Genomic DNA, 44817 nt, shown 5'->3' with positions numbered 1-44817 from the left:
CAAATGTACGGCCGGGCGAAGCACGACCTGCTGCGAAGCCGGGTTCTGGCCGCCGCGTGAAGTTGTCGTCCCTAAAGCCATTCCACCGAGGGCTGTTTTGCACCAAAAATGCGGAAGAACCTCCAATCGTCGTCAGGCGGTCATCGTAATTGGCGGCGTGCATGCGTGACCGCTCCAAGGGGCTGAGCATCGGCCGACTCGACGAAAAGGCGCATTGTTCCGTCGAGGGATGCCAAGTCCTGTTCCAACGCGGCTATCTGCTCGGACAGTTGGACCAGCCGGGCGCCTAACTCAGCTCGTTTTGCTGCCAAAGCAGAAAGAACCGTGGCTTGGTTGGGGGACGAATCGATCACCGGACGAGGGTAGAGAGCGACATGGTTCATTTGTGCAGCATCAGGTCAAACGGGACAAGGTCGCGCCATTGCCTCTGTTAAGGATACGTTTGGACGGTCAATTCTTCCTGGCCGACTGAAGGTTGCCGAATCAGGATTCCAAGCGCACCTGCGGCGACCGACGTAAAGCCCAGCGGTGCCAAGAGGCCTTTTAGCCCGCCGAACATGGCGACAGCAGGCGATGTGTAGCAGTTCCCTGACACTGCGCTCCCAATTCGGGTATCGGCGTCTGCAGCCCTGACACCTTGCAGGGCTGCAAACGTCAGTATGACCCTCGGCTTGGAGCGTCGGGCGTCCATTGTGGCCTGCCGTGCCCCCGTCACGTCCATTACTGCGCCCGACAGCGCAAGCACGCTGACACTGCGTTGGAGGGGCACCAGCGTTGTTGTTGTTGCCGAAGAGCCTCATCGGCGTGGATCGTCGGTCAGTGGAACGGTTTGTTGGAGCCAAGTCCACTGAGGTACTGCGCCCGTGCACCGGGACTCATGGATTGGAGCGAGGCTCCGGCCACCGGGCTGTGCCAGATCACGGTGTCGTCTTCGTCCTGTTTGACTTCGGCGAGATGCCGCTGCCGATGCGTCGGAGCGGACCCATGTCGCCTGTCGAGGTTGATTGCTGGTGCCAACCCGAACAGGAAGCAGAGGAACACCAAGAGCGTCCAAAACTCGATGGTCATGCCGAACACCCCCTTTGCCATCTCAGGCGGCGGTCGCCCGCAAAGGCGGTACCTGTTTGCGGACCTTTCCACCGTACCTGCAAGATCATACAGAATACGTGCATTTTCTGTAAGACCTTTGGTGGTCAATGGGCCGGCCGGCGGCGACACTCCGGTCGATGAGTGATGACCTGAAACTGCGCATTGGGCGGCGCGTGCGCGCGCTCAGGGAGCGCCGGGGGCTGACGCAGGAGCAGCTTGCCGAAGGCATCGACCGCAGCGTGGAGACCGTTGGAAATATCGAGCGCGGTCAGACGCTCGTCGCCGTCGACTCGCTGGAACGGATCGCCCGGTTTCTAGCGGTGCCGGTTTCAGATTTCTTCGACGAAGGCATCACAATCACGCCAGCCAGAGCGGATGTCGAAGCCCGCATCAGGGATGCCGTGCGGGGGCTTACCGACTTGGAAGCCGAGGTCGCGCTCCATTTAATCGAGGGGCTTCATCTGCTGCATCGTAAAGTCCCCAGACAACAGCGCATTCAAGACGACCACTAGTGGCCTGAACCAGACAGATCGCTTCGTTCTACATACGTAACGATCAGTCTGGCGCGGACTACTAGGTTCGGTCTTCAAGTAAGCACTGGTGCCACATGCGGTCGCCCTCTCCCGGGGGGCGACCGCAATAGTATCATCTGTACTTTAGGTGTGCTGTGCTCGGGGTGCTTGGTAGTGCCCCATTAGGCTCATCGAGGCAGAATGTAGTGCCGGGCGCTAAAAGGGCGGTGGCGGTGTGTCAGAGTATCGCGGGCATACTGAGGGTCAGTGAGTGATCTACGGGAACTTAGCGTATATGCTCGGTTCGAACGAAGCTTGCTAACGTTCCTTCCTCATCGTTGCAGCTTTCGTAAATATGTGATCGTTAGAAGAGAGAATTACATTATGCGCGGACGAGAGAGTAGCGTCATCGGGATCTTTATCGAGGCTCTGGGGCTTGAGGCGATGAAGTATGGATATGATTACAGAAGCCCGGATTACATCCAATCTGCGTTAGATGGACAGGATGAGTGGACGGGTGCAGATCATCTTGTTCATGTAAATAACTCTTTCGGAATAATTGAATTTAAGTCTAGCGAGAAAAGCATAGCTGATGAAAATAGAAAGAATAGTAGAAAGGTGCTGTGCGAAGAACTTATACCTAGGGTTCGGATGCGAATTTTGCATGATAAATGCCATTTCATTTGTTGGGCGAATTCGGGGAGCGGCAATATGGAATGGGATGTTTATAGATTTCGCACATGTAATAAAAAAGTGTTCACATCTAGCACGATTCTTCCGGATGGCCCATATGGCGATGGCCCTTATCCTTTCAGTGAATTTGTGAGGGAGTTTTTTGAGAGCAGCAGCAGTATGGCACTTCCGATTGATGATTTTGAGGATTATTTGAAGTTTGTCATGCAAGATACCAGTGGAACGGAAAAATCAGATCTTGCCCTTTACATAAGGGACCCTGATAAAAGAGAATTGGCCATGAAGCCTTTTGAATCAGTAAGGAAGGCTTACGACTGGCTTCGAGATCGGAAGCTACAGTTGACGAATGTCGCAGGCAGTACACCGAAGCCTGGAGGACGCGGTTGACACCACATGCGTTGGGGGTGAGGTGAGTTAGACCCTATGTTCGCGGCCTAAAAGGAGTGGCGGCCCGCCCTGCGACATGCCCCAATCGAGGGTTGCGCCGGACTGGCCGGCGCCGAGCCTCAGACATGGAGGGCGGGCCCGATGAACGATACCATCTACGTGGGGCTGGATGTCCACAAGGCGACGGTGGCGGTCGCTGTGGCGGAAGGCATGCGGGGCGGTGAGGTGCGGCAACTGGGAAGCCTCCGCCATACGCCCGAGCAAATCGCCGAGCTGGCGGAAAAACTGGCCAAGGGTGGCCGGCGGCTGAGCTTCTGCTACGAGGCTGGTCCGTGTGGCTACGGCCTGCACCGGCAGCTGAGGGACTTGGGTCACGACTGCATCGTGGTGGCGCCGTCTCTGATCCCGATGAAGCCTGGTGATCGAGTGAAAACCGATCGCCGCGACGCGGTGATGTTGGCGAAGCTGCACCGCTCCGGGGACCTCACCGCCGTGTGGGTCCCGGACAGCGCACACGAGGCGGTTCGGGACCTGATCCGAGCGCGGGCTACGGCCGTTCGGCTGCTCGGCAAGGCGCGCCAGCATCTGCAAGGTTTCCTGCTGCGGCACGGCCGTGTCTACGCCGGAAAGCGGGGTTGGACCCTGGCCTATCGCCGCTGGCTGACGACGGTGCGCTTTGCCCACCCCGCTCAGCAAGTGGTGCTGCAGGATTACATCCACGCCGTCACGGACGCCGAGGCTCGGGTTGAACGCCTGACACGGCAGATCGAGGATCTGCTGCCACAATGGTCGATGGCGCCGGTGGTGGAGGCGGTACAGGCCATGCGCGGCGTCGCCTTCATCGTCGCCGTGACCGTGGTCGCTGAAGTCGGTGACTTCTCCCGCTTCACCAATCCCCGCCAGCTGATGGCCTATCTGGGGCTGGTGCCGTCCGAGCATTCCAGCGGCGCCACCGTGCGACGCGGCGGCATCACCAAGGCCGGCAACGCCTTGGCCCGACGCGCTCTCATCGAAGGTGCCTGGACCTATCGTATGCAGGCGCGGGTCAGCCGCAAACTGCATGACCGCCTCGAGAACCTGCCCCAATCCATCCGCGACATCGCCTGGAAGGCTCAGGTCCGGCTGTGCGCCCGCTTTCGTCGGCTGGCGGCCACCGGCAAAGCCCGGGTGGTGGTGACGACCGCCATCGCTCGGGAGATGGTGGGCTTCCTGTGGGCGATTGCTCGGCAGGTGCAAGTGGCCCCGGCGGCCTGATCCGGCGCGAGCCGGTCATAGCGGTGCCCACGGCTGGAGGCGGGGCGCGGTGGGGAATCCTCGTCCTCTGTTATGAGCCGACGCTGTCGACGCTCGCCGCTTAGACCGAGGCAGCCCCAGGACGAAACCACGGTCATGCGGTATCCAACCCGCGCATGAGAGCTTGCTCAACCGTCGTCTTTGGCCCCGCCTCCTGCCGTGGGCATCCACTGAGATTCAGCGTCTGGGCGTAACCAGGAACGGTGACGCATACTCAAAAGCCTTGACTGCGAACATGAGAGCAGGCTGCGGAAAAACTACCAGCGATGAGCCTTGAGCTGGATCTCGTCGCCGTGATGGATGCTGATTTCGACCTCGAGGCTTCCATCCTCGGCCAACTCGGCCGTGCCGGTGCCGCGGATGGGGGTCATCTCGTCGCTGCCCTCGAAGTCGAAGAAGATGATGCTGACGCCGGTCTCGCACTCCAGGCCGGCCTGAAGGGCGCCGAACACCATCTCGCCGCGTCCGTTCTCGTCGAAGCGGATGTAGGCGGGCTGGACCAAGTCGAGATAGGCGCGGTCCCACTGGTCGGCCTCAGTGAGGCGCCATTTGCCCAACACCTTGCAGCGTCGGGCCGCCGTCATGGCGTAACCTCCAGCAGCTTGGGCAGCCGGATCAGATTGTAGGCCGCCGTGGCGAAGGTGAAAGCCCACCCCACCCGGGCCGTGCCGCGAAAGCGGCTTTTGCGATGACCGGCCACCGTCTTGATCCAGCCGAACACCTCCTCGATGCGCTTGCGGCAGCGTTGGCTCACCGCGTAGCCGGGATGCCGGGTGGTGCGCGCGTCGATGCGCGAACGCCGCCCCGACGTGTTCTGCGCCACGTGCGGCGTCGCCTTCAACGCCCGCAGTTCGGCCACGAAATCCGCCGTGTCGTAGCCCTTGTCGGCGCCCACCGTGATCCGGTGCCGGCCCCGCATGGTGCCGATCAGGTCCAGCGCGGCGCTCCGCTCGGCGGTGCCGCTGGCCGGCGTCAGCGTCGCCCCGACCACCAGGCCGTTGCGGTTCTCCATCAGCACGTGTCCCATGAAACTGAGCTTGGCTTCCTTGCCGCGTCCCTTGCGGAACAGCTTGGCCTCGGGATCGCTCACGCTGGCGTGCGTGTCGTTGCTGCGCCGCTCGCCATGGAAGTCGCGCTCGCCGTTGCGCCCCGGCCCCGGCGGCTCGCCGCCACCATCCTTGGGCCGGAAGCTCTTCACGCTGGCCCACGCCTCGATCAGCGTGCCGTCCACCGAGAAGTGCTCGTCCGAGAGCAGGCCCTTCACGTTGGCGTGCGCGACCACGGCGCCGAGGAAAGCGTCGGCCACGTCGCCAGCGAGCAGGCGGTCGCGGTTCTTGGTGAACACCGTCGGGTGCCAGACCGGTTCGTCCACGCCCAGGCCAACGAACCAGCGGAACAGCAGGTTGAAGTCGATCTGCTCGGCGAGTTGGCGTTCCGAGCGGATCGAGTAGAAGGCTTGCAGCAGCAGCGCCTTGAGCACCTGTTCGGGCGGGATGGACGGCCGCCCGGTGCTGGCGTAAAGCCCGGCGAACGCCGCGTCCATGCCGGCCAGCACCTCATCGACCACGGCCCGGATCGCCCGCAGCGGGTGCTTCGCCGGAATCCGCTCCTCCAGTGACACGTAGCTGAACATCGCGCCCTGATGCGACTGCCGTCCCCGCATCCCGATGACCTCGCCTGACCGCCATCAGACCAGCGAATCACAACCCAACCGCGCCGGGAAGGGAGTTTTTCAGCAGCCTGCTAGTACTACTGTGTCATAAACTACGTTTCTGAAGAGGGCAGGCTTGAAGGCAACACGGGCATCTTGGCAGGCGGCGGGCCAAGCCGACCGAGATGTGGCGCCGGACGGAGGCGATGGAGGTCGGCACGTGACGTTCAGGACGCACAAGCTCCTCGGGGTTTGTACTCCGCGGGAACGGCAGGTGCCGGGCGCTGCCTGGGCTGGAAGCGGTGCTCAGGGGGGAAAAGACACCGCTCGGTGATCAGAAAGCCGTAGGCGGCGATGCACAGGCTGGCGTGATGATGAAAGCCGCGCCAGCCCCGCCCCTCGAAATGACCGAGCCCGACCTCCTGCTTGAGGTCGCGATAATCACGTTCGATGCGCCAGCGCCCCTTGGCGGCGGCCACCAGTTCCGTCCGCGTGGTGCTCTTCGGTAGGGTGGACAGCCAGTACTTGCTCGGCTCCTTTTCCCCCTTGAGCCATTCGATCAGCAGCCATTCCTCGGCATGCGGTTCGCTCCTCCAGTAATCCCGGTGCGCCGGGCGGACGCGCACCGCGGCAAATCGCGATGCCAAAGGCGTGTTCGTGCCCTCGCGCCACGTGATCGTACGCCACGCCCGCGCCGGGAGGCCCTTGGCCAGGTCCAAGGCCGAGATGGGGGTGTGCTCCTCATCCCGGCGCCTCAGCTTGGGAGGCCGGCCCACGCCGCTCCAGGGTTTGGCCGGCAGCGGCTCCTGGCCAGGGGGCCACAGGCTGATCGAGGATTGCACGCCGACGACATAGCGCAGATCAAGGGCGGTGAGTTCCGTGCGGAAGTCCGTATCGAGGCCGTAGCCGGCATCGCTCAGCACAAGTCCGCGGGGCACCCCCTTGGCCAAAGCCGCGCGCACTTGGGCAAGCGCGATCTGCGGTTTGGTCTCGAAGCCGATCGCCTCGGGCACACCGGCTGTGCGACGCCGGTCCGGATCGTCCGCCCACGTCTGCGGCAAGTACAGACGATAGGCGATCGGCAAGCTGGCCTGCTCGTTGGTCACCGAGAGCGTCACGGCGACCTGACAGTTGTCCTGCTTGCCTAATTGGCCGCAGTACTGCCGGGCCACGCCGACCGAGAGCTTGCCCTTCTTCGGCACGCCGGTATCGTCGATGATCCAGTGCCGGATTGGGCCGTGGCGCTCAACGAGCGGCAGTACGTGCATGCGCACGACGTCCAAGACCGCCTCGTCGCTCCACTCGGCCTTGGCGACAAAGTGATGCAGCGACTGGTGGGCCGCCTGCACGCGCTGCGGGGCGACGCGCGCGGCCAGCGGTTCCACGCTCTTGCGCTGCCCTGGGAGCAGAAGCCCCGTGCAGTAGGCGTGCATTGGCGCGCGTCGATCAGCATGCCCGAGCACGCTCCCGAGCGCCTCCAGATACTCCTCAAACCGACGCTCCGCCGCGTCCTGCCGATCCAAACTCGTCTGTGCCATGCACCTTATATGGGGCGCGTTTTATGACACAGTAGCACTAGTGGCGCGCACCAGACGGATCATTACCTATGTAGCTTGGCGCGGACCGCAGAATGCCTCAGGTTTGCCAACGTACAAGCGATACGATCCGTCTGGTTCAGTCCCCTAGCGTAGCGCCCCCGAGCCCCGACTGCGTCGAGCATGGCATTGGGGTGGATGACCCTCAAGGACGCTTCGCGCCGCTGGCGCGGTGGCCTACGGCCATCCTTGACCGCCATCCACCCCAATGCCCTTCGGAAAGCAGGTCGGGACGGAGGGATGGTCTCCGCGGTCGAACAAAGGGATGTGGTTGGGCCGGCCCTAACAGCCTGGATTTCCGAAAATTGGAAATCGGCAGGCCATGCTGGAAAGTCTGTTGGATCATCGCCTAATGCCAGTGCTTTGCTTTGTTCGCATGCTGCGGCAGAAGACGCCTTGATGCGCTGCATCCGCCCGGGCTCCGCCAGTCCCAAATGGCCTGGGGTTTGCTAACAGGTAGTATTCGTAGCTTACAAAAATGCCGGTGGCGTGCACCCGCGCGCCCGGCGCTTGGCCGACGATCAGCAGCCGCGCCGTGGCGCTGGCGCGCAGCACCGGGCGCACGCCGTGCGGCAGGTGCGCCGCGCAGACGGCGCAGGCGCGCACCCGCTCCAGCAATGCGGCAAGGTCGCTCACCGCCCCCCGTCCAGCAGATCGCGGACGAAGGCCGGCACCACCGCGCCGGCCGGGCCGTGGATGCTGTCTTCGAACAGCGAGGCGCCGGCCGAGGGCTCCAGGTTCAGCTCCACCGTGCGCGCCCCCCCGGCGCGCGCCTCGGCCACGAAGCCGGCCGCCGGGTACACGTTGCCCGACGTGCCGATGGAGACGAATAGGTCGCACCCCGTCAGCGCCGCGTAGATCCTTTCCATGTGGTAGGGCATCTCGCCGAACCACACCACGTCGGGGCGCAGGCCGCCCTTGCGGCCGCAGGACGGGCAGAAATCCTCCACCGACAGGTCGGTGCGGCAGTCCTGCTTGAAGCGGCAGTGCGCGCAGAAGATCTTCAGCAGCTCGCCGTGCATGTGCACGAGGTTCGTCGTGCCGGCGCGCTCGTGCAGGTCGTCGATGTTCTGGGTGACCACCAGCACGTCGCCCGGCCAGCGGCGTTCCAGCTCGGCCAGGGCGTCGTGCGCCGGGTTGGGCCGCACCGCCGGGTCGAGCAGGCCGCGGCGCCGGGCGTTGTAGAACTCCTGCACGCGCTTGGGGTTGCGGGCGAAGGCTTCGGGGGTGGCGACGTCCTCCAGCCGCACCTGCGCCCAGATGCCGTCGGCATCGCGGAAGGTGTGCAGGCCGGACTCGCGCGAGATGCCGGCCCCGGTGAGGACCACGATGGAAGCGGACGGGGTGAGTTTCATGGGGCAAGCTGGCGGTTGGCGGGCGGGATCGGTAAAGTTGGACCCGCGGGAGACGAATGCCAAGGGGGGAGCTGCCGCGGGAGGTCCGCAACCGCCTACCCGGAAAAATTTGCCGACCCGGCGCTGGAGTCGCCGGTTGGCCGCGTCTAACCCTCCATGATCAGGACGCTGGCTTTGACGAAGGGTTGAGGACGCTTGGCAGCATCGGGGAGCGGCAGCGGCGAGGATCAGGGGCTCGACGAGCTCAGCGACGAAGCCCTGATGGCCGAGGTCGCCGCCGGCAGCCGCCCGGCCTTCGCCGTGCTGAGCCGGCGGCACCTGAAGCGGAGCCTGGGTCTGGCGCAGCGCATCGTCGGCAACGCGCAGGACGCCGAGGAGGTGGTTCAGGACGCCTTCCTCGGGGTGTGGCGGCACGCCGATGGCTGGCGCGGCGACGGGGCGAACTTCACGACGTGGCTGTACCGCATCGTCGTCAACCGCGGCCTCGACTACCGGCGGCGGCGCGGCTTCGCCCCCCTTGAGGAGGCGGAGGATTTGCCGGCCCCGGCGCCCGACGCCTACGCGGTGGTGGCGGAGCGGCAACTGGCGGCGCGGGTGGACACGGCCATCGCCGCCCTGCCCGACCGGCAGCGCGCGGCGCTGAGCCTCTGCTATTATCAGGACTTGACCTGCGCCGAGGCGGCGGCGGTCCTTCAGGTGTCGGTGTCCGCCATGGAAAGCCTGCTGGTGCGGGCGCGGCGCGTGCTGCGCGCCAAACTGCAACCGTTGATCGGTCCGGTCGAGGAGAGCCCGTCATGAACATCGAACGGTTTCGCCATCTGGCCGAGGCTTACGGCGCCGAGATCGAGCGCTGGCCGGCCGCCGACCAGGACGCGGCGCGGGCGCTGAGCGAACGCTCGGGTGAGGCGCGGCGCGTGCTGGCGCAGGGGCGCATCCTGGATGCCTGGCTGGATCTGGCCGCGCCCGAGGTGGGCGACGCGCAGGTCGACCGTGTCTTCGACGCCATCCAGGATCGCCTCGACCCGCCGGCCGCGGCCGCGTGGATCGCCGGAACCGGCGGCGCCCCGCGCTCGCTGTGGCCGACGGCGGGATTCCTCGCCCTCATGGGGCTGTTCGGCTTCGTGCTGGGCGATTTGGGCGTCGTGTCGCTGTGGCCGGCGCCGCCATCCGGCTTCACCAGCCTCGTCGCCTCAACCTCCTCTCCGATTGCATGGGACCAATGACCACACTGCCCCCGCGCCGTCCACGCCGCTGGATGCCGATCGCGCTGATCGTCTCGCTGGCCACCAACATGTTCCTCGGCGGGCTGATCCTCTCGCACGCCGGCCGGCGTGGCCCGCCGCACGGCCCGCCGGGGCCGGAGCGCTTCATCGAACATCTGGCCGCCACCCTGCCGCCGGACGACGGGGCGCTGTTGCGGCGGGCGCTGGAGGCCAACCGCGACACGCTGAACGCGGAGCATGCGTTGCACGAGTCGATGCCGCAGAAGATCCGCGCCGCCCTGCTGGCCGAACCGTTCGACCCCGCCGCCCTGGTGTCGGTGTTCACCGACAACGACACGCGCGAGCGCGACCTGCGCCAGCGCATGCAGCGCGCCCTGGCCGACGCCGCTGCCGCCATGTCGCCGGAGGGCCGCCGCCAGATGGCCGAGTTCCGCCCGCGCGGCCCCGGCCGGTAAGCCAGATCGATAAAGTTTTAGCAAAAATATTTTGCATCGGTGCGCAGGAGGGGGCGGGCTCCCCGCGTATCACCATGGAGCGCCGATCAGGTCCGCTGCGGCAGGTGCCGCGCCGGAGATGGCGCATCGTTCGCGGTTGAACGCAGGAGTCCGCCATGTCCGTATCCGACGTTACCTCATCCAGCGTTTCGCAAGTCCAGCAGCACCATCGCCGCCATGCGAACGGCGGCAAGGAAGTCCGCGAAGGGATCGACCAGCTCAAGACGGCGGTCCAGTCCGGCGACCTCGAAGCGGCGCAGAAAGCCTACGACTCGCTGTCCGCGTTGCAGAGCAAGCGCCAGGGAAACAGTTCCTCCAGCACCTCCGGCACGAGCACGGGCAAGGACGACCCGCTGTCCAAGATGCTCTCCCAGGTGGGCGAGGCGCTGAAGACCGGTGACGTCACCAAGGTGCAGGAAGCCTTCGCCCAGGCTGGCCCGCCGCAGGGCGGCGGCAGGGGCGGCCCCGGCGGTCCGCCTCCGGGGGGTCGGCCTCCGGGCGGCCAGGGTCCGTCCGACGACGTCAAGCAGGCGTTCGGCCAGCTTGCCCAGTCGCTGGGCAAGGGCGATCTGTCGGCAGCGCAGACGGCCTATCAGTCGCTGAGCGAGATGCTCGGCGGCGAGGACGACGGCAGCACGTCCTCCTCCACCTCGTCCTCCAGCAAGAGCACCAGCAGCACTTCGGCGGCCGACCGGTTCAAGGAACTGATGGGCGACCTGGGGTCGGCGCTCCAGACCGGCCATCTGGCAACGGCGCAGAGCCTGTTCTCGTCGATGGTGCCGCGCGGCTCGCAAGGCGTCGACGTCATGGCGTGACGCCGGCATCGGCGGGCCTTCCCGTGTCAGCCCCGGCCCCGGAAGGCCCGCCGCCCGTCACCTGAACAGCGTCGATGGATACCTTACGGCCACCAGAACGGCTTGCCGGCGTGGACCTTGGCGTCCAGGCGCGTCAGGCCGATGTCGCGCAACTCGCGCTCATCCATGGCGAGCAGCTCCCAGCGCTCGATCCGCCATTGCCACCAGCGGCGCACGGCGGCGGTGAGGCGGGAGGCGGCGGCGTGGGCGAACGAGAACCGTGGGGGGCGGGAGAAGGCGATCTCCATGACCGGTCCTTTCGGGTGCGGAATGAAAGCTGTAGGACCATCAGCTTCCTCCACGCACCGCATCCCGGCAAACGCGAAGCCCTGCGCCTCGGATGAGTGAAATTCACCCGGCAGCCATCTCGGCGCGCAGCCAGGTGCGGAAGGCGGCGACCTCCGGCCGCTCCGCCGACTCGCGGGCTCCCACCAGCCACCACGCGGTGCGCGCCGGCACCGGCGGCCCCAGCACGGGGACCAGCGTGCCGGCGGCGATCTGCGGGTCGAAGGTGGGCCGGCGGCCGATCGCTACGCCCAGGCCGCGCGCCGCCGCGTCGGCGGCGAAGTGCAGGGCGTCGAAGCGCAACCCCTGCGACACGTCCAGCCCCCCGGCCACCGCCCCGGCGTTGCCGGACGCCTCCAGCCACGCCGCCCAGTCCTCGGTGACCGAGGCGACGTGCAGCAGCGGCACCGCCGCCAGATCGGCCACCGTATGGATGCGCGCGGCGAGATCCTGCGCGCACACCGGCACCAGCACCTCCTCCAGCAGCTTCACCGACGCCAGCGCCGGCCAGGGGCCGCGCCCCAGGCGGATGCCCAGGTCGACGCCATCGCGCGGGAAATCGAGCTGGCGGTGAACGGTGTCCAGCGACACGGCGATGTCCGGGTGCCGCTCCTGGAAGGCGGGAAGGCGCGGGATCAGCCAGCGCAACGCGAAGGTGGGGGCGGCGCTGAGCCGCAGCCGGCCGCTCGGGTGCCGGCCGGGCACGGCGTCGGTGGCGCCGGCCAGCATCTCCAGGGCGCCCTGGACCTGCGGCAGATAGGCGGCCCCGGCTTCCGACAGGGCGAGCGTGCGGTTGCCGCGCACGAACAGCGCCACGCCGAGCCAATCCTCCAGCGTCTGGATGCCGTGGCTGACGGCGGAGGGGGTGAGGTGCAGTTCCTCCGCGGCGTTCTTGAAGCTCAAGTGCCGGCCGGCGGCCTCGAACAGGCGGAGCGTGGTGAGGGGCGGCAGTCGGTAGGCCATGGCGCGAGTGTGCGGCGCAGCGGGCAACCGCGCAAACGAAAACCCCGCCGGGGACGGCGGGGTTTTCTTGACGGCCGATGGTGCGGAGCGACGCTCAGTCGGACAGGGTCGAGTCGATCCAGGACTTCAGCGCGCTCTTCTGCATGGCGCCGATCTTGGTGGCGGCGACGTTGCCGTCCTTGAAGATCATCAGCGTCGGAATGCCGCGCACGCCGTACTTGTTCGGCGTCTGCGGGTTCTCGTCGATGTTGATCTTGACGATGGCCAGCTTGCCCTCGAACTCCGCCGCAAGGTCGTCCAGCGCCGGGGCGATCATCTTGCAGGGGCCACACCACTCCGCCCAGAAATCGACCAGGACAGGCCCGGACGCCTTGAGAACGTCCTGGTCGAAGCTGGCGTCGGTGACCTTAACGGTGTTGCTCATGGGACCTCTTGCATCGGTTCAGGGCGACCGCTGCCCTTGCGGCGGACCCGGCCCGGCATTGGGGCGGGATTATCCCTGACATGGAAAACGGAGCAAAATGTAGGTCGTTCCCGGCGCTGCGGTCAAGCTGTGGTGTATTACCCCTTTGCCCCGTCCATCAACCCGTTGATCCATCAAGGAGTTCCGCCGGAAGTTCCATGAGGAACGGCCCGTCCGTCCACAACAGCACGCACCGGACGTCGCGGCCGGGGTAGATCGCCGCCAGCGCGGCGCGGTACGCCGCCATCTGGCGCACGTAGATCGGCGGCACATCCGCCACCCGTCGCGGCGGCGGCCGGTTGGTCTTGTAATCGACGATCCACACCGCCTCCGCGGTGACGGTCAGCCGGTCGATCTGGCCGGACAGCGCGCGGCCCGCGACCACGCCGACCACCGGCACCTCGGCCCGCGAGCCGGGGGCGAAGATCTGCGCGAAGGCCGCCCCGTTCAGCACCTTCATTGTTTCGAAAGCGATTTCATCCTGCTGTTCCGCCGTCAGCTTGTGCGCCTGACGGGCCAGGAAGCGCCGGCAGGCCGGTTCCCGCAGGTCGCGCGGCAGATCGGGCAGCGTCTGCAACAGCCGGTGCACGAGGATGCCGCGCTGGAAGCGCGCGCCGCCATCCTCGCCCAATGCCTCGCCCAACGGCGAGCGCACCGCCGGCTCGGCCCCGTCCGGCTTGGAGGGGGTGAGCGGGCGCGACGGCTCCGGCTCCGGCGGGGCCGGGCTGTTCCACCACGGCGGCAGCTCGGGTGCGGCGTCGCTGGGAGTCCAACCGGCGTTGTCGTCGCGCGCCGGCACGGTCTGCACGTCAGCCAGCCGCCAGCCCGGACCGCTCCAGCCGTCGTTCGGGCACAGCTCGGTGAAGTCGAACACGCGGTCCTCGGCGATCTCGCGCATCGCGTCTTCGACGAGTCGGTACCAACTGCCCTCCGCCGGGTCCTTCTTGCCCTGCCAGCCGCAAACGTACAGCCGGTCCTCGGCGCGGGTCAGTGCCACGTAGAGCAGGCGCCGGTATTCCTGGTCGCGCTTGCGGTTGGCCCGCGTGCGGGCCTGGGCGCACAACGCATCCTCCTGCGAGCGGCGCGGGGCGAACAGCGGTACGGCGGCGGGCTCATCCGGCCACAGGATGGGCGGGCTCTGGGTCGGCGTGCCGACGGTGTCGGGCAGGAAGACGATGGGCGCCTGCAAGCCCTTGGAGCCGTGCACGGTCATGATGCGCACGCGCCCGCCGCCCTGCTCCAGTTCGCGCTTGATCTCCGCCTCGCTGGCGGCGAGCCAGGCGAGGAAGCCCTGGAGCGACGGCACCTGCGCGCGCTCGAAAGCCAGCGCCACGGCCAGGAACTCGTCCAGCGGGTCATGCGCGTCCGGCCCCAGCCGGCGCAGGATGGCGCGGCGCCCCGACACGGTGTCGGCCGGGCACGGCGCGCTGAGGATGCCGGCGAACAGTTCGTAAGGCGGAACGAAATCGGTGCGGGCCAGCAGGTCGCCAAGATAGGCGCGCGCCGGGCGGTAGTCGCGGTCCACCTCGGCCCGCGCGACCAGCGCCTTCCACAGCGTCCCCTTCCGGCCGTACGCCAGAGTGAACAGCTCGTCCTCGGTCAGGCCGATCAGCGGCCCTTTGAGCACGGTGGCCAGCGTCAGATCGTCCTCGGGCAGCAGCAGGAAGTCGGCCACCGCCATCAGATCCATGACGGCGAGCTGCTGGGTCAGCACCATGCGGTCGACGCCGGCCACCGGCACGGCGCGGTCCTTCAGCGCGCGGACCAGTTCCGCCACGAAGCCGGTGCGGCGGCGCACCAGCACCATGACGTCGCCGGGCTGGATCGCCCGGCCGCGGGCCGGCAGCGGCTCGCCGCGGTCGATCCAGTCGCGGATGGTGTCGGCGATCACCGCCGCCAGCCGGGCCGAGGGCGAATCGGCCGCCTCGCGCGCCACCGGCGGCTCCCAGGCCGGCGGGTCCTCGGCGTCCAGGGGCTTCACCGGCGGCCACAGCTCGACCAGCCCGGCGTGGCCGCGGCGGAAGGCGCGGTGGCGGATCGTCGGGCTCGTTTCGGAAGCGACGCCATCCTTGGCGGTGTCAGCCGCGAACACCGCGTCCACCGCCTGGAGAACGGCGGCGGTCGAGCGGAAGGAGATGTCCAGATCGACCTGCGCCCAGGTGCGCAGCGCCACGTCGGCGCGTTCGTGGAAGTGGCGGCGCATGCGCGCGAACTCGGCGGGGTCGGCGCGCTGGAAGCTGAAGATCGACTGCTTCTCGTCGCCCACCGCGAAGACGGTGCGCGTCACCCCCTGCTCCTCGCGGCGCCCCAAGCCCGCGAAGAACTCCTCGGCGATGGCGGAGACCACCTGCCACTGCTCGGGGTTGGTGTCCTGCGCCTCGTCGATGAGGATGTGGTCGAGGCCGCCGTCCAGCTTGTACAGCACCCACGGCACCGCCGGCCGGCCGTCCCGGCCGCGCAGCAGCGTGTTGGCGTGCAGGATCAGGTCGTCGTAATCCAGCAGCGAGCGCACCCGCTTGCGCCGCGTGTAGGTCCCCAGCAGCACGTCGGCCAGCGTCAGCAACGCCGCGGTCGCGGCCGCCACGCCCGCCGACTTGACCCGTTCCATCAGCGAAACGAGCCTTTCCGCCTCGCGCACCATCCCATCGAGCGCGGCGGGGTTGGCCGTCGCCGGCTTCTTGGTCATCAGCGTCTTGCGCGGTGCCCCGTCGGCAGTCAGGTATAGGCGCGCATAGGCATGGAACGCCGCAACCCGGCTTTCGGCGGCGTCCAGCCACAGCTGGATGCCGATGCCGCGCTCCTGATCGCTCGCCGAGCCGCTGGACAGGGCGCGGCACGCCTCGCGCAGCGTCGGAACGTCGAGGGCGGCGTCGGCGCAGGCTTCCGCCAGGATCGTGGCTTCGGTAACCCCCGGCTCGACGCCGAGCGTGCGGTAGACCTGGGCGACCGTCGCCGCGACGCCGCCGTGACGCTCGAAGATGCGTTCGATCCGGCCGCGTTCGGAGGTCAGTTCGGCCATCAGGCCGGCGAATTCCTCGGCGTTGAGGTCGGCGGTCAGGCGGCCCAGCGCGTAGCCTAAGTCGCTGTCGCGGTCGGCGCGGCCGGCGTGCAGCACCTCGTCGCGCGACTCGGTCAGCAGGGCGGCGGCGGTGCGGTCGTCCATCACCTCGAAATGCGGGGCCAGCCCGGCCTCGATGGGAAAGCGGCGCAGCAGCGACTGGCAGAAGGCGTGGATCGTCAGGATCTTCATGCCGCCCGGACAGTCCACCACGCGGGCAAACAGCCGGCGCGCGGCGGTGCGCGTCTCGGCCGAGGGCATCTCGCCGCACAGGTCGGACAGGCGGTCGGTCAGCGCGTCGTCGGACAGCGTCGCCCAACTGCCCAGCGTGCGGTTGATGCGGATCGACATCTCCGCCGCGGCGGCCTTGGTGAAGGTCAGGCAGAGGATGCGCGCCGGAGGCGTGCCGGCCAGCATCAGCCGCAGCACCCGGTCGGTCAGCACCTTGGTCTTGCCCGACCCGGCCGAGGCACCCACCCACACCGACGCCAGGGGGTCGGAGGCCCGGCGTTGCAACACGTTGGGATCGGGCGGGCGGTGGTCCGGCGAGGGGGAGTCGATCAGCGTCATTCCCCGCCTCCCCCGCCGCCGGCGGACCATTCCTGGACGCGCGCGAGGTGCGCGTAGTCGGTGTAGCGCGGCGCCATGCTCGGCCGCGGGCATGAGCGGTAGGGCGTCGCCGGGTCGTCGAAGGCGCGGATCAACTCCTCCAGGCCGGCGCGGGCCTCGGCGGAGAGCGTGGCGACGTCACCCTTCACCGGGCGCTCCTCGCCCGCCGGGTCGCCGCCGGACAGGCGCCAGAAGGCGATCTCCGCCACCGGGCCGGCCGGAACGCCTTCGAAACCACCGGCTTCGGCAATGGCCGCTTCCAGCGGAAGCTGCGGCGCGAAGCCCAGCTCGATCTCGCGGTTCGACGGCGGCGTGCCGGTCTTGTAGTCGATCAGCACCAAGCCCTGCGCCTGGTTGTCGCGGTCGATGCGGTCGGCCTTGCAGGTCAGCCGGAACGCGCCGCCGGGGCCGGCCAGTTCCAGTTCGCCCGTCACCTCGGTGGCGAGCGACTTGACGGTGAGGCGGCGCTCGCGCTCGACGCCGATGAACCACTCCGCGATGCGCTGGAAGCGCGGCCACCAGAAGGCCCAGACGTCGGGGTGCGTCTCCAGCAACGGCCCGAACTCCGCGCGGCCCAGCCGCAGCAGTTCGTCCAAGGGATTCGGCGGCAGCACCGTGGGGTACTCGCGCACGAAGGCATCGAGCGCGGCGTGGACGAACTGCCCGCGCTCCGACGCGCCGGGGTCGGCGGCGATGGGGTCGAGCAGGATCAGGCGCAGCACGTGGCGCGCATAGATGGCGTAGGGGTCGCGCATCCAGGTCTCGACCTGGGTGACGGAGAGCTTGCGCGGACGGGCGGCGACCGGCGGGCGCGGCTCGGGCGGGGCGATGGGCTGCACGCGGTCGGGCTCGTCCAGCAGGCGCGCCCAGGCCAGCCAGGGCTCGCCCTCCAGGTCGATGCGGCCGTCCAAGCGCACGGCCTTCAGCACAGTTTCCAGGCGCAGCAGCCAGCGCGACGGCACGGTCGGCGTCCCCTCGACGCGCTCGGCGCGGGTCAGCACGACGCGCTCGGCGCCGCAAGCCTGCACGAAGTCGTGCGCCGACAAACCGATCATGCGCTCCGGGCTGGGCAAGCCGAACGCCTTGCGCATGGGGCGCGACATCCAGGGATCGGCTGCGGGATCGGGCGGCCACGTGCGCTCGTTCAGCCCGCCGAGGATCATCACGTCGAAGTGCTGAAGACGCGCCTCCAGCGGCCCGAAGATCGCCAGACGCGGGTGCAGGCCGAAGCGCGGGCGGACCACCTTGCCGGCCATCAGCGCCTCGAACAATGCCGGATATTCCGCCCCCGGAACGTCCACGAAGCTGTCGGCGGCGCGGCGCAGCTCGTCGATGAAGCCGGCCGCCGCCTCGCCGTCGTCGTGGCGCCACAGCCGGTCGCGCCCCCAGGTGTCGGCGGTGCGCGCCAGTTCCTCGGCGAAGCGGACGTGCGCGTCCACCAGATCCTTGAGGGGCGCCTTGCGCTCGATCAGCGTCTGGAAGGGGGCGGCGAGGTCGCGCAGGCCCGCGACCCAGCGGATCAGGAACTCCTGCTGGCCCTTGTGCTCGAAGCGTTCGGTGGCCTTCAGCGCGGCGAGCAGGCCGTCGAACCCCTCCGCCGGGCGCGGGCCGCGCAGAACGGTGCGCTCCAGCGCGCGGGCGGTGGCGCGGAACTCGTGCGCGTCCTGCCCGGCCGCCGCCAGGGGGTGCTTGGCCAGTGCCAGCAGCGACAGCGGGTGCGCGCGCGTCGCCACGAGGTCGGCGGTCAGGCGCAGGTAGGTGCCGGCCGCGGTGTCGGCCAGCGGCCGGCCCGCCGAGTCGTCCACTACGATGTCCCAGCGCTTCAGCGCCATGGCGACGCGGCGCGCCAGATTGCGGTCGGGGGTGATCAGCGCCGCGGTGCGCTCGGGCAGTTCCAGCGCGTGGCGCATCAGCAGCGCGATGGCCGCGGCCTCCTCCTCCGGGTTGGCGGCGTCCACGCGGGTGAGACCGGCCAGCGCGGCGTCGCCCAGATCCTCCAGATCGCGCCAGCCCTCGGTGGTGGCCGCCGGGCGCATCGCCTCGGCCAGCAGGCGGGCGCGCGCCGGGCGCGGATCGGCGGCATCGTTCCAGGGGCGAATCGAGTCGCGCGTGAGGTTCAGCTTTTCGAGCAGCTTGGCGAGACCGTGCTGCGGGTGCGCCTCGTCCCCGGCGACCGCGCCCCAGGCGACATCGTCGCCGCTTTGGTCGAGGCCGGGCAGCACCAGAACGCCGTTCGGCAGGCTGGCGACCACCGCCAGCAGATCCGCCGTGGCGGGGATCGAGCCGGTCGAGCCGGCGGCGATCACCAGCCCCGGCGGCGGCTCGGCCGCCCACACCTTGGCCTGGGTCTCCAGCACAATGTTGCGGCGCGCCGCCGGATCGACGCCGCCGGCCTCCTGTTCGAGGATGATCGGCCAATGCTCGGTGATGATGGTCAGGAAGCGCAGCGTCTCCTGCCAGTGCGCGGCGTAGTCGTCGGGCACCAGTGCGGTCAGCCCGTCGAAGCGCAAGCGTTCGGTCTGCACCTGATCGACGAAGCGGCCAAGGTCGGCGGCCAGCCGCGCCGCCTGCGGCAGGGTCACCGCCAGATCCGGCGCCGCCAGCACCGCCCTGGCGAGCAGCAACTGCCGCTTCAGACCCGAAACGGCCTCGGGCATGTCGAGGGCACCTTGCAGGCCCGGCAGTTCCTCGGCGGTCAGCGACAGCGCGTCGGCGTCGATGTCGCCCAGGGGGCTCATGCGCGGCAGCAGCATGGGCCGGCCGCCGGATCGGCGCAGGAACGCCTCCCGCAGGCTGCGGCAGGCACGGCGGGTGGGTAGCAGGACGGTGACGGAGGCCAGCGCCAGCGGGTCGTCGCCGACGCGCGCCAGAATGCCCTCGGCCAGCGTGTCGACGAACGGCGCGCCGGCCGGGATGGTGTAGACGGTGGGTGGGCGGCCGCCGCTCCCGTTCATGGCGTCAGGGCCAGAACCAGCGGATGCCGCCCGTCGCCAGAAGTTCCTCGGCCTCCAGCAGCGCCGCCGGGGTGCCGACGTGGAACCACGCGCCGTCGTGCGCCAAGCCGAACAGCCGTCCGGACTCCTGCAGGCGGTCCCACACCAGATTGGTGGAGAAGGCGCCGTCCGGCGTGTCCTTGAACAGCTCCGGCTTGATGATCTGCACCCCGGCGAAGACGAAGGGGGCGATCTCGCCCTCATTGCGGCGGGTCAGGGCGCCCAGCGGGTCCATGTGGAAGTCGCCGCGCCCCTCGTAGCCCACCGCCTTGGTGGTGGACATCAGCAGCAGCAGCGCGTCCATCGTTTCGGGGTCCCAATGGTCCGCAGCGCGCTTCAGCGCCTGCATCGGCCCGTCGAGCCAGACGATGTCGGCGTTGACCACGAAGATCGGGTCGGTGCCGAGGTGCGGCAGCGCCTGCTTCACCCCGCCGCCGGTTTCCAGCAGCGTGTCCTCGTGCGAGACGATGGTCTTCGGCTTCTTGCGGCCCTTGAGGTGCGCGGCGATCTTGTCGCCGTGCCAGTGGGCGTTGACCACCGCCGTCTCGACGCCGGCCGCCGTGAGGCGGTCGAGCGCGTGGTCGAGCATCGGCTTGCCGCCGACGGCGATCAGCGGTTTCGGAAGCTCCAGCGTCAGCGGGCGCATGCGCAGGCCGAGGCCGGCGGCCAGCACCATCGCTTTACGGGGCATCCAGGAAGGCTTGCTCATAATTCCGTCTCCGGAATGACAAAGGCGGCACGAAGGTCCGGCGGCAGGTGGTGGTCGAACCACGCGGCAACCGGAGCGAGGTCGGGTTTGGCGAGCTGGCCTTCCAGAAGGCGCCAGACGCGCGGCAGGTGGACGAGGTAGGCGCGCTTGCGCTCGCGCAGCGCCAGACGGGTGAAGATGCCGACGATGCGCGCGTGGCGCACCGCCCCCAGAACCGCGTACGAGCGGCGGAACGCCGCCCGGTCGAGGTCCGGGAAGGCGCTGACATACCGCTCCACCATGCGCGCCGCAAGCGCAGACGGCACGTCGCGCCGCGCGTCCTCCAGAAGCGACACGAGGTCGTAGGCGACCGGACCCAGCCCGGCGTTCTGGAAGTCCAGCAGCCCGGCCGCCGCCACCCCCGGCCGGTCCAGCCGCATGAGGTTGTCCACGTGATAGTCGCGCAGCAGCAGCGAGACCGGCCCGGCGCAGGCGTCGGCGATCACCCCGGCCCACGCCGATTCGAGCGCGGCACGGTCCGCCGGGCCAAGCGGGCGGCCGGTGGCGACCGGGACGTAGGTGTCGGCAAACAGCATGACCTGCTCGACGAACAGCGCGGCGTCGTAGGCCGGCAGCGTCAGCACCGCGGAGTCCTGCGGGCGGAAGCGGCGGTGCAGCTCGATCAGCACGTCGGTGGCGAGCGCGTAGAGGGCTTGCGCGTCCTCACCGGCCTCCAGCAGGCGGGAGAACGTTCCGTCTCCGAAATCTTCCAGCAAGGCGAGGCCGGCGTCCACCTCGGCGGCAATCACGGCGGGCACCGAGAAGCCAAGCCGGGCCAGCGCGTCGCCGATGGCGATGAAGGGGACGAGGTCGTCCTTGGGGACCGGCGTGTCCGCCAGGATCAGCCGCCGGCCATCGGTGGTCCGCAGCCGCTCGTAACGGCGCGCCGAGGCGTCGCCGGCCAGCGGGCGGCGCTCGGCCGCGGCCAGACCGTGGCGGGCGAGGAAGGCGGTGATGCGGTCGCTCACGGCAGCTCCAGCGAGTCGAGGCGCGGCCCGCAGGCACCGAAGCCGGCCAACTCGGCGCGGCGGGCGTCGGGGCCTTCGAAGGCCATGGTCAGCTCCAGCCGGTCGCGCGGCAGCAGCGGGCCGAGGCGATCCGGCCATTCCACCAGGGCGATGCCCTGCCCGACCTCGTCCCAGCCCAGTTCCTGCACCTCGTCGGGGCCGGACAGGCGGTAGAGGTCGAAGTGCCAGACCGGCGCGGCGTCGGTGTCGTAGGTCTGCACCAGCGTGAAGGTGGGCGACGGCACTTCGGCCTCGTCGTCGCCAACCAGCGCGCGGATCAGCGCGCGGGCGAAGGCGGTCTTGCCGGCCCCAAGGTCGCCGCGCAGCGCCAGCACGTCGCCGGGTCCGAGCGCTGGCGCCAGACGGCGTGCGAACGCCGTGGTGGCGGCTTCGTCGGGCAAGGGGACGGTAAGGCGGAATGTCGGCTCGGGCATGGCCGGCGGATTGTGGTCGAACGGCCCCCCGCTCGGCAAGCCCTGCGGCGCGGGTCCGGTGCGTATATTCATGATTTCTTAAGCGAACTTTATGACAATGTTTCGATCACCGAGCGGAGAGGTGAACCATGGACAACGTCACCCTCAGAAGTGCGACGCTGTCGCTGGTTCGGACCCTGTCCAGATCGCCGCTCCAAAAACCCGACCAGACGCCCGATCAAAAGATCGACCAGAAGGTTCCGCCGGAGTTGGACCCCGAGGTCGCCAGACGCCTCAAGGAGGCGCGCGAGACGGCGGCCCAGGCGTCGAAGACGCTGGAAGCCAGCAGGATAGACGTCAACGCCGACCGCAAGAAGGCCGCCCGCGAGAAGCTGTCCCGGATCAGGGAGCAGCTGCGCACGCTGAAGATGGTCGCCGGCGACCCCAAAACCGCGGCGCACGAGGGCGCCCGTCTGGCCCGTGAGCTGTCCGCGGCGGTGAAGGAATACGCCGCGGCCGGCGGCGGCCAGGAATCGGCCTCCACCGGCGTGCCGGCCACCCCAGCCGCGGCAGCCGAGGCCAAGACGGCCTCCGGTGGCGCGGCGGCGAAGGCGCCCGCCGACGCCGATGCCGCGGCGACAGCGGAGACGGAAGCGGCGCCCCCGCCGGACACCGAGGCCGCGCCCGAAGCGGAAGCCGGCGTGGAGGATGCCGCGAAGGGTGCCGAAAACGCCGAAGGAAAGCCCGAAAACGCGGCGCCGGCCACACCCGGCACCGCCAAGGACGGCACCACCGACGAGAAAACCGCGGACAACTTCGCCGACGACGCGCGCAACCTTTCCCGCAAGTTGAGGGCTTTCCTCAGAACCCAGGTGGAGCGCCTGAAAAGCGAACGTGGCGTCCCCGCGGAGCGGGCTCTTAAGGACGTGACGGACGCGATGAACGAGTTGAAGAAGACCGAAAGCCTGCTGAACACCATGCCCAGCAGCGGCGGTTCCGACCCGACCGCCGACCTCGACATCACCGTCTGAACGGCGCCGACCGCCCGATCTCAGCCGGCAAGGCGGGCGGAATTCCCGGCGTCGGCCGCATCGTCGTGGGATTCGGTGACGAGGCGCGGCGGCTTGTTGAAGTTCATGGTGATCATCAGCGTCAGCCCGCCGTTGATCAGGTGCAGGCACTTGTCCGAATCGACCGGCAACGGCACCTTGCGGCCCATGCAGTACCCCACCAGCGCCGCCGCCGCCTCGGCCGTACCGATCGTCATGGACTGATCGACGCCGTAATCGTCGAGAACCCGGATGGTGGTGTGGATCGCCTCGTGGTCGCTGGAGTAGGTCACGCCCCGCACCGTGCCCGCGGGCAACGGCTCCCGCATCTTGCGGCGGCGGTCAAGGATGGCCTTGACGACTTCCTGGTCGGTGAAGACGAGGCAGCGCAGCTCTTTCATCGGAAAACCTCGTGCCAGGCTCGGCCGTCCGGGTGCGGCGCGACGGAGGGCGCCATCCAACACCCCATCATCTCCGGGAGACATCGGGGATTCAATGAAAACTTTGCTCAAATATAAGACAATCAGTCAGACCCGCCCCTGCCCTCCGGTGCACGGGGGTTGATCGGCGCGGCGAAACGGGACATGAAAGGGGCTGCTTTTCTTTCCGTTGAAGACCGTTTTTGCCTGGAGTTCCCATGTCGGCTTCCATCCAACGCACCGATGTCGCCATCATCGGCGCCGGCCCCGTCGGCCTCTTCGCCATCTTCGAGTGCGGCATGCTGAAGATGAGCTGCCACGTCATCGACGCGCTCGACATGGTGGGCGGCCAGTGCACGGCGCTGTACCCGGAAAAGCCGATCTACGACATCCCCGGCCACCCGGCCATCGACGCCGCCGACCTGATCGACAGGCTGGCCGAGCAGGCGGCGCCCTTCGCGCCGACCTATCATCTGGGCCAGCAGGTCGAAAAACTGACCCGCACGGACGAGGGGCGCTGGCTTGTCGAAACGAACATCGGCACGAAGATCGACGCGGCCGGCGTGATCATCGCCGCCGGTGTCGGCGCCTTCGGCCCCAACCGCCCGCCGCTCGATGGGCTGGAGGCGTTCGAGGGCACGTCGGTGCACTACATGGTCCGCCGCAAACAGGATTTCGCGGGCAAGCGGGTGGTGATCGCCGGCGGCGGCGATTCCGCCATCGACTGGACGCTGTCGCTGGCCGACGTCGCGGAGACCGTCTACGTGGTCCACCGCCGGCCGAAGTTCCGCGGCGCGCCGGAGAGCGTCGCCCGCATGGAGGCGCTGGCGCGCGAGGGCCGGATCGAGCTGGTGGTGCCCTATCAGCTTTCGGGCCTTGTGGGTGAGAACGGCCAGATCACCGCGGTTCGCGTCGCCACGCTGGACGGCGAGGAGAAGGATTTGCCGGCCGACGCGCTGCTGGCGTTCTTCGGGCTGTCGATGAATCTGGGGCCGATCGCCGACTGGGGGCTGACCCTGGACCGCAGCCACATCACGGTGACGCAGCCGTCCTGCGCCACGTCGGCACCGGGCGTCTTCGCCATCGGCGACATCGCGACCTATCCCGGCAAGCTGAAGCTGATCCTCTGCGGCTTCGCCGAAGCGGCGCAGGCCGCGCACGCCATCCACCCGCTGGTCCATCCGGGCGAGGCGCTGCACTTCGAGTACTCCACCAGCAAGGGCGTGCCGGGGGCGGAGTAAGGGTGAAGGGGGCAAGGCATCTGGGGAATCCCTGCCCCCACAAAACCTCCCCGGCCGGGGGCTCGGCCGGGGAGGTTCGATCAACCCCGCTGGCCGGGGCCGTGACCGCCACGGCCACCGCGACCGCCGCGGGTCAGCAGTTCGTCGGCGACCTTCTGCTGGTCCGGCGTCAGCTGGCCGTACATCTCCTTGATGGCCGGCAGCATCTGGTGCATCTGCGTCTGACGCGCCGTCATCATGGTGTCCATGCGCTCCAGCCGCTCGATGGCGTTGGCCGGCTGCGGCTTGCCCGTCAGGCTGGTGCACGCCGACTGCATGGGCGCCTCGCTGGCGCGGGCCTGATCGGCGAACTTGGTCCAGGCCGGCTTCTGCGCGTCGGTGATCTTCAGGCGCTTCTCGGCGAAGGCCAGCATGCCGGCCAGCCGCGCCTCGTGGTTCTCGCACATGCGGTCGAAGTTGGCGCCACCCATACCTCCTCCCATACCGCCGTGCATCCCCTGCATCATGGGGCCGCCGCCCGGACCGCCTTGGCCTTGCATCATGGGGCCACCCTGGCCGGGGCCGCCACCCGGCCCCGCCTGCTGGGCGTACACCGGCACCGCAACGGCGAGGCTGCCGGCGACCGCGAGCGTGGTGAGCAGAGCGCGTTTCATGACCTGTCTCCTGATTTCGAAGCGGGACGTCGGTCCCGATGCCCTCAGACTGCCGGTCGAACTTTGCCGGTTGATGTCCGCCAGGGGCCTGTTTGGTAACGCTGTGTAACAGCCAGCGCTCCGGTTACCGTCCGTAACACTTTTCCGCTTAACCGCCGCGCGCCGGCGACGGACAATACGGGCCATGGACCGAATGCCGCACCTTCTCGTGGTCGACGACGACCGCGACATCCGCACCCTCGTCGCGCAGTTCCTGTCTAAGCACGGCTTCCGCGTGACGGCCGTGCGCGACGGGGCGGAGATGATGAAGGCGCTGGAAGCCTCGCGCGTCGACCTCATCGTGCTCGACCTCATGCTGCCGGGCGAGGATGGCTTGAGCTTGTGCCGGAGGCTGCGCGCCGCCTCGGCCGTGCCCATCGTCATGCTGACCGCCATGGGCGAGGAGACCGACCGCATCGTCGGGCTGGAGATGGGCGCCGACGACTACCTCGCCAAGCCGTTCAGCCCGCGCGAATTGCTGGCCCGCATCAAGGCGGTGCTGCGCCGCGCGTCCGCCCCGCAGACCGTGGGCGACGGCGCCACCGTGCTGCGCTTCGAGGGCTGGAGCCTCGAACTGACCAAGCGCGAGCTGCGCTCGGCCGACGGCGTGCTGGTGCAGCTCTCGGCCGGCGAGTACGATTTGCTGGCGGCCTTCGTCGAGCACCCGCAGCGCGTGCTGACCCGCGACCAGCTGCTCGATCTGGCGCGCGGGCGGGCGGCGGTGCCTTTCGACCGCTCCATCGACGTGCAGGTCAGCCGGCTGCGGCGCAAGATCGAGCCCGACCCCGCCGATCCAACGCTGATCAAGACCGTGCGCGGCGGCGGCTATCTGTTCACGGCCACCGTTACGGCGGGGAGCTGAGGCCATGCGCCGCTTCCTTCCCGACAGCATCGCCGCGCGCACGGCGCTGACCATCGTCGTGGCGCTGCTGCTGACGCAGGCGGTCAGCGCGCTGATCTACCTGCTCGACCGGCCCGAGGGGCCGCCGGTGCACGGCCCGCGCGTGCTGGTCGAGCGCGTCTCCGCCATCGTCCAGCTGGTGGACGCCACCCCGGCCGCCGAGCGGCCGCGCGTGGTGAAGGCCATCGACGACCCCGTGCTGCACGTCGCGTGGCAGACCGAACGGCCGGACCTGAAGGCCGGGCACATGGGAAGGCCGATGCAGATCCTGCAACGCCGCCTGCGCGCCGCCCTGGACGACCCGCGGCGCGAGGTGCTGATGGAGATGCGCCACCGCCCCGGACCGCCGCCCGGCCCCTTGCCCATGGGTGACGAGCCGCGCTGGACGCACGACATGCGGCTGTTCGTGGCGCTGGGCGACGGGTCGTGGTTGAGCTTCGCCGCCGGCGACCCGCTGGAGGGGGCGTTCCGGCTGCTGCGCTTCGCGCTGTGGATGGCCGCCATCGTCGCCGTCATCGCCGTGCTGTCGATGTGGGCGGCGCGCCGGCTCACATCGCCGCTGGCACGCTTCGCCGATGCGGCCGAGCGGCTGGGCGTCGATGGCGAGGCCGATCCGCTGCCCGAGGCCGGGCCTAGGGAGTTGCGCGCCGCCACCCGCGCCTTCAACCGCATGCAGGGGCGGCTGCGCCGCTTCGTCGCCGACCGCACGCAGATGCTGGCGGCCATCAGCCACGATCTGCGCACGCCGCTGACCCGCCTGCGTCTGCGCGCCGAACTGGTGGACGACCCGGAGATGCAGCGCAAGATGTTCTCCGACCTCGACGAGATGGAGGCGATGATCACCGCCACCCTCGCCTTCGCCCGCGACGACGCCCAGCGCGAGCCGCGCGGGCCCCTCGACCTCGCCGACCTGTTGCAGAGCCTGTGCGAGGACCGCAGCGATGCCGGCCAGTCCGCCGCCTATGAAGGGCCGGTGCACAGCGTGGTGGACGCCCGCTCGGTGGCGCTGCGCCGGGCCTTCGCCAACCTAATGGACAATGCGATCGCCTACGGCGGCGGCTGCCGCGTGCGTCTGGTGCCGGAGGAGGGCCAAGTGCGTGTCGAGATCGACGACGACGGCCCCGGCATCCCGCCGGAGCAGATGGAGAAGGTGTTCGCGCCGTTCTACCGGCTGGACCCATCGCGCAACAAGGCGACCGGCGGGGTGGGCCTCGGCCTGTCCACTGCCCGCACCATCGTCCGCGGCCACGGCGGCGACATCACGCTGAGCAACCGACCGGAGGGCGGGCTGCGGGCCACAGTGACGCTGCCGCGGTAGGCTTTTCAGATTAGGATCACTCGATTGATCCTAAATCAAACCCGCCTCGTCCACCGCCCGGCGGCCCACTTCGTAGCAGTACTGACTTGCCGGTCGGTGCCAGACTTCCACGCCATCGTGCGCCTTCAACGCGGCCAGCGTCCGGGTGGTCGAACCGATCCAGCGCAGCGGCGCGTTGCGCTTCGAAAATTGGATCAAACCATTGACCCTAGCTCCATCACCCACGGACTCGTCGTTTCCCGGCAACGCGCAGGCCCAGGCGGGGCGGTCGGTGTCGGAGGAGAGCGCCACCAGATCCACCGGTCCCTCCGGCAGCCGGGCGTAGACCAGCCGCGCCCGTTCCGCCGAGGACAGCCATTGGCCGACGATGGCGCTCTCGGTCAACGTGGCGAACGCCGGGTCGCCCGCGCCGACCGGGCCGAACAGCGCGGCGTACAGGCAGGGCGAGGACAGATGGATTTTGAAGGTCCGCATGCGCTGGAACCGCCCGCCCTCCGGGTGCACGCGGCCCATGCGGATGATCAGGTGGCTGGCCTCCAGGTAGTCGAGGTGGCGGCGCACCGTGTTCTTGGCGAGGCCAGCGCGTTCGGATATGGCCTCGATGGAAACCTCGCGGCCGGTGTTGCGGGCGAGCAGAGTGAACAGCGCGTTCAGGTCCGCCGTGCCGGCGATCCCGGCGAGGCCGGGCAGATCCTGGTGCAGCAGCGCGCCCAGCACCTCGCCGCGCAGCAGCCGGGCTGAGTCGCGGCCGGGCGTGCGCAGCAGCACCGCCTCCGGAAAGCCGCCGCCATTGATATAGTGCAGGAAGCGCTCGTTCAGCGCCGCCATGTCGCGCACGACGTACATCGTCGGTCCCTTGCCGAACACCATCGGCTCGATCAGGTCGCGCTCGGCACCGGTCAGGCGCAGATACTCGGCGAAGGTCAGCGGCGGCAGCACGAAGGCGCCACCGAGCGGCGCCGCGGCACCCGACGCCACCGCCACGATCCGCAGATCCGGCAGGGCTGCGGCGAGAGCCGCCACCTCCGCCTCCCAACCGCGCACGTGGTGGACGCCGTCGAGGACCAGAACGCCCGGCCCGTCATGTCCGGCCGCCGCGCGCAGGGCGCGGGCCAAGCGCTCCAGCGGCACGCCGTGCGCGGTGGGCGACGTGAGGTCGGCGTAGAGCAGGCCGCGCGGCGGCGCGCCGTCCTCGATCAGCCGGCCGATGGCTTGGCGGACCAGCACCGTCTTGCCGACCCGGCGCGGGCCGGCGAGCAGCAGCGGGCGGTCCGGCCCGCCCCGCCCGAGCCGGCGCAGAAAGCCGTCGAAGAAGGCCCGGCGCGGCAGCGCCGCCATCTCCGGTTCGGGCGCACCGGTGCGCCACCACGGATTGTCGAGGGTGAGGCGGCCGGTGACGTCGGTGTCGCTGAGGGTCAGCATGCGCCCAGCACAAGATCATTCGAATGATCTTAAATGCCAGCGTCCGGCATATCCGTCAATAGTCGCATATCCGGTGGGCTGCCTTGCGCCGGGTGGATGACCATGCCTCAATCGGGGGCAATGATTGTTGGGAGGCGCCGGTGGCGCACATGCTGATGCAGCCCGACACGGTGGCGGCGATGATCGCCGCAGGACGGCCGTTGCTGATCGCCGGTGACGAGGCGCTGCTGGCCGGACTGCCGCGCGGCCGCTGGATCGGCGGCACCGCCCCCCCGCCCGAGGAAGCCGGCGGAGCGGCGGACCGCCTTGTGGTCATCGAACTGCCCGAGGCGGCCACCACCGTCGCCATCCGCTCCTACGACGCGGCGACGCTGCCGCGCATCGCCGCGTCGGCACCGGAGAACGGCTTCACCGTTCTGGTGATCCCCGCCTTCTCGCCGCTGCACGCCGACTATGCCCAGGGCGTGTTCCGCTTCGAGGGCGTGTTCAACCGGCCGCTGGTCGGCTGGATCGCCGGTGTCGCCTTGAAGGATCTGGGTCACCGCGCGCCCAAGGTGTTCGACGGGCTGACCGGCGCAGTGTCCGACCAGCTGGCGGTGGCGGCGCACGTCTCGCTGCCGCCGCGCATGGCGTCGCGCGTCCACGTCGCCAACCCGCACCGGGCCGGCGACGGCGACGAGCTGATCTTCAAGCAGCCGGGCTTCTCGGCCCGGCATTGCGTGGTCGGCGGCGAGCCGGTGGGCTTCGTCGGCTACATGCGCGAGCACGGCATCGATCTTCAGCGGCCACTGGTCGCCGACTGCTTCGGCACGCCGGTCAACGTGACGATCCGCGCCGTGGACGAGGACGCGGGCGAGGTGCACTTCTGCGCGCCGGTGTTCCGCCACCTGCGCTACCGCTTCGCCGCCCCGCTCGCCCCCGGCACCCGGCCGAGCCTGCCCGCCGGGGTGCGGCCGGCGTTCGCCTGCGGCTGCGTGCTCAACGCCCCGCCCGCCGCCGGCCCGCTGGCCTTCGGCGAGATCGCCTATGTGCTGCACAACCAGGCCCTGGTGTACCTGACCATCGAGGCGACGGGGTGAGCTACAGCCAGCCGCGGCGCTTGAAGTACCAGAGCGGCAGGATGCCGGAGAGCGCCATCATCACCACAGCCATGGGGTAGCCCCATTCCCAGTGCAGCTCGGGCATGTGCTGGAAGTTCATGCCATAGGCCGAGGCGATCAGCGTCGGCGGCAGGAAGGCCACCGCCACCACCGAGAAGATCTTGATGATGGCGTTCTGCTCGATGTTGATCAGGCCCAGCGTGGCGTCGAGCAGGAAGTTCGCCTCGTGCGCCAGGAAGCCGGCGTGCTCGTTCAGCGAGCGCAAGTCGCGCGTCAGCGTCTTCAGCGCCGCCTTCTGCTCCTTGCTCAGCCGGCCAGACGCGACCGAGGTGAGGAACGCCACCAGCCGGTCGAGGCCGGCAAGGCTGTCGCGCACCTTGTGGGTCAGGTCGCCGGCCCGGCCGATGCCTCGCAGCACGTCCTGCAACTCGTCCGGCTTCTTCTGGCGGCCGAAGGCGCTGGGCTCCAGCGAATCGGTGAAGACGCGGGTTGACAGGCTGTCGATGCGCCCGCCGATCAGCTCCAGCACGTCGGCGACGCGGTCCACCACGGCGTCGAGCATGCCCAGCAGCGCATCCTCGGCGCTGGCCAGCAGCTCCGGCTGGCGGCCGGTGCGCGCGGCGAAGGTGGCGACCGAGCGCGGCTCCATGAAGCGCACCGTGATCATGTGCCGCGGCGTCAGCACGAAGGTCAGCTCGCCCTGTTCCGGGTGCGGCGTGTCGGCCCGCGCGATGACCGGGGTGGTCAGGTAGATGGCCTCGCCCTCGGTGTAGAGCTGGCTGGAGGCCTCGATCTCCTTCATTTCCTCACGCGTCGGCAGGTCGCAGCCGGTCAGCGCGCCGACGTGGGCGCGCTCCGTCTCGTCCGGGCGCAGCAGATCGATCCACACCGTGCCCGGCGGCAATTCGTCGCCAACGGCGAGCGGCTGCTCGACGACACGCCCGCCGGACCGGGCGTGGACGGTGATCATGCCAGCGCCTCGGCCGGCACCGCAGCCCCGGCGGCACGGCAGGCGGCGGACAGCGTGTTCAGCATCAGGCAGGCGATGGTCATCGGCCCGACGCCGCCCGGCACCGGGGTGATGAAGCCGGCGACCGCCTTCGCCTCGTCGAACGCCACGTCACCGACCAGACGGGTCTTGCCCGGCTCGGCGGCGGGGATGCGGTTGATGCCGACGTCGATGACGCAGGCGCCGGGCTTGATCCAGTCGCCGCGCACCATCTCCGGCCGGCCCACGGCGGCCACCAGGATGTCGGCGCGCCGGCACTCGCCGGGCAGATCCACCGTGCGGGAGTGCGCGACGGTGACCGTGCAGTCCTGCTGCAACAGCAGTTGCGCCATCGGCTTGCCGACGATGTTGGAGCGGCCGAGCACCAGCGCCCGCTTGCCGCGCAGGTCCTTGCCCAGCACGTCGCGAATCAGCAGCAGGCTGCCCAGCGGCGTGCACGGCACGATGGCGTCGCGCTGGCCGGTGGCGAGCAGGCCGGCGTTGACCACGTGGAAGCCGTCCGCGTCCTTTTCCGGCGCGATGGCGGCCAGCACCTTCTGGGCGTCCATGTGCTTGGGCAGCGGCAGCTGCACCAGGATGCCGTGCACCGCCGGGTCGGCGTTGAGCTTGGCGATGAGGATCAGCAGATCCTCTTCGTCCATGTCCGCGGAGTGGTGGTGGTCGAAGGAGTTCATCCCCAGCTCGACCAGCGCCTTTTCCTTGGAGCGCACGTAGACCTGGCTGGCCGGGTCCTCGCCCACCAGCACCACGGCGAGGCCGGGGGTGATGCCGTGGCTTTTTCGCAGGTCGATCACGCCCTGCGCCACGCGGGCGCGCAAGCCGGCCGCGAAGGCCTTTCCGTCGATGATCGTCGCTTCAGCCATCGGAACCCTCCAGGTCGACACCGGCCGCCAGCCGGCGCATCAGATCGGCCGGATCCCCGGCCACGTGCAGGATCTTGTTGCGGTCGGTGTGCCCGGCCACCACGGTGATGCTGCTCTTCGGTACGTGCCATAGTTTGGCGAGCAGTTTGATGACAGCCTCGTTCGCCTTGCCGTCCTCGGGCACGGTGGTGACCGTCACCTTCAGCGCCTTGCGGCCGTCCACGGTGTCGGCCAGCCCGGCCACCGCGTTGCGCGACGCCTTGGGCGTCACCCGCAGCACGGCGCGGATGCCGTCGGCGGCCGGTTCGAAGGGGCCCCGGTTCAAAAATACATCCCGTAGCGAATGATCAGGCTTTGCAGGAACCACACCAGCAACAGCGCGATGATCGGCGAGACGTCGATGCCGCCCAGATTCGGCAGGATGCCGCGGATCGGCCGCAGCACCGGCTCGGTCACCCGGTAGGTGAAGTCGCTGACCATGTAGACGACGCGGTTGCGCGTGTTGATGACACTGAAGGCGATCAGCCAGCTCAGGATCACGGAAATCAGCAGGACCCATTTGAACAGGTCCAGGATCATGTAGACGAGCTCGAACAGCGTCACGACGAGTGGCTGCATAACGATAAGGCCTCCGGGATCGCGGTCCGCGCGCACCCTAATCCGGGACCCTGGACGTGGCAAGTGCCGCGCGGAGGGGGTGGCGCTACCCTGTTTTCGCGCTCGTATATGGGGTGTGTTTGTGCGCTTGACACGGGGGGCCTCCATGGACATTATCCCGCCCACACCGGCGACGGTGCGTGTGGGGCCGTAGCTCAGCTGGGAGAGCGCCGCGTTCGCAATGCGGAGGTCAGGAGTTCGATCCTCCTCGGCTCCACCAAATCTCCCCCCCCCAGGGGGAGAACAGAATAAGCCGCCTCTGGCGGCTTTTTTCATGCCCGCCTTTTTGGTGCCCCCATGCTCGCCAACCTCGCAGCCCTTGGCGCCGCGCTCTGCTGGGCGGCGGGCGGCCTCATCGCCATCGCTCCGGTGCGCGCCATCGGCTCGGTCGCCTTCAACCGCATCCGCATGGTCATCGTCTTCAGCATGCTGGCCCTGGCGGCGACCGCCACCGGCGGCTGGGCGACGCTGGGGTGGGAGCAGACGGCGTGGCTGGCGCTGTCGGGGACGGTCGGGATTTTTCTGGGCGATACCGCGCTGTTCTGGGCGCTCGGCCGATTGGGCCCCAGGCGCAATGTGGTGATCTACGCCGCCAACGCGCCGATCACCGCGCTGCTGGGCTGGCTGGTGCTGGGCGAATCGCTGGCGCCGCTGACGCTGGTGGGAATCGCCCTGGTGACCCTGGGCGTCATGCTGGCGGTGGCGCTGCGCGGTGGCTCGCATGATTGGGAGGCGGTGCGGGGGTCGCTGCTGACCGGCGTCGGCGTCTGTCTGATCGCGGCGCTCTGTCAGGCCACGGGGTCGATTCTCGCCAAGCCGGCGCTGATGGCCGGTGCCGACCCGACGGCCGGGGCGGCGGTGCGTGTGGGCACGTCCGGGCTGCTGCTGTGGTCGGGGGCGCTGCTGCCGGGGGGGCGTGCGAGGCTCACCTACGGGCTAACGCCGCGAATCGTCGGCATGATCGCCGCCAACGGCTTCATCGGGCTGGGGCTGGGCATGACGCTGCTGCTGATCGGGCTGAAGTTCGGCGACGCCGGAGTCGCGGCGACGCTGTCGGCGACCAGCCCGGTGCTGATCCTGCCCATGCTGTGGGCGCTGACTGGCCAAGCGCCGCGACCCGGCGCCTGGATCGGTGCGGCGCTGGCGGTCGCGGGAATCATGCTGATCGTGAACCGGTAGCGCCAGGGCGCTGGGCTCTCTATAAAGACCGCCCAACGCAGTCGGACGTTTTACGGAGTCGCCCCCGTGAGCAGCAAGATGAGCAGCAAGATCCCCGCCACCATCATCACGGGCTTCCTCGGGGCCGGGAAGACCAGCCTGATTCGCCATCTGCTGGCGAACGCCGGCGGGCGGCGGCTGGCGCTGGTCATCAACGAGTTCGGCGATCTGGGCGTCGATCGCGAGCTGCTGGCCGGCTGCGGTGTGGAGGGCTGCGCGGAGGACGACATCGTCGAGCTGACCAACGGCTGCATCTGCTGCACCGTCGCCGACGATTTTCTGCCGAGCATCACGGCGCTGCTGGCCCGCCCGCAGCCGCCCGACCACATCGTCATCGAGACCTCGGGCCTGGCGCTGCCCAAGCCGCTGGTGAAGGCGTTCGGCTGGCCGGAGGTGCGCACCCGCGTCACCGTGGACGGCGTCATCGCCGTGATCGACGCCGAGGCCGTGGCCACCGGGCGATTCGCCCCGGATCTGGACGCGGTCGCCGCGCAACGGCAGGCCGACCCGACGCTGGATCACGAAAGCCCGCTGGAGGAGCTGTTCGAGGAGCAGATCCTGTGCGCCGACATGGTCGTGCTGAACAAGGCCGACCGCGTGGATTCCGCCACCATGGCCCGCGTGCGCCAGGAGGTGGCCGAGCATGTCCGCCCGCTGGTGAAGACGGTGGTCTCCACGCAGGGCGGCGTCGATCCGGCGGTGCTGCTGGGCCTGGGCTCGGCGGCCGAGAACGATCTCGACTCGCGCCGCTCGCACCATGAGGAGGAGGGCGACGACCACGACCACGACGAGTTCGAGAGCTTCGTCGTGCCGTTGCCCACGGTGGCCGACCCGGCCGAGGTCGAGGCGCGCATCCGCGCCACGGCGGCCGCGCACGACATCCTGCGCATCAAGGGCTTCCTCGACGTGGCCGGCAAGGCGATGCGCCATGTGATCCAGGGTGTGGGCGACCGCATCCAGGGCTATTACGACCGCCCGTGGAAGCCCGGCGAGGCGCGGCAGAGCCGGCTGGTGGTGATCGGTCAGCGCGGGCTCGACCGCGAGGCGATTTCCGCGGCGCTGGGCGCCTGATCCCATGCACCTCCTGGCCGCGCAGCCCGGCAGCCTGGGCGACGGCGGCGAGGCCGTCGATCTCGGCCAGAGCGCCGGTGACATCGTCTATTTGACCGCCGCGGACACCGAGCTGGCCTGTCTGGCGGCGGCGCGCGACCGGCTGGGCGAGGCGGGGCCGAGCCTGCGCCTCGCCAGCATCCTGCAACTCGGCCACAACCTGTCGGTGGACGTGTACGCCGAGAGCACGGTGGCGGCGGCGAAGCTGGTGATCGTCCGGCTGCTGGGCGGCGAGCGCTATTGGCCCTATGGAATCGAGCAGATCGCCGAGACCTGCCGGCGCCATGGCATTCCGCTGGCGGTGCTGCCCGGCGACGACCAGCCGGACCCGGAGCTGGCGCGGCGCTGCACCGTGCCGGCCGAGGCGGCGCACCGGCTGTGGCAGTACGGCGTGCACGGCGGCATCGACAACGCGGTGGAACTGCTGCGCTACGCCGCGGCGCTGATCGGCCGCGACTCGGGCTGGCGCGAGCCGATGCCGCTGCTGCGCGCCGGGCTGTACTGGCCGGGGGCGACCCGGCCGGATCTGGAGGAGGTGCGCGCGCACTGGATCGCCCAAGGGACCGGAGACGCGCCGGTGGCGGCAATCCTGTTCTATCGGGCGCTGGTGCAGGCGGCGAACCTCGCGGTGATCGATTCGCTGATCGACGCGCTGCGGGCGGAGGGGCTGAACCCGCTGCCGCTGTACACCACCAGCTTGAAGGAAGGCGCCGCCGCCGCGGTGATCGCCGAGCTGCTGGGCGCGGCCGGAGCGGACGTGATCCTCAACGCCACGTCGTTCGCGGTGTCGCAGCCGGGGGCGAAGCGCTCGGCGACGCCGTTCGACGAGGCGGATTGCCCGGTGTTGCAGGTGGTGTTCTCCGGCGGCAGCGAGGCGGCGTGGCGGGACGGCACGGCCGGGCTGTCGGCGCGCGACATCGCCATGAACGTGGCGCTGCCCGAGGTGGACGGCCGCATCCTCGCCCGCGCGGTGAGCTTCAAGGCCGAGGCGCGGCGGCATGAGGCGACGCAGAGCTGGATTCTCGATTACCGGCCGGTGTCGGACCGGGTGGCGTTCACCGCGCGGCTGGCGGCGGGGTGGGCGCGGCTGCGGCGGACTCCGGCGGCGGAGCGGCGGGTGGGCGTCGTGTTGGCGAACTACCCGAATCGGGATGGACGGCTGGCGAACGGGGTCGGGCTGGACACGCCCGCCGGGGTGGTCGAGGCGCTGGGCGCCATGCGGGCCGCGGGATATGCGGTGGATGGCGCGCCGGGCGATGCGGCCGGGCTGATGGCGGACATGCAGGCGGGTGTCACGAATGATGTGACGGCGTTGGATGAACGCGTGGTGCGCGAGACGTTGAGTGTCGCGGAGTACCGGCGGTTCTTCGATGGGTTGCCGGAGGCGGTGCGAAGCGCCGTTGTGGGGCGGTGGGGCGAGCCGGAGAGCGATCCGTTTGTCCGAACCGGTGCCTTCCGCCTCCCCGCGCTCCGCTACGGCAACGTCGCCATCGCCATCCAGCCGGCGCGCGGGTACAACCTCGATCCAGCGGGCAGCTATCACGATCCGGCGCTGGTGCCGCCGCACTCCTATCTGGCGTTCTATGCGTGGCTGCGGCTGAGCTTCGGCGCGCACGCCGTCGTCCATTTCGGCAAGCACGGCAACCTCGAATGGCTGCCCGGCAAGGCGCTGGCGCTGTCGGAGTCGTGCTTCCCGGAAGCAGCGCTCGGCGCCCTCCCCCACCTCTACCCGTTCATCGTCAACGACCCCGGCGAGGGCACGCAGGCCAAGCGCCGAGCGTCCGCCGTCATCATCGACCACCTCACCCCGCCGCTGGCCCGCGCCGAGAGCTACGGCCCGTTGCGGGAACTCGAAATGCTGGTGGACGAGTATTACGAGGCGGCGTCGCTCGACCCGCGCCGCCTGCCGGAGCTGCGCGCGCGCATCCTCGATCTGTCGGCGACGACCGGCATCGCCGCGGATTGCGGCGTGGCGCCGGACGACGATCCGCCGACCGCGCTGTCCAAGCTCGACCGCCATCTGTGCGAGTTGAAGGAACTCCAGATCCGCGACGGCCTGCACATCTTCGGCCGCTCGCCGGACGGCGTGCAGCGCGACGCGCTGCTGGTGGCGCTGGCTCGCCTGCCGCGCGGCAAGGGTGAGGGCAAGGACGCCTCGCTGATCCGCGCGCTGGCGGCGGATCTGGGGCTGACGGAGTTCGACCCGCTCGACACCGACATGGCCGCGGCGTGGACCGGTCCGCGTCCGCCCGAACTGGCCGGCGCGGAGCCCTGGCGCACCGCCGGCGACACGGTGGAGCGATTGGAAGGGCTGGCGCTCGCCCTGGTGTCCGGCGAGGCAGTCTGCGATCCGGCCTGGACGCGCACCCGCGCCGTTCTCGACTGGATGACCGGCGAGCTGGCCCCCACCGTCGATGCCTGCGGCGGCGCCGAGATCGACGGGCTGCTGCGCGGGCTCGATGGCCGGTTTGTGCCGCCCGGCCCCTCGGGGGCGCCGTCGCGGGGGCGGCCGGAGGTGCTGCCCACCGGGCGCAACTTCTACTCGGTGGACACCCGCGCGGTGCCGACCCCGTCCGCATGGCAACTGGGCTGGGCGTCGGCGACCCGCGTGGTCGAGCGCTATTTGCAGGAGCACGGCGACTGGCCGCGCACCCTCGCCCTGTCAGCCTGGGGCACCGCCAACATGCGCACGGGCGGCGACGACATCGCCCAGGCGCTGGCGCTGATGGGCGTGCGGCCGACCTGGGACACCGCGACGGGGCGCGTCACTGGCTATGAGATCCTGCCCCACGGCGTGCTCGACCGCCCCAGGGTGGACGTGACGCTGCGCGTGTCGGGCTTCTTCCGCGACGCTTTCCCGGCGCAGATCGATCTGGTGGACCAAGCCGCCCGCGCCGTCGCCGCGCTGGACGAGCCGGAGGATGTCAACCCGCTGGCCGCCCGCGTCCGCCGTGACCGCGAACGGCTGGAGGCCGCCGGCATCGGCGCGGACGAGGCGGCACAGCGCGCCGGCTTCCGCGTTTTCGGCTCGATGCCCGGAGCCTATGGCGCCGGCTTGCAGGCGCTGATCGACCAGCGCGGCTGGGAGACCGACAAGGACCTCGCCGACGCGTACCTCGCCTGGGGCGGCTACGCCTACGGCACCGGCACGCACGGCGCCCCGGCCCGCGCGCAGTTCACCGAGCGGCTGTCCTCGGTGGAACTGGTGCTGCACAACCAGGACAACCGCGAGCACGACCTGCTGGACAGCGACGACTATTACCAGTTCGAGGGTGGCATCACCGCGGCGGTGCGCGTGCTGTCCGGCCAGCAGCCGGAGGTGTTCCACAACGATCACTCCCGCCCCGAAAGCCCACGCGTCCACACCCTGAAGGAAGAGATCGCCCGCGTCGTGCGCGCCCGCGTGGTGAACCCGAAATGGATCAAGGGCGCCATGCGCCACGGCTACAAGGGCGCCTTCGAGCTGGCCGCCACGGTGGATTACCTGTTCGCCTTCGCCGCCACGGCGCGCTGTGTGGGCGACCACCATTTCGATGCGGTGTTCGAGGCCTATGTCATGGACGACGCGGTGCGCGACTTCATGGCGGAGGCCAACCCGGCGGCGCTCAAGGAGATGGCGGAACGCCTGTTGGAAGCGCTCGACCGCGGGCTGTGGCGCCCGCGCGCCAACGCGGCACACATCACGCTGAAGGAACTCAGCGGACAGGGAGGGGACGAGGGATGACCGAGGAAACCGAGGCCGGCGGCGAAGACGTCAACGCCCGCCACGCCGAGAAGATGGCCAAGAAGAAGGCGGCGCGCGACCGCATGCTGGCCGGCAAGACCATCGAGAAGGGCCTGCTGATCGTCCACACCGGCAAGGGTAAGGGCAAGTCCACCGCGGCGTTCGGCATGGTGCTGCGCGCGGTCGGGCACGGCATGCGGGTCGGCGTCGTGCAGTTCGTCAAGGGCAAGTGGGCGACCGGCGAGCGCACCGTGCTGGAGCGCTTCCCTGATCAGGTCGAATTCCACGCGCTGGGCGAGGGCTTCACCTGGGAGACGCAGGACCGCGAGCGCGACATCGCCTCCGCCCGCGCCGCCTGGGAGGCCGCCAAGCGCCAGATCGAGGCCCCGGACATCCGCATGGTCCTGCTGGACGAGCTGAACATCGTGCTGCGCTACGGCTATCTGCCGCTGGAGGAGGTGGTTGAGTATCTGCGCGCCAAGCCGGCGGACACGCACGTCATCGTCACCGGCCGCAACGCCGCCGACGAGCTGATCGAGGTGGCCGATCTGGTGACCGAGATGACCATGGTGAAGCACCCGTTCCGCGAAGGCGTGAAAGCCCAGGCGGGGATCGAGTTCTGATATGATCCCTCTCCCGCCCCGGGAGAGGGAGGGACCCGCGCGCAGCGTGGGAGGGTGAGGGGGAATCCAAGGATCCTTGCAGCACCCTCACCCGGCTCTCGGCGAATGCCATAGCATTCGCCTGACGCCGTCAGCGCAAACTATGTTTGCGCGAGAGGCCGCTGCGCGGCCACCCTCTCCCGGGGCGGGAGAGGGATTTTACGGGCGAGGACCCACCCCATGCGCCTGCCGACCATCCGCGACTTCGCGCGCGAAGCGACCATGCCCGGCTGCTACACGGCGCTGGGGCCGGACTGGTCGCTGGCCATCGCCGACGTGGTCGGCAGCACCCGCCTCGCGTCGGAAGGCCGGCACCGCGAGGTGAACTTCGTGGCCGGCGCGGTCATCGCCGTGCTGACCGAGGTGCTGCGCCAGCCGCCCATCGAACCGGCCTGCCAGTTCGGCGGCGACGGCGCCATCGCCGCGGTGCCGCCCGGCTGCCGGTCGGTCGCGGCGGACGCGCTGGCGGCGCTGGCCGACTGGGCGGGGACCGAGATGGACGTGCCGTTGCGCGTCGGCATCGTGCCCGTCCGCGAGCTGACGGACGCCGGGCTGGAAGCCATGGCGGCCTTGCAGGACTTCGGCCAGGGCAACGCGTTCGGGCATTTCCTCGGCTCCGGCATCGCCACCGCCGAAGCGTGGGTGAAGGCCGATCCCAAGCGGCAGATCGCCCCCCGTCCCGGCCCGCTGCCCGGTCTGGAAGGGCTGTCGTGCCGCTGGCGGCCGGTGCCGACGCGGCACGGCACGATCCTCTGCGTCATCGCCGACCCCATCGCCCCCGGCGCCAAGGGACTGGAAATCATCACCCGACTGCAAGCCGACATCGAACGCATCGTCCCCACCGAGACGGCGGCACCGCTCGGCGACGGCGAGCCGCTGCGCCTGCGCCTGCCCACCGTGGAATCGCTGCGCCTGGAAGTGCGGACCGAACCGCGCCGCCGCCGGCCCATGCGCATGGTGCGCGCGGTCGCCGGCAGCGGGCTGCTGTGGCTGGCGCATAAGACCGGCATCCGCGTCGGCGCGCTGGATATTCCGCGCTACCGCCGCGCGCTGGCCGAGCGTTCCGATTACCGCAAGGAGGCCGGCGGCCCGCGCTATGTCCTCGATGTGACGGAGGGCGAGGCGGCGGCCATCGAGGCGCTGCTGGAGCGTTACGCGGCTGCTGGCGAGATCCTGTACGGAACGGCGCGCGCGGATTCGACCACCATCACCTGCGTGGTCGGCGACTTCGCCGCCGACCGGCACGTGCACTTCGTCGACGGGGCGGAACTGGGGTTCTGGCGCGCGTCGGTGCAGCTCAAGGCCATGCGCACCCGTGCGGCGGAACCCGCGGTTTAATCCCCCGCCATGCAGCGGCGGTAGTTCTTGGGGTCGTTCTTGTAGAGGCGGGTGCAGCCTTCCACCAGCGAGTCGTCGCTCTTGCGCTCGCCGCGGACGCACTCGTTGTACTTGTTGGTGCCCACGGAGAAGCGCTGCCGGCATCCCTCGGCCAGCGCGGCCCGCGCCCGGCTGCCCAGTTGCCGGGAATTGTCCTCGTAGGATCGTGAATCGTACGAGCTGCGCCGATACCCCGAGCCACCGTCCGACATGCACCCGGCGAGCATCAGTGAAAGACCTGCCGCAACAATCAGAACTCGCCCTGCCATCGTCGTCTCCGTCCGTTCATCACCAATGATGAACACATTTCGATGAACCCGCGCTACACGAGATTCACTCCGGGTCCATCGCCGGAAACACGAAACCCGGACGTCGATTATCGGACCAGGAAACTATACTGGACCGCTGGCTGCCAAAGAAGACGCCGGACGGGACGGCTCAGTGCGGAGGCGGCAGATCCTGCAGCTGTGGGCCGGGTGCCGGCAGGAGTTGCGGTGGCGAGCGCGGCGGCAGGTCCCGAGCATGCTTCCGCGGCTGGTCCTGAACATGCCTGCGTCCGCCGTCGCCGGGGTCCTGGCGCCGCACCTCGCGGTCCGGCCGGCGGTCGCTCTCGTGCCGCCAGTGCCGGCGCTCCCAGGAGCGGTCGTAGCCATAGTCCTCGTACCGCGACGAACCGTAGCCATAGTGGTAGGACGGTCGGTACCCGTAGGACGAGCCGTAGCCGTACGACGGCACATAGCCGTAATCCGGGGCGTACCCATAGGACCCCTCGGCCACCATGCACCCGGCGAGCATCAGCGAAACCCCAGCCGCCGCCAGAAACCGCCCGTTCATCGCCGCCTCCACCCGTTCCTTCTAACGGTGAACAGGCGGGGACCGGCGTTTCATCCGGCGCGGTCCACCAAATGTACAAAGGAGCCGAAAACCGGGCCGCGCCGGCTGCCCAGCGCGCCAAGGTCGGTTCCCCGCGCATCGGCAACGCGGAACAGCGGTTCGCCGGTGCCCGCCGAAAGGGTGCGGGCGTAGTGGAACTCGTGGCCGCGCAGGGGCGTGCCGGCCGGCCCCAGCGGGGAGTCGGCCAGCGTCACCGCGCGCCGGTAGCCGAGGTGCAGCGCGCGCCGGGCGAACGAGGTCGCCACCGGCAGCAGCCCGGCCATGGCGTGGGTGACGCCGTCGGCGTCTTCCAGCGCCTCGCCGAGCACCATGTAGCCGCCGCACTCGCCGTACACCGCCGCCTCGCGATGCGCGGCGGCGCGCAGGCCGTTCAGGAAGCGGCGGTTGCCGGCGAGACGGCCGGCGTGCAGTTCGGGATAGCCGCCGGGCAGATAGACGGCGTCCGCGGTGGCGTCCGGCGCCTCGTCGGCGAGCGGCGAGAAGGGGTACAGTTCGGCACCCTGCGCCCGCCAGTCCTCCAGCAGGTGCGGGTAGGCGAAGGCAAACGCCGCGTCCGACGCCAGCGCGATGCGGCGGCCGAGCGGCGGGAGGGCGAAGCCCTGGGGCGAGGTGGCGAAGCGCGCGGGTTGCGCCAGGGCGCGGAGCGCCTCCAGGTCCACCGCCCCGCCCAGCACCGCGGCGGCGCGGTTGAGGAAGGCGTCGAGGTCGGCGTGCTCCTCCGCCTGGACGAGGCCGAGGTGACGGCTCGGCAGGTCGAGTACGGCGTCGCGCGGCACCGCGCCCAGCACCGGTACGCCCAGCGGCGCCAGCGCCGTGCGGATGATGGCCTCATGCGAGGCGCTGCCGACGCGGTTGAGGATCACGCCGGCCACCGTCACGTCCGGGCGGAAGCTGCGGAAACCGTGCAGCACCGCCGCCGCCGAGGGACCCTGCCGCGCCACGTCCAGCACCAGCACCACCGGCCAGCCGGCCAGCGCCGCCAGATCCGCGGTCGAGCCGGTGCCGTCCGCCGCCCCGTCGAACAGGCCCATGACGCCTTCGACGATCAGCATCCCGGCCGACACGGCGGCAAGGCGCGCCAGCGTCTCCGGCCGCATCGCCCAGGGGTCGAGGTTGCGGCACGGCCGGCCGCTGGCCGCCGCGTGGAAGCGCGGGTCGATGTAGTCCGGGCCGACCTTGGCCGACGCCACGTCCACCCCGGCCCGGCGCAGCGCGCGCAGCAGGCCCAGCGTCACCACCGTCTTGCCGCTGCCGGAACCGGGCGCGGCGATGACGAGGCCCGGCGTCATCACAGGTATGTCACCACGGCAGCTGGCCCCTCCCCTGCCCGAGCACCGCGTGCAGATCGACCACCGGGCCGATGACGATCATCGCCGGCGGCTCGATGCCGCTGGCCACCACGTCCTCCGCAGCGCAGGACAGCGTGGTGGTCAGCACCCGCTGCTCGGGCAGCGTGGCGTTGGCGACCACGGCGACCGGCTCGTCGGGGCTGCGCCCGCCGTCGATCAGGCGCTGGGAGATCGCGCCGATGTGCTTCAGGCCCATGTAGAGCACCAGCACGTGCGTGCCCTTGGCGAGCGCCGCCCAGTCCAGCCCGTCCGGTACCTCGCCGGTGGTGGAGTGGCCGGTGGCGAAGGTCACCGCCTGCCCGCTCTCGCGGTGGGTGATCGGGATGCCGGCGTAGGCCAGCCCGCCGATGCCCGCGGAGATGCCGGGGATGACACGGAACGGCACGCCGGCCTCGGCCAGCGCCAGGGCCTCCTCGCCGCCGCGGCCGAAGACGAATGGGTCACCGCCCTTCAGGCGCAGCACGCGGCGGCCGCCCTGCGCCAGCTCAACCAGACGGCGGGAGATGTCCGGTTGTTTGGGGGAGGGCTTGCCGCCGCGCTTGCCGGCGAAGATGCGCTCGGCGTCGGGGCGCACCATGTCGAGGATGCCGGGGCCGACCAGCGCGTCGTAGACGACCACGTCCGCTTGGCGCAGCGCGTTCAGCGCGTGCAGCGTCAACAGCCCCGGATCGCCCGGACCCGCGCCGACCAGCCACACCGTGCCGGGCTCGAACATTGGCAGGTTCAGCTCCGGCATTGCAGCGACGCTCATTCACCCCTCCCAAACACTCCGTGCGGAGCCTATAACCCGACCATGAAGAAACCGGAAGGACCGTTGCGCCGCGGCTGGACGACCGGGGCCTGCGCCACCGCCGCCACCAAGGCCGCGTACACGGCCCTGCTCGCCCACGCCTTCCCCGACCCCGTCGGGATCGTCCTGCCGCGCGGCGAACGGCCGAGCTTCGCGCTCGCCCACGCCACGCGCACGGAAGATGCCGCGACCGCGGGAATCGTCAAGGATGCCGGCGACGACCCGGACGTGACGCACGGCGCGCTGATCCTCTCCACCGTGTACCACGGAGCGCCGGGCTCCGGTGTGATCTTCCGGGCGGGGCCGGGCGTGGGCATTGTGACCAAGCCCGGCCTGCCGATCCCGCCCGGCGAGCCCGCCATCAACCCGGTGCCGCGCGCGATGATGCGGGCGGTGGTCGCCGAGGTCGCCGCGGCGTTCGGCGGGAGCGGCGACGTGGTGGTGGAGATCGCCGTCGCCGGGGGCGAGGCGCTGGCGAAGAAAACATGGAACCCGCGGCTGGGCATCGTCGGCGGGCTGTCGATCCTCGGCACGACGGGGGTGGTGGTGCCGTTCTCCTGCTCGGCCTGGATCCACTCGATCCAGCGCGGAGTGGACGTGGCGCGGGCACTGGGGCTGACGCACGTGGCGGGCTGCACCGGGTCGACGTCGGAAGGGCTGGTCAAGCGGCTGTACGGGCTGGAGGAGTCGGCGCTGCTCGACATGGGCGACTTCGCCGGGGGGCTGCTGAAGTACATGAAGCGCAACCCGCTGCCGAAGCTGACCATCGCCGGTGGGTTCGCCAAGATGGTCAAGCTCGGCCAGGGGGAATTGGATTTGCACTCCGGCCGCAGTCAGGTGGATCTGGGCTGGCTGGCCGGGCGGCTGGAGGGGTTGGGGGCCGACGCCGGTCTGGTCGCACTGGCGCGGACCGCCAACACGGCGAAGCAGGTGCTGGATGCCGCCGCGGGGGTGCCGCTGGGCGACGCCGTCGCCGAGGCGGCGCGGCGCACGGCGCTGGACGTGCTCGACGGGGCGGGGGTGGCGGTCGAGGTGCTGGTGGTGGACCGCACCGGTCACCTCGTCGGCCGGGCAGGCTGAGCCGTGCGCGTTCTGATCCTCGGCGGCACGACGGAGGCGGCGGGGCTGGCGCGCGCTTTGAACGGTTTTGAGGTCATCACGTCGCTGGCCGGGCGCACGCGCACGCCCGCGGCGCTGCCCGGCCGGGTGCGCGTCGGCGGCTTCGGCGGGGCGCAGGGCTTAGCCGAGTATCTGGAGGCGGAGGGCATCGAGGCGCTGGTCGATGCGACGCACCCGTTCGCCGTGCGGATCTCCGCCAACGCGGCGCAAGCGGTCCG

General features: G+C 69.7%; 44 protein-coding genes, 1 tRNA gene and 1 pseudogene (1 of these 46 cut by a window edge). 21 read left to right on the top strand and 25 right to left on the bottom strand.

Annotated elements, in window-relative coordinates; genetic code table 11:
- Positions 1-161: 161 nt before the first annotated feature.
- Complete coding sequence (locus ACSVDD_RS26480) at positions 162-290, top strand: hypothetical protein (RefSeq protein ID WP_448192424.1); 129 nt, start codon at positions 162-164, stop codon at positions 288-290.
- 526 nt (positions 291-816) lie between these two features.
- Here the strand turns inward: ACSVDD_RS26480 and ACSVDD_RS26475 are convergent.
- A complete protein-coding gene (locus ACSVDD_RS26475) occupies positions 817-1068 on the bottom strand; it encodes a hypothetical protein (protein ID WP_448192423.1) in 252 nt (83 codons plus the stop codon).
- A 158-nt stretch (positions 1069-1226) separates the two neighbouring features.
- On the opposite strand from ACSVDD_RS26475, the gene ACSVDD_RS26470 reads away from it, so the two are divergent.
- The 3 genes from ACSVDD_RS26470 to ACSVDD_RS26460 all read left to right on the top strand — a co-directional run bounded on the left by ACSVDD_RS26470 (position 1227) and on the right by ACSVDD_RS26460 (position 3935).
- On the top strand, positions 1227-1601 hold the full coding sequence (locus ACSVDD_RS26470; protein WP_448192422.1) for a helix-turn-helix domain-containing protein: 375 nt from the start codon (positions 1227-1229) through the stop codon (positions 1599-1601).
- A 384-nt stretch (positions 1602-1985) separates the two neighbouring features.
- The gene (locus ACSVDD_RS26465; RefSeq protein WP_448192421.1) at positions 1986-2681 is read left to right on the top strand and encodes a hypothetical protein; all 696 of its coding nucleotides are present in this window, start codon (positions 1986-1988) and stop codon (positions 2679-2681) included.
- A gap of 141 nt (positions 2682-2822) precedes the next feature.
- Positions 2823-3935 (top strand): IS110 family RNA-guided transposase, encoded by a 1113-nt coding sequence (locus tag ACSVDD_RS26460; RefSeq protein WP_448192420.1) that lies wholly within the window; start codon positions 2823-2825, stop codon positions 3933-3935.
- 296 nt (positions 3936-4231) lie between these two features.
- On the opposite strand, the gene ACSVDD_RS26455 is transcribed toward ACSVDD_RS26460, so the two are convergent.
- The 5 genes and pseudogenes from ACSVDD_RS26455 to cobB form a co-directional block, all read right to left on the bottom strand.
- On the bottom strand, positions 4232-4558 hold the full coding sequence (locus tag ACSVDD_RS26455; RefSeq protein ID WP_448192419.1) for a hypothetical protein: 327 nt from the start codon (positions 4556-4558) through the stop codon (positions 4232-4234).
- A complete protein-coding gene (locus ACSVDD_RS26450) occupies positions 4555-5637 on the bottom strand; it encodes an IS5 family transposase (protein WP_448192418.1) in 1083 nt (360 codons plus the stop codon). The genes ACSVDD_RS26455 and ACSVDD_RS26450 overlap by 4 nt, the downstream gene beginning before the upstream one ends.
- Positions 5638-5855: 218 nt before the next feature.
- Positions 5856-7163: pseudogene (locus ACSVDD_RS26445) on the bottom strand (IS701 family transposase); the annotation flags it as partial.
- 399 nt (positions 7164-7562) lie between these two features.
- Positions 7563-7856, bottom strand: coding sequence for a hypothetical protein (locus tag ACSVDD_RS26440; RefSeq protein ID WP_448192417.1), 294 nt, complete (start codon positions 7854-7856; stop codon positions 7563-7565).
- Positions 7853-8575, bottom strand: coding sequence for a Sir2 family NAD+-dependent deacetylase (gene cobB, locus ACSVDD_RS26435; RefSeq protein ID WP_448192416.1), 723 nt, complete (start codon positions 8573-8575; stop codon positions 7853-7855). Before cobB ends, ACSVDD_RS26440 begins: the two co-directional genes overlap by 4 nt.
- 195 nt (positions 8576-8770) lie before the next feature.
- On the opposite strand from cobB, the gene ACSVDD_RS26430 reads away from it, so the two are divergent.
- The 4 genes from ACSVDD_RS26430 (at position 8771) to ACSVDD_RS26415 (ending at position 11107) form a co-directional block, all read left to right on the top strand.
- Positions 8771-9373 (top strand): RNA polymerase sigma factor, encoded by a 603-nt coding sequence (locus ACSVDD_RS26430; RefSeq protein WP_448192415.1) that lies wholly within the window; start codon positions 8771-8773, stop codon positions 9371-9373.
- Positions 9370-9798, top strand: a complete 429-nt coding sequence (locus ACSVDD_RS26425; protein ID WP_448192414.1) for a hypothetical protein — start codon at positions 9370-9372, stop codon at positions 9796-9798. Before ACSVDD_RS26430 ends, ACSVDD_RS26425 begins: the two co-directional genes overlap by 4 nt.
- Positions 9795-10253 carry a periplasmic heavy metal sensor gene (locus ACSVDD_RS26420; protein ID WP_448192413.1) on the top strand — a complete coding sequence of 153 codons (459 nt, stop codon included), beginning with the start codon at positions 9795-9797 and terminating at the stop codon, positions 10251-10253. The genes ACSVDD_RS26425 and ACSVDD_RS26420 overlap by 4 nt, the downstream gene beginning before the upstream one ends.
- A gap of 155 nt (positions 10254-10408) precedes the next feature.
- On the top strand, positions 10409-11107 hold the full coding sequence (locus ACSVDD_RS26415) for a hypothetical protein (protein ID WP_448192412.1): 699 nt from the start codon (positions 10409-10411) through the stop codon (positions 11105-11107).
- A gap of 83 nt (positions 11108-11190) precedes the next feature.
- Here ACSVDD_RS26415 and ACSVDD_RS26410 read toward each other — a convergent pair whose 3' ends face one another.
- From ACSVDD_RS26410 to tsaE, 8 genes are all read right to left on the bottom strand, one after another.
- Positions 11191-11394, bottom strand: a complete 204-nt coding sequence (locus tag ACSVDD_RS26410) for a DUF1127 domain-containing protein (RefSeq protein ID WP_448192411.1) — start codon at positions 11392-11394, stop codon at positions 11191-11193.
- Between the two features lie 103 nt (positions 11395-11497).
- Positions 11498-12394: a transcriptional regulator GcvA gene (gcvA, locus tag ACSVDD_RS26405; protein ID WP_448192410.1), complete on the bottom strand. Its 897-nt coding sequence runs from the start codon at positions 12392-12394 to the stop codon at positions 11498-11500.
- 94 nt (positions 12395-12488) lie between these two features.
- Positions 12489-12818, bottom strand: a complete 330-nt coding sequence (gene trxA / locus ACSVDD_RS26400) for a thioredoxin TrxA (protein WP_448192409.1) — start codon at positions 12816-12818, stop codon at positions 12489-12491.
- 157 nt (positions 12819-12975) lie between these two features.
- Positions 12976-16485 (bottom strand): double-strand break repair helicase AddA, encoded by a 3510-nt coding sequence (gene addA / locus ACSVDD_RS26395; protein ID WP_448192408.1) that lies wholly within the window; start codon positions 16483-16485, stop codon positions 12976-12978.
- On the bottom strand, positions 16482-19478 hold the full coding sequence (gene addB, locus ACSVDD_RS26390) for a double-strand break repair protein AddB (protein ID WP_448192407.1): 2997 nt from the start codon (positions 19476-19478) through the stop codon (positions 16482-16484). Before addB ends, addA begins: the two co-directional genes overlap by 4 nt.
- 4 nt (positions 19479-19482) lie before the next feature.
- On the bottom strand, positions 19483-20226 hold the full coding sequence (locus tag ACSVDD_RS26385) for a nucleotidyltransferase family protein (RefSeq protein ID WP_448192406.1): 744 nt from the start codon (positions 20224-20226) through the stop codon (positions 19483-19485).
- Positions 20223-21233, bottom strand: a complete 1011-nt coding sequence (locus ACSVDD_RS26380) for an aminoglycoside phosphotransferase family protein (RefSeq protein ID WP_448192405.1) — start codon at positions 21231-21233, stop codon at positions 20223-20225. The genes ACSVDD_RS26385 and ACSVDD_RS26380 overlap by 4 nt, the downstream gene beginning before the upstream one ends.
- A complete protein-coding gene (gene tsaE, locus ACSVDD_RS26375) occupies positions 21230-21706 on the bottom strand; it encodes a tRNA (adenosine(37)-N6)-threonylcarbamoyltransferase complex ATPase subunit type 1 TsaE (RefSeq protein ID WP_448192404.1) in 477 nt (158 codons plus the stop codon). Before tsaE ends, ACSVDD_RS26380 begins: the two co-directional genes overlap by 4 nt.
- A gap of 128 nt (positions 21707-21834) precedes the next feature.
- Between tsaE and ACSVDD_RS26370 the strand changes: the two genes are divergently transcribed.
- Complete coding sequence (locus ACSVDD_RS26370) at positions 21835-22716, top strand: hypothetical protein (RefSeq protein WP_448192403.1); 882 nt, start codon at positions 21835-21837, stop codon at positions 22714-22716.
- 20 nt (positions 22717-22736) lie between these two features.
- On the opposite strand, the gene ACSVDD_RS26365 is transcribed toward ACSVDD_RS26370, so the two are convergent.
- Positions 22737-23135: a hypothetical protein gene (locus ACSVDD_RS26365; RefSeq protein ID WP_448192402.1), complete on the bottom strand. Its 399-nt coding sequence runs from the start codon at positions 23133-23135 to the stop codon at positions 22737-22739.
- Positions 23136-23371: 236 nt separating this feature from the next.
- Between ACSVDD_RS26365 and ACSVDD_RS26360 the strand changes: the two genes are divergently transcribed.
- Positions 23372-24394 (top strand): NAD(P)/FAD-dependent oxidoreductase, encoded by a 1023-nt coding sequence (locus tag ACSVDD_RS26360; protein WP_448192401.1) that lies wholly within the window; start codon positions 23372-23374, stop codon positions 24392-24394.
- 80 nt (positions 24395-24474) lie between these two features.
- Here ACSVDD_RS26360 and ACSVDD_RS26355 read toward each other — a convergent pair whose 3' ends face one another.
- Positions 24475-25047 carry a Spy/CpxP family protein refolding chaperone gene (locus ACSVDD_RS26355; protein ID WP_448192400.1) on the bottom strand — a complete coding sequence of 191 codons (573 nt, stop codon included), beginning with the start codon at positions 25045-25047 and terminating at the stop codon, positions 24475-24477.
- Between the two features lie 184 nt (positions 25048-25231).
- On the opposite strand from ACSVDD_RS26355, the gene ACSVDD_RS26350 reads away from it, so the two are divergent.
- Positions 25232-25948: a response regulator gene (locus ACSVDD_RS26350; protein WP_448192399.1), complete on the top strand. Its 717-nt coding sequence runs from the start codon at positions 25232-25234 to the stop codon at positions 25946-25948.
- 4 nt (positions 25949-25952) lie between these two features.
- A complete protein-coding gene (locus ACSVDD_RS26345; protein ID WP_448192398.1) occupies positions 25953-27305 on the top strand; it encodes an ATP-binding protein in 1353 nt (450 codons plus the stop codon).
- 30 nt (positions 27306-27335) lie between these two features.
- On the opposite strand, the gene ACSVDD_RS26340 is transcribed toward ACSVDD_RS26345, so the two are convergent.
- The gene (locus ACSVDD_RS26340) at positions 27336-28727 is read right to left on the bottom strand and encodes an ATP-binding protein (RefSeq protein WP_448192397.1); all 1392 of its coding nucleotides are present in this window, start codon (positions 28725-28727) and stop codon (positions 27336-27338) included.
- A gap of 149 nt (positions 28728-28876) precedes the next feature.
- On the opposite strand from ACSVDD_RS26340, the gene ACSVDD_RS26335 reads away from it, so the two are divergent.
- Positions 28877-29806, top strand: a complete 930-nt coding sequence (locus ACSVDD_RS26335) for a DUF6976 family protein (protein ID WP_448192427.1) — start codon at positions 28877-28879, stop codon at positions 29804-29806.
- A 1-nt stretch (position 29807) separates the two neighbouring features.
- Here ACSVDD_RS26335 and ACSVDD_RS26330 read toward each other — a convergent pair whose 3' ends face one another.
- Genes ACSVDD_RS26330 through ACSVDD_RS26315 form a run of 4 tightly spaced genes read right to left on the bottom strand, consistent with a single transcriptional unit; the run spans position 29808 to position 32317 of the window.
- A complete protein-coding gene (locus ACSVDD_RS26330) occupies positions 29808-30797 on the bottom strand; it encodes a magnesium transporter CorA family protein (protein WP_448192396.1) in 990 nt (329 codons plus the stop codon).
- Positions 30794-31699 (bottom strand): bifunctional methylenetetrahydrofolate dehydrogenase/methenyltetrahydrofolate cyclohydrolase FolD, encoded by a 906-nt coding sequence (gene folD / locus ACSVDD_RS26325; protein WP_448192395.1) that lies wholly within the window; start codon positions 31697-31699, stop codon positions 30794-30796. The genes ACSVDD_RS26330 and folD overlap by 4 nt, the downstream gene beginning before the upstream one ends.
- Entirely contained in the window at positions 31692-32024 is a 333-nt protein-coding gene (locus ACSVDD_RS26320) for a DUF167 domain-containing protein (protein ID WP_448192394.1), read from the bottom strand. The genes folD and ACSVDD_RS26320 overlap by 8 nt, the downstream gene beginning before the upstream one ends.
- The gene (locus ACSVDD_RS26315) at positions 32021-32317 is read right to left on the bottom strand and encodes a YggT family protein (RefSeq protein WP_448192393.1); all 297 of its coding nucleotides are present in this window, start codon (positions 32315-32317) and stop codon (positions 32021-32023) included. The genes ACSVDD_RS26320 and ACSVDD_RS26315 overlap by 4 nt, the downstream gene beginning before the upstream one ends.
- 183 nt (positions 32318-32500) lie before the next feature.
- Here ACSVDD_RS26315 and ACSVDD_RS26310 point away from each other — a divergent pair.
- The 6 genes from ACSVDD_RS26310 (at position 32501) to ACSVDD_RS26285 (ending at position 40408) form a co-directional block, all read left to right on the top strand.
- Positions 32501-32576 (top strand) — tRNA-Ala (locus ACSVDD_RS26310).
- Positions 32577-32653: 77 nt separating this feature from the next.
- Positions 32654-33535, top strand: coding sequence for a DMT family transporter (locus ACSVDD_RS26305; protein WP_448192392.1), 882 nt, complete (start codon positions 32654-32656; stop codon positions 33533-33535).
- Between the two features lie 78 nt (positions 33536-33613).
- Positions 33614-34645, top strand: a complete 1032-nt coding sequence (cobW, locus tag ACSVDD_RS26300; RefSeq protein WP_448192426.1) for a cobalamin biosynthesis protein CobW — start codon at positions 33614-33616, stop codon at positions 34643-34645.
- A 4-nt stretch (positions 34646-34649) separates the two neighbouring features.
- A complete protein-coding gene (cobN, locus tag ACSVDD_RS26295) occupies positions 34650-38408 on the top strand; it encodes a cobaltochelatase subunit CobN (RefSeq protein WP_448192391.1) in 3759 nt (1252 codons plus the stop codon).
- Entirely contained in the window at positions 38405-39031 is a 627-nt protein-coding gene (cobO, locus tag ACSVDD_RS26290; protein WP_448192390.1) for a cob(I)yrinic acid a,c-diamide adenosyltransferase, read from the top strand. Before cobN ends, cobO begins: the two co-directional genes overlap by 4 nt.
- A gap of 219 nt (positions 39032-39250) precedes the next feature.
- Positions 39251-40408 carry a DUF3095 family protein gene (locus ACSVDD_RS26285; protein WP_448192389.1) on the top strand — a complete coding sequence of 386 codons (1158 nt, stop codon included), beginning with the start codon at positions 39251-39253 and terminating at the stop codon, positions 40406-40408.
- Here ACSVDD_RS26285 and ACSVDD_RS26280 read toward each other — a convergent pair.
- From ACSVDD_RS26280 to cobA, 4 genes are all read right to left on the bottom strand, one after another.
- The gene (locus ACSVDD_RS26280; protein ID WP_448192388.1) at positions 40405-40674 is read right to left on the bottom strand and encodes a hypothetical protein; all 270 of its coding nucleotides are present in this window, start codon (positions 40672-40674) and stop codon (positions 40405-40407) included. The two genes, ACSVDD_RS26285 and ACSVDD_RS26280, sit on opposite strands and share 4 nt — an antisense overlap.
- Positions 40675-40885: 211 nt before the next feature.
- Positions 40886-41281, bottom strand: coding sequence for a hypothetical protein (locus tag ACSVDD_RS26275; RefSeq protein WP_448192387.1), 396 nt, complete (start codon positions 41279-41281; stop codon positions 40886-40888).
- Positions 41282-41331: 50 nt separating this feature from the next.
- Complete coding sequence (locus ACSVDD_RS26270) at positions 41332-42630, bottom strand: cobyrinic acid a,c-diamide synthase CobB (protein ID WP_448192386.1); 1299 nt, start codon at positions 42628-42630, stop codon at positions 41332-41334.
- Positions 42631-42640: 10 nt separating this feature from the next.
- On the bottom strand, positions 42641-43441 hold the full coding sequence (cobA, locus tag ACSVDD_RS26265; protein ID WP_448192385.1) for a uroporphyrinogen-III C-methyltransferase: 801 nt from the start codon (positions 43439-43441) through the stop codon (positions 42641-42643).
- Between the two features lie 42 nt (positions 43442-43483).
- Between cobA and ACSVDD_RS26260 the strand changes: the two genes are divergently transcribed.
- Together ACSVDD_RS26260 and ACSVDD_RS26255 are read left to right on the top strand one after the other, a co-directional pair.
- Entirely contained in the window at positions 43484-44560 is a 1077-nt protein-coding gene (locus ACSVDD_RS26260) for a cobalt-precorrin-5B (C(1))-methyltransferase (RefSeq protein ID WP_448192384.1), read from the top strand.
- A gap of 3 nt (positions 44561-44563) precedes the next feature.
- On the top strand, positions 44564-44817 hold the 5' end (the start) of the coding sequence (locus ACSVDD_RS26255) for a cobalt-precorrin-6A reductase (RefSeq protein ID WP_448192383.1). The gene runs 469 nt beyond the window's last position; the window shows 254 of its 723 coding nt (coding positions 1-254); its start codon is at positions 44564-44566; its stop codon lies beyond the right edge, outside the window.

It is taken from the genome of Azospirillum terrae (assembly GCF_053470425.1).
This window is presented reverse-complemented; position numbering and strand designations above follow the sequence as displayed.

Bases quoted from the DNA above. Each gene is read 5' to 3' on its own strand.
- ACSVDD_RS26480 (WP_448192424.1), top strand. From the start codon at position 162: ATGCGTGACCGCTCCAAGGGGCTGAGCATCGGCCGACTCGACGAAAAG.
- ACSVDD_RS26475 (WP_448192423.1), bottom strand. From the start codon at position 1,068: ATGACCATCGAGTTTTGGACGCTCTTGGTGTTCCTCTGCTTCCTGTTC.
- ACSVDD_RS26470 (WP_448192422.1), top strand. From the start codon at position 1,227: ATGAGTGATGACCTGAAACTGCGCATTGGGCGGCGCGTGCGCGCGCTC.
- ACSVDD_RS26465 (WP_448192421.1), top strand. From the start codon at position 1,986: ATGCGCGGACGAGAGAGTAGCGTCATCGGGATCTTTATCGAGGCTCTG.
- ACSVDD_RS26460 (WP_448192420.1), top strand. From the start codon at position 2,823: ATGAACGATACCATCTACGTGGGGCTGGATGTCCACAAGGCGACGGTG.
- ACSVDD_RS26455 (WP_448192419.1), bottom strand. From the start codon at position 4,558: ATGACGGCGGCCCGACGCTGCAAGGTGTTGGGCAAATGGCGCCTCACT.
- ACSVDD_RS26450 (WP_448192418.1), bottom strand. From the start codon at position 5,637: ATGCGGGGACGGCAGTCGCATCAGGGCGCGATGTTCAGCTACGTGTCA.
- cobB (WP_448192416.1), bottom strand. From the start codon at position 8,575: ATGAAACTCACCCCGTCCGCTTCCATCGTGGTCCTCACCGGGGCCGGC.
- ACSVDD_RS26425 (WP_448192414.1), top strand. From the start codon at position 9,370: ATGAACATCGAACGGTTTCGCCATCTGGCCGAGGCTTACGGCGCCGAG.
- ACSVDD_RS26420 (WP_448192413.1), top strand. From the start codon at position 9,795: ATGACCACACTGCCCCCGCGCCGTCCACGCCGCTGGATGCCGATCGCG.
- ACSVDD_RS26415 (WP_448192412.1), top strand. From the start codon at position 10,409: ATGTCCGTATCCGACGTTACCTCATCCAGCGTTTCGCAAGTCCAGCAG.
- ACSVDD_RS26410 (WP_448192411.1), bottom strand. From the start codon at position 11,394: ATGGAGATCGCCTTCTCCCGCCCCCCACGGTTCTCGTTCGCCCACGCC.
- gcvA (WP_448192410.1), bottom strand. From the start codon at position 12,394: ATGGCCTACCGACTGCCGCCCCTCACCACGCTCCGCCTGTTCGAGGCC.
- trxA (WP_448192409.1), bottom strand. From the start codon at position 12,818: ATGAGCAACACCGTTAAGGTCACCGACGCCAGCTTCGACCAGGACGTT.
- addA (WP_448192408.1), bottom strand. From the start codon at position 16,485: ATGACGCTGATCGACTCCCCCTCGCCGGACCACCGCCCGCCCGATCCC.
- addB (WP_448192407.1), bottom strand. From the start codon at position 19,478: ATGAACGGGAGCGGCGGCCGCCCACCCACCGTCTACACCATCCCGGCC.
- ACSVDD_RS26385 (WP_448192406.1), bottom strand. From the start codon at position 20,226: ATGAGCAAGCCTTCCTGGATGCCCCGTAAAGCGATGGTGCTGGCCGCC.
- tsaE (WP_448192404.1), bottom strand. From the start codon at position 21,706: ATGCCCGAGCCGACATTCCGCCTTACCGTCCCCTTGCCCGACGAAGCC.
- ACSVDD_RS26370 (WP_448192403.1), top strand. From the start codon at position 21,835: ATGGACAACGTCACCCTCAGAAGTGCGACGCTGTCGCTGGTTCGGACC.
- ACSVDD_RS26365 (WP_448192402.1), bottom strand. From the start codon at position 23,135: ATGAAAGAGCTGCGCTGCCTCGTCTTCACCGACCAGGAAGTCGTCAAG.
- ACSVDD_RS26360 (WP_448192401.1), top strand. From the start codon at position 23,372: ATGTCGGCTTCCATCCAACGCACCGATGTCGCCATCATCGGCGCCGGC.
- ACSVDD_RS26355 (WP_448192400.1), bottom strand. From the start codon at position 25,047: ATGAAACGCGCTCTGCTCACCACGCTCGCGGTCGCCGGCAGCCTCGCC.
- ACSVDD_RS26350 (WP_448192399.1), top strand. From the start codon at position 25,232: ATGGACCGAATGCCGCACCTTCTCGTGGTCGACGACGACCGCGACATC.
- ACSVDD_RS26345 (WP_448192398.1), top strand. From the start codon at position 25,953: ATGCGCCGCTTCCTTCCCGACAGCATCGCCGCGCGCACGGCGCTGACC.
- ACSVDD_RS26340 (WP_448192397.1), bottom strand. From the start codon at position 28,727: ATGCTGACCCTCAGCGACACCGACGTCACCGGCCGCCTCACCCTCGAC.
- ACSVDD_RS26335 (WP_448192427.1), top strand. From the start codon at position 28,877: ATGCTGATGCAGCCCGACACGGTGGCGGCGATGATCGCCGCAGGACGG.
- ACSVDD_RS26330 (WP_448192396.1), bottom strand. From the start codon at position 30,797: ATGATCACCGTCCACGCCCGGTCCGGCGGGCGTGTCGTCGAGCAGCCG.
- folD (WP_448192395.1), bottom strand. From the start codon at position 31,699: ATGGCTGAAGCGACGATCATCGACGGAAAGGCCTTCGCGGCCGGCTTG.
- ACSVDD_RS26315 (WP_448192393.1), bottom strand. From the start codon at position 32,317: ATGCAGCCACTCGTCGTGACGCTGTTCGAGCTCGTCTACATGATCCTG.
- ACSVDD_RS26305 (WP_448192392.1), top strand. From the start codon at position 32,654: ATGCTCGCCAACCTCGCAGCCCTTGGCGCCGCGCTCTGCTGGGCGGCG.
- cobW (WP_448192426.1), top strand. From the start codon at position 33,614: ATGAGCAGCAAGATCCCCGCCACCATCATCACGGGCTTCCTCGGGGCC.
- cobN (WP_448192391.1), top strand. From the start codon at position 34,650: ATGCACCTCCTGGCCGCGCAGCCCGGCAGCCTGGGCGACGGCGGCGAG.
- cobO (WP_448192390.1), top strand. From the start codon at position 38,405: ATGACCGAGGAAACCGAGGCCGGCGGCGAAGACGTCAACGCCCGCCAC.
- ACSVDD_RS26285 (WP_448192389.1), top strand. From the start codon at position 39,251: ATGCGCCTGCCGACCATCCGCGACTTCGCGCGCGAAGCGACCATGCCC.
- ACSVDD_RS26280 (WP_448192388.1), bottom strand. From the start codon at position 40,674: ATGCTCGCCGGGTGCATGTCGGACGGTGGCTCGGGGTATCGGCGCAGC.
- ACSVDD_RS26275 (WP_448192387.1), bottom strand. From the start codon at position 41,281: ATGAACGGGCGGTTTCTGGCGGCGGCTGGGGTTTCGCTGATGCTCGCC.
- ACSVDD_RS26270 (WP_448192386.1), bottom strand. From the start codon at position 42,630: ATGACGCCGGGCCTCGTCATCGCCGCGCCCGGTTCCGGCAGCGGCAAG.
- cobA (WP_448192385.1), bottom strand. From the start codon at position 43,441: ATGAGCGTCGCTGCAATGCCGGAGCTGAACCTGCCAATGTTCGAGCCC.
- ACSVDD_RS26260 (WP_448192384.1), top strand. From the start codon at position 43,484: ATGAAGAAACCGGAAGGACCGTTGCGCCGCGGCTGGACGACCGGGGCC.